Raw genomic sequence first — 56763 nt, 5'->3', positions numbered from 1 at the left:
ACCGCTCCGGTCGTACAAGCGCATAAAGGAGATAGGCGGCTATGAAGACAGCAACCAAAGCGCCGGCGATGTATTCGATCAGCATCGCCAGCCTCAAAGTTTTTCGCAGATGCGCAAATAGCCGAACAAAAGCGCGAAGAAGCCGATACCGATTGCAAGTACGGCGAAATCCATAGTCATGCCCAATTGCCCGAAAGGGCTCCCTGTTTCACACAGGGACATTATGTTGCCGCACGGCATAGGGTTTCGAGAGCAGTCCAGGGGGCAAAAAATAAAAAACTCATATATGGAATGCAGCCGGTGAGGGCCTGGATTGCTCTGTTGCGGTGAAAGCTACAGCGACGCTGCCGCGGCTGCCCGACCAGCCACTCGCCCGGAAAAGATGCAGCCGCCGAGAAATGTCCCTTCAAGGGCATTGTATCCATGGTAGCCGCCCCCGCCAAACCCGGCGGCTTCTCCTGCGGCATACAGGCCGGGCACCTTTTCGCCAGCTGAATTGAGAACCTGGGCGTCCAAGTCAGTATGCAGCCCGCCAAGTGTCTTGCGCGTCAGAATGTGAAGTTTGACAGCAATGAGCGGGCCGTTGGCAGGTGCCAGCAGAGGGTGCAACGGAACGGCGCGCGTAAGACGATCACCGATATAGGCCCTGGCATTGTGGATCGCCATTACCTGGGCATCCTTGGTATAGCGATTGATTATCTCGCGGTCCCGCGCTTCGATCTGATCGCGAATATGGTCAGGCTTGAGCAGCTTTTCTCCCGTCAAACTGTTCATCCGTGCAACGAGCTCGTCCAGCGTTCCCGCTGTAATGAAATCAGCTCCATTGTCCAGAAACGCCTTGACCGGCGGAGGCGGCGCTTTGCCGAGGCGGCTTTTAAGCAAAAGCTTCCAATCTTTGCCAGTGAGATCCGGGTTTTGCTCCGATCCGGACAGGGAGAATTCCTTGCGGATGATTTTCTCGGTCAGAATAAACCAGGAATAATCGTAGCCGGTCGAGAGAATATGCTTGAGGGTTCCAAGCGTGTCGAAACCCGGAAGATAGGGGGCGGGGAGACGATTCCCCCTGGCATCGAACCACATGGAAGACGGCCCCGGCAGGATGCGAATGCCATGGTTCGGCCAGATGGGGTTCCAGTTTCGTAGGCCTTCCGTGTAGTGCCACATACGATCAGCATTGATGACATGACCGCCCGCAGCAACCGTAATATCGATGCCGCGCCCGTCGACATGAGCCGGAACGCCCAACACCATTTCTTTCGGAGGATTGCCGAGCCTGTCGCGTGGCCAAGCTCGCCGGACCTTTTCTGGATCACCACCTATGCCGCCGGATGTAACGATTACACAGTCAGCAAGATAGGAAAATTCGCCAATGGTATCGCGTGACGAAGACTGCCCGCGTTCCACGGTTGATGGCGCCAGCACTTCTCCATAAACACCGCTGACCTGTCCACCGGTCGTTGCGATGCCGTTGACCCGATGGCGACATTTCAGGGTTATGAGCCCTTTGCTGATTGCTTTACGAAGTGAACGCTCGAAGGGCGCTACAACGGCAGGTCCGGTCCCCCAGGTTACGTGGAAACGCGGTACGGAATTGCCGTGACCATCTGCTTTCGCTCCACCGCGTTCTGCCCAGCCCACAACAGGAAACCAGCGCATCCCTAAGCTGTAAAGCCAGGAACGCATGTCTCCGGCCGCAAACGCCAGATAAGATTCCGCCCAGCGCTTTGGCCAAAGGTCTTCAGGGCGGTCGAATTGTGCCGAGCCGAACCAATCCTGCCGCGCGAGATCAATGTTGTCCTTGATACCAAGGCGACGCTGTTCGGGACTGTCGACCATAAACAGTCCACCAAGGGACCAGAATGCCTGTCCGCCAATGGAGTTTTCGCCTTCCTGCTCCAGGAGAATGACTTTACGTCCGGCCGCAGCCAGTTCGTGAGCAGCGACAAGCCCCGCTAGTCCTGCTCCAATGATAATAACATCAGCATCAGCCATCCCCGCTCCCTCTCTCCCAAAAGGCGCTTGATTAATGCATCGTGACCGAAGGGGCGGGGTGTTGCAAGCGGTGGCCGAGTATATTCAACCGAAGAAATAGGGCACGATCCAGTCGGCGATCAGCTTTAGAGAAAGGCAGAACAAGGTCAGCTGAACCAACAAGAAAAACGGGCCGTCCGGCATGATCCGAGTCAGTTTTGCGCCGACAAAGGTACCGACTATTGCGGCGGGAACCAACCAGAGACCGAGCGACGTGTCGAGATTTGAAAACTGCTGCAGCTGCCAGTAGGGAACGAGTTTAACGGCGTTGACGATGGCGAAAAGAATGGTCGAGGTACCGGCGAAGACCAGTTTCGACAGGTGCTGCGGCAATACGTACATCTGAAACGGTGGAGCTCCGGAATGAGAGACGAAGCTCGTCAGTCCGGTAAGTACACCCCAGAACGCTCCGCCAGACACGTCTGCCTTTCGTGCTTTCTTGCGATAACGTGCGCCGAACCATGCGTTGAAGCAGAAAAGGATACCAACCAGGCCGACCAGCATCCCTATGAATGTGGGCGACAGGTGCGCGCTGAACATCCATCCGATACCGACACCGAGAATTGCCGCCGGGGTAAGGATCGCAAGATTGCGGGCGGAAAAGTGATGGCGATAAAGATACAGCCCAAACATATCGCTGATGACATAGATCGGGAGCAGAAGCGCAGCCGCGGTAACGGGTGATATGACCAATGCCATCAGGGGGACCGCCAGAGTGCCGACGGAAGGCAGGCCACCTTTCGAAAGTCCGACGAGAAATGCCGCAATGACTGCGATTGCGATGAAAAGGGGCGTATGTTCAATCATATGATGAGGCAGTCAGTTTGCGGAGCCATGAAGAACAACTCCGGTCGTGCGACCGGAGTTGTTGTGCTTTGATATCAGGCGTGCGCCCATTCCCAGTAAAGCGCACGCGCCCGTTTGGTTAGCGGTCCATAGTCCAGTTTGCGATCATCGAAACCGATAATCGGCACGACTTTGCTCATGTTGCCTGAGGAGAAGATTTCATCTGCCTGACGGAAATCTTCAATTTTCAAAACGGTTTCATGGACGGTAATGCCCGCGGCACGCAACAGATTGATTACGCGCTGGCGAGTAATGCCATTGAGGAATGTGCCATTGGGAGCAGGTGTGAACACCTCGCCGCCACGGACCATGAAAACGTTCGAAGTTGCAGTTTCTGCGACATTGCCAAGAACGTCAGTTACCAGAGCATTCTGAAAGCCTTTTGCCTTGGCCTCACGCAGCATGCGCGCGTTGTTTGGATAAAGGCAGGCGGCTTTGGCATTGACCGGCATGACTTCCAGATATGGCCGGCGGAACGATGTCGTGGTGATGGTAAAACCCTTCGGCTCGACCATAGGGATTGCTTCGAGGCAGAGTGCAAAATCCGTTGACGAGGCAAGTGGCGCAACCGTGCTGGCATCACCTTCTTCGGCCCAGTACATAGGGCGAATATAGACGTCCGTCCCCGGCGCGAATTTCTTCAGGCCTTCGCGCGCCAATGTTTCGATATCATTGGTAGAAAGTGTGGGCTCCAATCCCAAAGCACGGGCTGAATCATTGGCCCGTGCACAATGGCGGTCGAGATCCGGGGTGACACCTTCAAACAGGCGTGCACCATCAAATACCAGCGAACCGAGCCACGTCGCCTGCGAAGCTGCACCGAGAATTCGTACGTCTCCTTCGCGCCATTCGCCTTTGTAATAGGTCCACATCGCCCGCTTATCGGTCATTTTCCTAGTCCTTTGACAATATTCTTCTCATGCCTCCGCCCGCGTCAGAGCGCCTTCAAACACAGATCGTTATCGGAAAATGCTCGGAGCGTTTCGATATGTTGAGACGGATCAATGTCCTAGGCACGTCTATTGGAGTGCTGGTTGTCGATCCGGTGCGGGCTGCGTGTATGGTAGGAGGAGGCAACGCCGGAAACAAGCACGAACTTGGTCACAATTCGCTTTCATGATTGTTCCATCTTGTCTTCAACGAGTGCTGGAGTTGGCTCCGACGTAACGACAGCCGGAGGACCCTCCACACCGCGTTGTCTTTCGCGAATGAAAGTGAAGAGACCCGAAATGGTAATGAGAACAATGCCGATCATCATTGGAAGATCTATATGGTCGTGAAAGACAAAATATCCAAAAAGGATCGCCCAGATCATCTGACTATATTGCGGGGAGGCGATGGCACTCGCAGGCGCGCGCTGGGCTGCGAGCATCAACAGGATATTGGCAAGCGCAGCTAGGAGGCCGTAGCCTGCTAGATAAATCCATTGCTCTGTATTGGGCGCCTCATAAGACGGGGCCATCAGAACGCCGCAAATGATAATGGGGCCGATCAACCCGCTGGTATAAAGTGATATGCGCTTCTCCTGCTTGCCCATGACGCGGAAGATGATGATGCTCATCGCTCCGCCCATACCAGCAGCAAGCGCCCCGAGATGGCCGATAGAGAGTTCCCGGAAACCGGGCCGGAGCACGATCAGAACACCGACGAAGCCGATCAGAACCGCCGACCATCGCCTCCAGCCGACCTGCTCCTTCAAAAAAAATACTGAAAGTATCGTCACGTAGGCGGGCAGGAGGAAAATGAGCGCGAAAGCTTCTGCCATGGAAAGATGTGTGAACGCGGTAACGCTGCCTATCGTTCCCATTGCAGCGGTTACGGTCCGCAATAACCACATCTGGATGTTGGTTGTGCGAAACATATCGAGCCAGACGTCATCTGCTTTCTTCGTAAAGGGAATAGCCAGGAGACCCAGTACAGCGCCAAAAAACGCGACCTCGTACGGGGATAGCGTGCCGTCGAGAAACTTGACGCAGGCGTCGCTGACAGCGAATGCCGCATAGGACGCAAACGCGAGAAAAATACCATACAACATGACGAATGTCCGAAAGAAACGGGGAGAGGGGTTCGTTCCTGTCGCTCCCTTAATCGATTAGAAGCCTATTGGCAAAAGACATTTCTGAAATTCTGTGTTTTAAGTTTATAAGCAGGCCATTGCTTGAAGAAGAAGTAAATTCGATTTTTTCAAGCTTTGGAGCTCAAGCAAAAACGCATGCCTCATTTGCAATCATATCCGTGGTGGAAATTTAGGCAAACGCCTATTTACCCATCATCCAAACGAGGAGAAAGCAAATGAACATTCGTCAGAAAGTACAGCAGTTCGTATCCCGCCGCCGCGCTATCCGTGAGCTCGGTGCAATGGACGACCATCTTCTTGCCGACATCGGTGTTTCGCGTTCGCAGATCCAGAGCGCAGTTTTCGGTAAGTAATAACTTATGGCGTGTCTTCCGAAAGATCGCACCGTAAGTGAAAATCGAATAAAATAACAAAGCGTCGGTCTCCAGTCCCGGCGCTTTTGTTTTATGTGTTTCTCATTTAAATATTTCCTTTGTCACAGGCGTTTGAATTAGGCTCATATAGTCCGTTTGGCACGCTGGACCGCTTGAATCCAGGCTTGTTCATTCTTCTCTCACATAGTGCTAATGAGACATAATCCGTACCATTTTGGGACAGATTGCAATTGCGCCAACCCCAATTTTCGGTCAGCTTGTACTAGCGGGGGCAAGCGATGAAGATACGGCCTTTCCGTTGTAGCTTCGGTTGAATGCCGGTCTTCATCGCTTCTATTTCATAGCAACGTTCTATTGCCGGTCCATGTTGTCATGCCAAGTTATTGCCAGTAAGTATTTGGAATGCAGGAGTGCACATAAATCTACCTCTTGCATCATCGGGCGGTCTCAGGCTTATCTGACCGCCCGATGATGTAGAGGAAGACTCAATATGGACATTGTCTGGCGCGGAATTCTGATCGGGATCGGCGCAACCATAGTAATGGATTTGTGGGCGCTTTTGCTGGCTGCAATGCCCGGACAGTTGCGCCCAAACTGGGGGCTGGTAGGCCGTTGGTTTTGGCATCTTCGCCGTGGACGGATTTTCCACGATGATATTTCCAGTTCTGCACCTTATAAGCATGAAGTAGCCCTTGGCTGGATCGGGCATTACGCAGTCGGCATTCTTTATGGTGTCATCTTTGCCATTTATGGTGGGGCGGAATGGTTCTCTGATCCAGTATTTTTGCCGGTTTGGATTTTCGGCATACTGACCGTATCGGCTGGATGGTTTTTATTGCAGCCGGGTCTGGGAATCGGTTGGGCGGCGTCCAAACTGCCAAATGCGCGCAATGTGCGGTTGCTCAATCTTATCGCGCATACATTTTTTGCTCTCGGCATGTATGGAACGGCTTTGCTCCTGCAAAGCTCATTCCAAACAGTCGGTTAGAACTTATCAAGCCGCTCTCGCAAATTATCTTTTTTGAATCTGTTTCAAATATTTCCCGCAAATGAGTGACTGGCGCGCGGTGAAATCTCAGTCCACACTAAATCATGTCAACAAACTGGCATTCACACGGCAGAACTGTGCTTTTGTCCGCGATGGGTGTATGGGGAACATGTCCGCCTGCAAATCTGCAGCGGCAACTAACATTATGGCAATCGCATAGGTTGCCTCAGCTCGACACATTTGCGAGGCGCAAAATGTTGCGCGTCGTAATTTGTCGCGAATTGAGGCGCTGAATTGACGGGCGCTTTGCCTTGGAGGGACGATGCTCGAAAAGCTGTTCAAATTGCAGGAACACGGCACTACGGCGAGAACGGAAATTATTGCCGGCGTGACGACCTTCCTGACGATGTCTTACATCATCTTCGTAAACCCGGATATTCTGTCCACCACGGGTATGGATCGAAACGCCGTTTTCGTTGCCACCTGCCTTGCGGCAGCTCTCGGCTCGATCATCATGGCGCTCGTCGCAAACTGGCCTATCGGCATGGCGCCGGGTATGGGTCTTAATGCCTTCTTCGCCTTCACCGTTGTTGGGGCGATGGGTTTTTCCTGGCAGCAGGCGCTTGGTGCTGTCTTTATTTCGGGTATTATCTTCCTGATCCTGACCGTGACAGGTGTACGGCGCTGGCTGGTTGAAGGTATTCCACATTCGCTGCGAAGCGCGATCGCAGCCGGTATCGGTATGTTCCTGGCCTTGATCGGTCTGAAAAGCGCGGGCGTGGTCGTCGGTAATGAGGCGACTTTGGTTAGCCTTGGCGATTTGACGAAGGCGGGACCGCTTTTGGCGATTGCGGGCTTCTTCATTATCGCGGTGCTGGACGCCCTCAAGGTTCGCGGTGCGATCCTCATCGGTATTCTCATCGTTACGGTGGCATCGATCGCGCTTGGCATCAGCCAGTTCGGTGGCGTTTTTTCCGCGCCGCCAAGTCTTGCTCCGACCTTCCTTCAGCTCGACGTGATGGGTGCTCTGCATACCGGCATTCTGCATGTCATTCTCGTTTTCGTGCTGGTCGAGGTTTTCGACGCCACTGGTACGCTGATCGGCGTGGCAAAGCGTGGTGGCCTGATTGAACCCGGCAAGCCGAACCGTCTCGGACGCGCCCTGTTCGCCGACAGTACGGCAATTCTCGGTGGCTCGCTTCTGGGTACGTCGTCCACGACGGCTTATGTCGAAAGCGCGTCCGGCGTTCAGGCGGGTGGCCGTACGGGCTTGACCGCACTGGTCGTAGCACTTCTGTTTCTTGCGGCCCTGTTCATTTCACCGCTCGCAGGCTCGGTTCCAGCTTACGCGACAGCACCAGCTCTTATCTACGTCGCTTGCCTGATGATGCGTGAACTGACAGAGATCGAGTGGCACGATGTAACGGAAGCCGCACCGGCTGCGCTGACGGCGTTGGCTATCCCCTTTACCTATTCGATCGCCAATGGTCTCGCCTTCGGTTTCATCAGCTATGTGATCCTCAAAGCCTTCACCGGCAAGGCACGTGACGTGCATCTGGCCACCTGGCTGGTCGCCGCACTTTTCGTCATCCGCTTCGCATTCTTTGCGGAGTAACAATAAGGCGCCGGGCCGAAACGGCCCGGCGCTCGATCTGCAATGCCGGGAGGAATGGACTGTGCAGATAGATGAACTGAAACTGCTTGAAAAGCTTATCGATGTTATCGAGCAGGATATCATTCCACTGACTGAGCAAGGTGTGGCGGAAGGCAACAAGGTGTTTGGTGCGGCCCTGTTGCGCAAGTCGGATCTGTCTCTTGTTCTTGCTGAAACCAACAACGAGACCGAAAATCCGCTCTGGCACGGTGAAGTGCACACATTGAAGCGCTTTTATGAAATGCCGGAGAGTGGACGCCCCGATACGAAAGACATGGTCTTTCTTTCCACCCATGAACCGTGCTCCATGTGCCTGTCCGCGATCACGTGGAGCGGTTTCGACAATTTTTACTACCTTTTCAGTCATGAGGATTCACGGGATGCGTTCTCCATCCCGCATGATTTGAAGATACTCAAGGAAGTCTTCACACTGGAACCGGGCGGATACAACCGCGACAACGCTTTCTGGCATAGCCATTCGATTCCGAAAATGGTTGCATCCTTGCCTGACACCGATCGTTTGTGCCTCCGCAAAAGGCTCGACGCGATTTTTGCGAAGTATGACGAATTGTCCGGCATTTATCAGGCAAGCAAAGATGGAAACGCAATTCCTCTCAATTGACGAGAAATCGTTTCTTATAGTCATACACCTGAAATAGGCCCGTGCCAGAGGGGATGCGCGATACCGGAGACCCAGTTCGCGCATTTTTCATGTCTGACAGGACGAGCATCATGACCTCTGACAATATAATATCAGCGATTGGCTTCTGCACCCCGACGGGTGACGGCAATTTCAGCACGCTCGAAGGCGCAATCCGCAATATCGTCGAACTCGGTTCGGACGCTGTGGAATTATCGCTCTATGGCGAGGAAATAATCTCAGGCGGCCGTCTCATTCCGCAGCGCGTGGATCGCCTCGTCGATATTACCAGACAGTTTGACACCCGCTATAGTGTCCATGGACAGATCGTTTCCAATTTCATGGATCGCGAACATCTTGAGTATCAAAAGGCAGTGGTCCGGGCGATGCTGGAACTCTGCGACCGTGTGGGAGCGGAAGTACTTGTTCATCACTCCGGCCACGCCACAATGTCTGCGCTTTCTCGCCTTCCCGACCTCGACAAGATGGAGCGGGATGCGCTCGGCGAAATGGCGGAACTGGCAAAGTCTTATGGCGTCCGCATCGCGCTGGAAAATATCTTCGCAATGAGCGATGCCGAGTATCGCCAGACACCTGCGCAGGTTGCCGAAACGGTAGCTGCGGTCAACCATCCTTCCGTCTGTGGGCTGATCGACTTCAGTCATGCTTATATTGAGTGTAGCCGTCTCGGAATTGATTGGCGCCCACAAATTCGTGCCATGGCTCCTGTAACCGGACATTTGCATGTTCATGACAGTTTTGGCCGCCCCTATACGATGACCAAGTTTTATCATCCCGCCGAGGCAACGGCGCTTGGAATTGGCGATCTGCATCTGCCGATTGGTTGGGGCGATATTCCATGGGAAGACATTTTCGATGAGCTAACTTTCCTGCCCGATACGTTCCTGATCATGGAAATCGGAGAAGATCGTTTCAGGACCGAACAGGCGGATAGTCTTGCGCGTGCACGCAAAATGGCCGAACGGGTTAACAGCCGCCGGAAAGCCGCTTGAATGAAATGAAACAGGCCGCGTGGTGAGCGCGGCCTGTTCAAACGGTCCAATTGAATTTATTTGCGAATTTCGCTCAGCTGCTTTTGCACCGCATCGATGACATCATCGCCGATCTGAGATTTGTATTTGGCATAGATCGGCTGGGACTTCTCGAGCATGCGAGCATGCTCTTCTGGCGAAAGCGTATTTACTTCCAGACCTGCTTCCTTGATCTTCTCGAGCGATTTCTGGTTCAATTCACGAATGACCTTGCGTTCTACGTCACGTCCCACGATGGCGCACTCACGCAACGCAGCTTGTTCTTCCGGTGAGTATGTGTCGAAGATCGGCTTCGAGTACAGAAACAGAAACGGCGTATAGGCATGTTTGGTTTCTGTTACGTATTTCTGTACTTCGTAGAATTTTGAAGTATCAATGGTGACGTATGGGTTTTCCTGGGCATCGATAGCCTTCGTCTCCAAGGCCGAGAAGATTTCACCGAAAGCCATCGGCGTGGCATTGGCACCGAAGTTCTGGAATGTATCGAGGAAGATGTTGTTCTGCATCACGCGGACTTTCATGCCGCTGAAATCTTCCCATTTATTGACCGGGTGTTTTGAATTCGAAAGGTTTCGGAAGCCGTTTTCCCAATAGGCAAGATTGACGAGACCCACGGCGGCAAGCTTTTCGTCCATCATCTTGCCGAAGGGACCGTCGACGACAGCATCTGCCTCTTCATCATTTGCGAAGAGAAATGGCAGGTCGAAAACACCTAGCGCGGGAACTATCCCTACGAGCGGAGATGATGAGGTAACAACGCCTTCCTGTACACCAGAACGCAGTGCTTGCGTTGCCTGCAAATCGCCTCCCAGAGCTCCACCCCAGAACGCGGTTATCTTCATCTTGCCGCCGGACTTCTCAGCAAGGCATTCATTCATTGCCTTGATGCCGTTTCCGACGGGGTGATCCTCGTTAATGCCGTTGGAAACGCGGATGTTGCGGTCCTGAAATTCGGCGAAGGCAGGTACGGTAAGCGCTCCCGCCATGAGGGCGGTTGTTGCCAGCATAATCAGTTTCTTCATAGAACTCTCCTCCCAGAGTTGATGTTAAACCTAGTTAGTGAAGCCAGTTCATGGGTACCAGTACGAGATTTGGAAACAGCACCAGCAGGAACAGCACAACCACCTGCGAGATCAGGAATGGAGTAACGCCCGCGACCACTTTTCCAAGCGGCACCTTAGAGACGCCGCTTACTACATTCAGCACAACGCCGACCGGAGGCGTGATAAGTCCTATGCTAGTATTCATGATGAAGAGAACGCCGAAATAGGCCGGATCGATCCCCGCTTGTTTGATAATCGGCATCAGGACGGGTGTCAGGATCAGAATTGTCGGGGTCAGATCCAATGCGGTTCCAACAATCAGGACGAGGATCATGATCGCAAACATCAGCAGCCTTGGACTGTCGATCAGTGGCGCGATGTAACCGCTGATTTCGGCCGGAATATTTGCTGCCGTTATCAACCACGACGACACTAGTGCAGAAGCGACAAGGAACATGATGACGGATGTCGTTTTGGCAGCCCGCAAAAAGACGCCGTAAAGATCAACAAATCTTAGTTCGCGGTAGATGAACATGCCAACAAAAAGTGCGTAGGCGGCGGCAACCACGGCGGCTTCTGTCGGTGTCATGACACCCATACGGATGCCGCCAAGAATGATGATCGGCATGCCCAGGGCCCATAGTGCACGTCCGGTGGCCTGTAACCGGTCTTTACCAGATTGCTTGGGAAGTACTTTGAGGTTGTCTTTTCTGACGACGATCTGCCAGGTGAGGAGAAGGGCAATACCCATCATCAGACCCGGCACGATGCCAGCCATGAAAAGCTGCGTAATGGATACATTCGCCGCAACACCGAATACGATCATTGCCATTGATGGTGGGATGACCGGTGCGATGATGCCACCCGCCGCCATCAATCCGGCAGAGCGCGGGATATTGTAGCCTGCTTTCGCCATCATGGGGACGAGGATGGTTGCCAATGCCGCAGTGTCGGCAGCAGCCGACCCAGATACGCTGGCCATGATGATGGCGGCAAGGATGGCGACTACGCCGAGGCCGCCGCGAATATGTCCGACGCAAGCTATGGCGAAATCAATGATGCGGCGGGACAAGCCGCCTGAATTCATAAGCTCGCCAGCCAGAATGAAAAAGGGGATTGCCAAAAGGGTGAAGGAATCCACGCCGGCAATCATGTTCTGCGCGATGATCTGCGTGTTGAACATCCCCATGTACCACATGAGAACGACACCGCAGAACATTAGGGAGAAAGCGATCGGAACACCGATAGCCATGGCGCTGAGGAGCGAGCCGACAAATACTAGAAGTGTCATGTCGTCTACTCCATCAGATGGTCGAGCGAGTGCTCGCCCGCAAAGGTGGCAATTTCTTCATCGGTCAGACGACCGGTGACTGCGCGCAGAAAGCGTTCGGCGGCAATGATGAACATAGCGCCACCCGTGAACAGACCGACACCGTAGACCCAGATCATCGAAAGGCCGGTAACGGGGGCAACCATGCTGGCGTTGATGTCGAACTGTTTCCAGGTGCCCCAGAAGAAAATTCCGGAACACAGCAGGATGATCAGATAGCTGAGCGCCATAAAGGTAACGCGTCCCCGCCGCCCGAAGCGGGCAACGAGCGACTCGATGCCCAAATGGCTATTTTCGCGAAAGGTGAGGACGGCGCCGAGAAACGACACCCAGACGAAGAAATAACGCGCAAGTTCTTCCGATACAGTCAGTCCGGAATTTGCGGCGTAGCGCAAAATCACGTTGACGAACACCATAATAGCCATGCCGGCAAGGAGGAAGACGAGGATTGCGCCAAGTATCTTGTAAAAGAAGTCTATGGCTTTCGTCATCTACCCGCCCTCAGACTTTATCGAGCAACTTACGCGCTTGCAGATTCTGGATCAGCGCCCTTATGCCAAATGTCCATTCGGGACACTTGTCGGTGCGATCGACCCAGTTAACGAGCCGGCCCAGCTTCGGCGTGGAGATTTCCACGCGGTCGCCGACTTCGTGGGTGAAACCTTGTCCGGCTCCGCGACGGTCCTTGACGGGCGCGAACATGGTGCCAAGAAACAGTACTGCTCCATCCGGATACTGATGATTGCGGTTCATCATCTGCGATGCGAGATTTTCAGGATCGCGGCTGATCGCCTCCATCGGGCTTTCACCGGTCATCTCAAAGCCATCAGCTCCGTGCACAGTCAACGACAGCTTGAGTTTACGCAACACGTCCATGGTGAATTGACCGTCGAACAGTCGGATAAACGGGCCGATAGCGCAGGAAGCATTATTGTCCTTCGCTTTGCCCAGCAGGAGGGCTGAGCGCCCTTCAACATCTCGAAGATTGACGTCATTGCCGAGTGTTGCCCCGACAATGCGTCCATCAGAGGTGGCAACCAGTACGACTTCGGGTTCGGGATTGTTCCATTGCGAAATGGGCAGGATGCCGACAGTTGCACCGCATCCCACAGCCGACATCGGCTGGGATTTGGTGAAGATTTCCGCATCCGGTCCAATGCCAACTTCCAGATATTGGGACCAGAGCCCCATTTCCTGAAGAAGCGCTTTGACCCCCGCTGCCTTCTCGGAGCCAGCAACGACACCACGCAAATTGTCGCCAATGACCGGAGCCAGGCGTTCGCGAATCTCGCGGGCGCGGGAGGGGTCGCCTTTGGCCTGTTCTTCAATCACACGTTCCAGCATGCTATCGGCAAAGGTGACGCCTGCTGCTTTGATGGATTGCAAGTCTATGGGAGCAAGCAGCTCTCCCCGATCACCGGAAAGAAAATCGTCGATAGAGCCGAGTTTTGGAAAGGTCTCAGTATTTTCCAATTCACCTATCAGCGAATTGCGCTCCAGAAGGCCGGAAACCGTAGCGGACAAGCTGGACAGATCGTGCACATGGCCATTTTTGACCAATACCGGACAAGGGCCATTTTCGGCTTTCGACCACACACGGCCAATCAAAACCGCTGAGTGGCTGTCCTCAGGCAGTATCGCCGTTGCTTTCAGTTCACGCTTGTCTTGCACAGATATCCTCCCAATGTATGACCGTTTTCCACTGGCCATATGTTGTCAGGATGCCTGACAACAATAGTACTATTATTAGCAGTCCAGAGTTGAGTCCAGCCTTCAGAACGCGCTAATCTCAAAAATTAGATCGATCTGTTTTTCTGCGGCTGACGGTATAAACCTTGTCCAGTTCTGGATTCAGTTCCATGCCTAATCCGGCGCCGGGTGGAACGGTGATCATGCCGTTCTTGATTTCCGGCAAAGCCGTGACGAGATCGCGATACCATGTCTTGTAAAATGCGCGAACACTTTCCTGAATGAGCGCATTCGGTGCATTCAGTGACAGGTGCGTCGAAGCGCAAAGGACCACCGGCCCCGTGCAATCATGGGGTGCGACCGGAAGATGCCAAGCTTCTGCCATGGAGGCGATCTTGCGCGCTTCCGACAGGCCGCCGCACCAGCTCAGATCGAGCATGACAACACCAGCGACACCGGTTTCGAGGAGATCACGAAACGCCCAACGACTTCCTAAAGTCTCAGAAGCGCAGATCGGCGCAACGCTCGCTTCAGCATAACGCCTGAGACTTCCAAGACTGTCCATCTTGATCGGGTCTTCATGCCAGAAGGTCTTGAAGGGCGCAAGCTCGCGGGCAATCTGCATCGCGGGCAAGAGCTGCCACATGGAATGGAATTCAACCATGATATCCATGCTATCGCCGACAGCCGCCCGGATTTTCTCAAAAGGCTGCAACGCCGCCTTGAGATCGGGTTGAGAGATATATTGCCCGCGTGTCTTTTCCGCCGCCATATCGAACGGCCAGATTTTCATCGCCGTTATGCCCTCGTCCAGCAGCGAGAGTGCAAGTTCGTCTGCCCGGTGCAGGAAGCCATTAAGATCGTCATAATTAGCTCCAGCACCAGCCAGACCATAATTGGCGGATTGCTGGCCCGTTGCCTTTTTGATGTATTCCGTTCCGGCACACGTATTATACGTGCGGATGGATTGACGGCTGAAGCCGCCGAGGAGTTGAGCGATCGGGAGGTTGGCAGTCTTGCCGTATAGATCCCACAGGGCGATATCGAAAGCGGAGTTGCCACGCACTTCGGCCCCGGTTGAACGGAAACCGAGATAGCCCACAAGGTCAGACGCCAGCAGGTCGATCTGCAGCGGATCGCGTCCGAGAACGCGCGGCGCCACATATTCGTGCACATAAGCCTCCACAGTTTCGGACATGAAAAAGGTTTCTCCGAGACCGGCAATTCCTTCGTCCGTATGAACTTCCACCCACAACAGGTTCGGCCGTTCGGCAATGCGAATAGTTTCGATTGCGGTGATCTTCATTGCACCTCCCAAATGCAATTGGATTGCCTGCGTGCTAGCTCTTGTGGCCGTCGTTGAGCTTTTCGACATGAAGGAGCAGGGCGCTGTGATCCTTCTCGCCGCCGCCTTCTTCCACAAAAGCGGCGAAGGCCTCGCGTACGGTCTCGGTCAATGGCAACCTCAAAGACAGGTCGTCTGCTGTCTTGAGGATCGAATTGAGATCTTTCAGCTGAATGCGCGACGTGCCGCCCGGCTCAAAGTTGCGGTCGATCATCCGCTTGCCATGCAGTTCGAGAATGCGGCTTTCACAGAAACCGCCGCGGATGGCATCGCGGAATGCAGCACGCGATCCGCCGCCTTTTTCGACAAGAACCATTGCTTCTGCGATTGCTCCGATGGTCACGGCAACAATCTGCTGATTGGCGAGTTTTGCGAGCTGGCCGGCCCCTGAAGGCCCAACGCGGGTAAGGCGCCCCATCGGTTTGAACGCATCGGCGAGACCAGCGATGATCGCTTCATCACCTCCGGCCATGATGGCCAACGTACCTTCCTGAGCACCCACCACGCCACCGGAGACCGGGGCGTCGATATGATTGACGCCGATCGCTTCCAGACGCTCGGCATGCTCGCGTGCGAAGTCCGGCGAAATTGAACTCATGTCGATAACCGTGCTGCCTTTTTTCAAGGCAGCAGCAACACCCTGTTCGAAGAGGACGTCACGTACCGCTGGACCATCGGTCAGCATGGTGATGACTATATCGGCGCCCCCAGCGGCTTCTGCGGCGGTTTGAGCGAGTTTGGCGCCTTTTTCAGCGAAAGGGGCAGACTTGGCACTGTTCCGATTCCAGACTGTTACGTCAAAGCCCGCATCCAGAAGCCGGTTGGCCATTGGTGCGCCCATCAGGCCGGTTCCCAGAAAAGCGATCCTGCGTGTCAAAGTTTGCCTCCCATTTCATCCTCGATGTGAACACGGATGATCTCATCAAAGGATGTTTCGGCGGTGAAGCCAAGGGCCTGTGCGCGTTTTGCCTCGAAACCGGGAGCCCAACCTGCAACCATACGCATGATCATTTCGTCCGGTTCACGGCGGATCAGGCTGACGGCCTTTTCCCCGGCAACGCGCCGCAAGGCTTCAATCTGCTCGCCGACAGTGGCACTGAGACCGGGCATGGAAAGATTGCGACGTGGCCCAACCGCCTCTGTATCGATGGTAGCGCCATGGATCAAAAAGCCGACTGCCGACCGCGGGGATGCATGCCAATGTCGGACATCTTCAGGAACAGGTAAGACGGCTTCCTGTCCCGAGAGCGGTTCGCGCAGGATATTGGAGAAAAAGCCGGATGCCGCCTTGTTTGGCTTGCCTGGCCGTATGCAGATCGTGGGCAGGCGTATCCCGATACCATCGAAGAAGCCACGACGGGTATAGTCCGACAACAGAAGTTCGCTGATTGCCTTCTGCGTACCGTAACTCGTCAATGGGGTCGTGTGAAATTCATCTGGGATCGGGTAGGGAAGCGGGGCGCCAAAAACGGCAATGGAGGAGGTGAAAACCACGCGGGGCTTATAGCCATCGGCAATGTGCGCAAGCCGGATTGCATCAAACAGATGCCGGGTGCCATCGAGATTGATTCGATAACCCTTATCGAAGTCGAGTTCCGCCTCACCAGACACGATTGCCGCGAGGTGGAAGATGACGTCCGGGCGCCCTGATACGATCATCTGAGCGGTTTCCATGGTGGATACATCTGCTGCCAGAGTATCGACTGATCCTCTAAAGCCGATTGGAGGTTCTGCAGCAACGATGTCGATAAGCGTAAGCTTTTCAACGGGGTTTTCCCCGAGACGACCGTCGTCTGAAAGGCGCTGCATTAGCTTGCGCCCGACCATACCAGCAGCGCCGATGATTGCGATATGCATTTAGAAGGCCTCCTCCTGCCTTGCGGTCAATGACGTTTAAAAATTCAGTCCTCGGCTACTGTAACAACACTTATCCAGTCTCCCACAGATTCATGTTGTAGGGTTGTCTGATAACCTTATATGTAAGCAATGGAAACAGTTTTCTCCGTTCTGCCACAGGAACGAAACGGAAAAGCCCGCTCCATCCTAAAAACTGTCGTAGTCCTGCGACAGCGCATTGCACATCGATAAAGCCAAGAGGATATCATGCACGGTTCGGGTGACATGACCGGAAACAAGCGGACTGATCTCGTTGCTCTTTTGGGCGATGATCTGGTTATGACCGGGCAAAACGACATGGATGGCTATTGTCGTGACTGGCCGGGAGATGTGGAGAATGCCGCGGTTGCGGTGATCCGTCCGCGTTCGACAGCGGATGTCTCCGCTGCAGTTAAAGCATGCGCTTTATTGGGATTGGTCATCATCCCGCAGGGCGGAAATACAGGTCTTGTGCAGGGCGGTGTGCCGGATGGCGGGGATAATTGCGTCATTTTGAGTCTTGAGCGTATGAACCGCATTCGGAAAATTGATCCGGATGACTTTTCAGCGGTTGTCGACGCCGGTTGCATTCTCTCCGAACTGAAAGACAAACTGGCAAGTGACGGGATCTTTTTCCCGCTGGCGCTTGGTGCACAGGGAAGCTGTCATATCGGGGGAAATGTCAGCACCAACGCCGGCGGCGTCAACGTGCTGCGCTATGGCATGACCCGAGAGTTGGTACTTGGGCTGGAGGTCGTCCTGCCGGGCGGTACGATATTCGACGGTCTTTCGACGCTGAGAAAGGACAATCGCGGGATTGATCTGAAGCAGCTTTTTATTGGTGCGGAAGGGATTCTGGGAATAGTGACCGGCGTTGCAATCAAGCTGATGCCCTTGCCGGACAAGGTGGAAACAGCGCTGCTCGGGCTCAACTCCCTAGAGGATGCCATTGCGCTTTATCGACGGGCACGGGTGCAGTGCTGTGATCTGATGTCCGCGTTCGAGTTTATGCCGCCGGTAGCTTTTACACTGGCGCATGAGGCGATGCCAGAACTCGCCACCCCGCTTGGGCAATATCCGGCCTATGTCTTGATGGAGATTTCCGGCTCGGGACTGGTCGACATAACATCCTTGATGGAACAGTTTCTTGCAGGAGCAATGGAAGATGGCCTCGTTCTTGACGGGACCATCGCATCATCGCGTGCACAAGGTCAAAATCTCTGGATGTTTCGCGAGGCGATGAATGAAGGGCAGGCGCTGCGTGGTAAGCACCTGCGCACTGACATATCGGTTCCATTGTCGAAACTGGCATCGTTCGTCGATGAAGCTGAAAGGGAACTGGCGAAGGTTCTTCCCGATTGCCTCGCGGTTTCCTATGGACATGTCGGCGACGGCAACGTCCATCTGAACGTCATTCCGGAAAGTAATCTCGACATCGCTACGAAAGACAGGAAGATCAAGCTCGCCAAGGAGACGATCAATGCTGTTCTGGATCGTTATGCGGGCAGCATCAGCGCCGAGCACGGCATCGGTCGCCTCAAAAGGGACGATTTCGAGAAGCGGCTTGACCCTGCGCGGCGAAAGCTGCTTGAAGGTCTCAAACAGCTCATCGATCCGGACAACATCATGAATCCGGGCTGCCAGCTTTCGCTTGACTCTTCAAAAGGCTGACGACACACCAATTGCACGGGCAATCAGGGAGACCTTATCATTTTGTTTGGTGAAATCAGGCGCAATGAGCAACTCCCCGGACGCATCGCTTCGGAAATTTCGCGGCAGATCGGCGAAGGCAGTCTGCTGCCGGGACAAAAGCTGCCGACAGAACATAACCTTGCGCAAAGCTTCGGTGTCAGCCGTTCGGTCGTACGCGAAGCGATTGCCCAGCTACGCAACGAGGGGCTGGTTGAAACACGGCAGGGTGTCGGTGCTTTTGTAACGGAACCCGACAGACGCCACGCCATCCGCATAGAACCTGAAACACTTGCCAATCGTGAAAATTTTCGCAGCCTGTTCCAGTTGCGAATGGCGCTGGAGATTGAAGCTGCCGGGCTCGCTGCCGTCCATCATGATGAACATGACATGATGCAACTCGACGAAGCGCTCGCTGAAATGAGCGGTTCAAACAAATGGACTGACACCGGTATAGCTGCCGATCTGGCTTTTCATAGGGCACTCGCTTCTGCGACCCATAATGAGTATTTTCCGCTGGTTCTCGGTTTCATCGCCGAACGCATCAATCAGGCGATCAACGCTGCGCGTGCACGGGCAGTGCTTGAGCAAATTGTTGAAATCACCATCACCGAGCACACAGCAATCAGGGATGCCATCCTTTCACGCGATCCGTTGCGATCACGCGAAGTAATGCGCCTGCACATCATGCAGGCAGCAAGCCGTGTCGGTCTTAAGCTGGAAACTTTCTGATGGCTTCTTCCTTTGAACTTTTCAGCTTGGAGGGGCGCGTTGCCCTGATTACCGGTTCCAGCCAGGGCATTGGTTTTGCATTGGCTCGAGGGCTTGCCGAACATGGTGCGACGGTGATCATCAATGGCCGTGATCGAAGCAAGGTGGATGCAGCGGTCACGCTGCTGGAGCATGAGGGCCATACTGTTTTTGCGTCTGCGTTCGATGTGACAGACCCCGGACAGGTTCGCGCCGCTGTCGATGTGATTGAAGAGGAAATCGGTGCGCTTGATATTCTGATCAATAATGCCGGAATGCAGTATCGCGTGCCGTTGGAGGATTTTCCGATTGAGAAATGGCAGAAGCTTCTGGAAACCAACATCTCCAGTGCATTCTATGCGGGACAGGCGGCTGCACGCCACATGATCGCACGAGGACGCGGCAAGATAATCAACATTGCTTCGGTTCAGAGTGAACTGGCGCGTCCTTCCATTGCGCCTTATACCGCGACGAAGGGAGCTATACGCAACTTGACGCGCGGTATGGCCACCGATTGGGCCAGACATGGCTTGCAGATCAATGCGATTGCACCCGGCTATTTCAAGACGCCACTGAATCAGGCATTGGTTGATGACCCCGAATTTACGGCATGGCTGGAGAAAAGGACACCGGCGGGCCGTTGGGGGAATGTGGAAGAACTGGTTGGTGCAGCAGTGTTCCTGAGCAGCGATGCTTCCACTTTCATCAATGGACAGGTTTTGCATGTCGATGGCGGCATGACCGCAAGTGTATGAGGAAGTGATGCTGCGTATTATCGTTATGGGTGTTTCGGGTTCGGGAAAATCGACGATCGGGGAGAAGATTGCAGATGCTTTGAAACTCCCGTTTCTCGAAGGCGACTCTCTTCATCCGAAATCCAATGTCGATAAGATGTCAGCGGGCATACCTTTGCAGGATGAGGACCGCTGGCCGTGGCTTGATAAAATTGGTGAACGGCTTGCTGCCTCGACTGACGGCATTGTGGTTTCCTGTTCAGCCTTGAAGAAGAGCTATAGGGATCGCCTTCGCTCCGCTGCGGGGGCGCCTGTCCTTTTCGTTTTTCTGGACGGCAGTTTTGAAGTCTTGCACGAGCACATGGGACATCGTACCGGCCATTTCATGCCGGTATCGATGCTGGAAAGCCAGATTGCCACGCTCGAAAGCCCGGTCGGAGAAGCGCTGGTATTCCGAGCAGATATCGCGGAGAGTGTGGAAAAGATCGTATCTGATAGCCTCGAATGGATACGATCAGTTCAACTTTAGCTTTATTTCAACGGCCAGAAGAACATCAGCGTGGGAACCGTTACAATCGCGATGATGATTGATAATGGCAGGCCCAGACGGGGATAATCGCTGAATTTATAGCCGCCAGGTCCCATCACCAGCGTGTTACACTGATGACCGATTGGGGTGAGGAAATCACATCCCGCACCGATCGCGACCGCCATCAGGAAAGCTTCCGGCTTGAAACCAAGCCCAGAGGCAAAGCTTGTCGCAATGGGAGCCATGACAAGTACCGTCGCGGCATTGTTGAGAAACGGCGTCACCATCATTGCGGCCACAAGGATCAGCGCCAGCGCGCCGGCAGGCGGCAACTGATGGCCTATGGTGGCGAGCGCTTCTGCTATGAGGTCCGTGCCGCCGGTTGTCCTTAAAGCATCCGAAACAGGGATAAGTGCAGCAAGCATGACAAGAATTGGGCCATCAATCTCATCGTAGACCTCGTTAAGAGGTATCACCTTGAACAACAGCATAGCGACGGCAGCGGCGAAAAAAGCCACCGCAACCGGTACGAGGCTAAAAGCGGTCGCACCGATGGCGGCAATCAAAATGGCGAGCGGGATCAAGCCGCGCCGGACGCTGCCGAGCATCAACTTGCGGCGCGCGAGCGGCAGCAATTCGAACTCGGGCAGGAAGGTGGATAGATTTGCTTGTCTGCCTTGCAGGACGATCACATCGCCGAAGCGCAGAATGACCTCACTGAGACGCTCGGTAATGCGTTCACCTGGCCGGCTGACTGCGAGCAAGTTGAGGTCATAGCGCGCGAAAAGAGCAAGTCTCTGAGCCGTCAGCCCAATGAGGCGCGAGTTCTTGCCAATAACGGCCTCAACCGCCTCGATGTCAGTGGAGCCGCTGGTCTCGGAGGGATTGCGATTCTCAGACAGGGTGAGCTTTCCCGCGCTTATTATCGCATCAAGCGCTTTGGGGTCGCCTTCGAGAAGGACCACATCACCTTCATTCAGGATGGTGTCGGGAAGCGGCGTCAATCGTTGTTCGTTGCGTATGATGGAGGTCACCATGGCTTCGCCTTCGGCGGCCTTGATGAGATCGGTAACGTGCTTGCCGATCATGGTCGAGGTTTTCGTGACGCGCGCTTCGGAAGCATAATTCTTGATCTTGATTGCTTCATCCAACGAAACGTTTTCGCGTGTGCGCTGCGGGACAAGCCAGTAAAAAAGAACAAGATAAATGAGCCCTACGACCGACAGAACGGCGCCGACGGGTGTGAAGTCGAACATGGTGAAGGGTTCCCCCACCATTTCGCCGCGGATGCGAGAAACGACGATATTCGGCGAAGTACCCACCTGGGTCATCAAACCGCCGAGCAGCGCACCAAACGCCATAGGCATGAGAAACGTCGATGGTGAAACGTTGGAGCGGCGCGCGAATTGAAACGCCACCGGGATCATGATGGCGAGCGCGCCGACGTTCTTCACAAAGGCGGAGAGCACGGTGACGACTGCCACCAGAACGGCCAGCTGTAATCTTACACTGCTAATCTCCGGCAGAAAACGCTGGACCGCCGCCTGCATAAGGCCCGAGCGTGCAACGCCCGCACTGACCACCAATGCGCTGCCAACGATGATGACGATGTCGTCGCTGAAACCCGAAAACGCCTGATCGAAGGGAACAACGCCAACGGCTATTGCCAGGAGAAGCGCGCACAGCGCGACCACATCATAACGGAATTTGCCCCAGATAAACGCCCCCATCATGAGTATGATTACTGCGAAGGAGAGTATCTGTTGATGCGTCATCTATCGGAATTTCCTCACGGGCGGAAAAATATTCCATCTCTGTGTAGCCGATAAATTCTAAAACAGAAATCGATTATTATAGCGGGTTGCGGCCCTCGACAGACGCAACCCGCTATAATGTCAATCATCTAAGCGCTGGCCATCACTGCCAAAAACGTGGACATTTTTTGCGGACGCGCCAACCCTGACGGTCTGGTCTATATTATGCGCCGAGCGCCCGGCGACGCGGAAGATAAGCGGCTTGCCATCCGGCAAAGCAGCATGGATATAGCTTTCTGCACCGACGAGTTCGACGGCTTCAATGCGGACTGTCGTATTGAAACCATCGGCATCCGGCGCACCATCTTCGACAATGTGGATATCTTCCGGGCGAACACCGATAGTGAAATTTCCTGCGGGCGTCTTCACCGCGCCACCGGTTGTCCAGCCGGTGGTTTCTGCGCTTGGCATCAAGTTCATAGACGGAGAGCCGATAAACGTTGCGACGAAGGTGGAGGCCGGCTTTTCGTAGAGTTCGATCGGTGTGCCGACTTGTTCGATATGACCTGCGTTCAGCACAACGAGACGGTCTGCCATGGTCATGGCTTCCATCTGGTCATGGGTGACGTAAACGCTTGTGGTGCCGAGCGAACGTTGCAGACGCTTGATCTCTACACGCATCTGCACGCGCAGTTTCGCATCAAGGTTCGACAGCGGTTCGTCGAAGAGAAATGCCGCCGGTTCGCGTACGATGGCTCGTCCCATGGCTACGCGCTGGCGCTGACCGCCGGAAAGCTGGCGAGGTTTGCGCTCAAGAAACTGCTCGATCTCAAGCGCCTTCGCAGCCTTTGCTATACGACGTTCGATTTCGTCTCTCGGGGTTTTCCGATTCTTCAGTCCGTAAGCGAGATTGTCGCGAACCGTCATATGCGGATAGAGCGCATAATTCTGGAACACCATGGCGATGTCGCGTTCCGCAGGTTCGACATCGTTGACCACACGGTCCCCAATCGAAATGGTGCCGGATGTAATGCCTTCCAGGCCGGCTATCATGCGTAGCAGAGTGGATTTACCGCAGCCGGAAGGACCGACCAGCACTACAAATTCGCCGTCATCAATCTCCAGCGACACCCCTTTGATGACTTCGACATTGCCGCCATAGCTCTTGCGGACGTTATCAAGAACGATTTTGCTCATTACTTTTCCGTTTCAACGAGACCTTTGACGAACCAGCGCTGCATCAACACCACAACGAGGATCGGCGGGATTATGGCGAGAATGGCTGTTACCATGACGTAGTTCCAGGGCGTGGATGCGTCTGCCCAATCGACCATGCGGCGCAGGCCGATGATGATCGTGTTCATCTTCGCATCATTGGTAACGAGCAGCGGCCAGAGATACTGGGTCCATCCGTAAATGAAGAGAATGACGAAAAGCGCTGCGATATTCGTCTTCGAAAGCGGAAGCAGAATATCCCGCATGAAACGGAACGGTCCTGCATTGTCGATACGCGCTGCTTCGACCAGTTCACCCGGAATGGTGAGGAAGAACTGGCGGAACAGGAATGTCGCCGTCGCGGACGCCATCAGTGGCAGCGTAAGCCCGGCATAGGTGTCGATCATGCCGAGGTCCACAATCACCTTGTAGGTAGGCAGGATGCGTACTTCGACGGGTAGCATCAGCGTAACGAAGATCATCCAGAAGAAGAACATACGCATCGGGAAACGGAAGAACACAATCGCGAAGGCAGACATGAAGGAGATGATGATCTTGCCGACAGCAATGGCCATCGCCACCACAAACGAGTTCCAAAGAAGTCGCTCGAGACTGACGCCGACGACACGTTCCACACCGCCAAAGATGGCTTCGCCGTAATTTTCCACGAAATGATCGCCGGGTAAAAGCGAGATTGGCGGTCGGATGATCTGGGTCGAAGTCATCGTCGAAGCCACGAAGGTATAGTAGATCGGGAAGGCGACGATAATGATGCCGACGATGAGGATCATATGGCCGATAAGGTTTGAGACTGGGCGTTTTTCTATCATGGCGCCTCGCTCACGAATAATGCACGCGCTTCTCGACGAAGCGGAACTGGAAGGCTGTCAAGGCAATCACGATTGCCATCAGAATGACGGACTGTGCTGAGGACGAACCGAGGTTCAGATTGACGAAACCGTCATTGTAAACCTTGTAAACCAGTGTCTCAGTAGCCTTTGCCGGACCGCCGCCAGTGACGGCGTGGATAATGCCGAACGTGTCGAAGAAGGCATAGACGGTGTTCACGACCAAGAGGAAGAACGACGTTGGTGCGAGAAGTGGAAATACGATGGACCAGAATCTCCGTGATCCACGGGCACCATCAATAGCGGCTGCTTCGATCAACGATTTAGGAATTGCCTGTAACCCAGCAACAAAGAACAGGAAATTATAGGAGATTTGCTTCCATGCAGCTGCCACGACGACTAGGCCCATGGCCTGATTACCATCAAGAAGCGGGTCCCATGCGATGCCATTACGGCGCAAAATATAGGCAAAAGTGCCCATCGCCGGGTTGAACATGAAAAGCCACAACATGCCCGCAACGGCCGGTGCAACAGCATATGGCCAGATCAGAAGCGTACGATAAAATGTTTTGCCGCGAATAACGCGATCTGCCGCCGTCGCAAGCAGCAGTGCCGCGCCCATGGCGAGCAGTGCCGTCAAGATATTGAAAACAATCGTCACCTTGAATGAGTGCAGATAGTTCGGGTCGGCTAGAACCGCTGTGAAGTTCGCCAGTCCCACGAAGGTGGACTTGAGCCCGAATGCATCTTCACGCATGAAGGACTGATAAATTGCCTGACTGGCTGGCCAGAAGAAAAACACCACAGTCAGAACAATCTGTGGGGCCAGCAGGAAATAGGGCAAGATTTTATTCGGAAAGGTAACTTTCTGCACGGGGAGCTTCCTCGTGGGGACAAGGCCGCCTACCACTTGGGCAGGCGGCTTTGTGTCAATGTGATCGATTATTGAGCGGCGGCAATCGCGTCGTTAGCACGCTTGACGCCGTTCTCAAGCGCAGTTTTCGCGTCCTGCTTGCCTCCGAGCATGGCCTCGAATTCTTCGTTCAGAATATCGCGTACTTGCGGCAAATTAACGAGGCGCACGCCCTTTGAGTTTTCAGTGGGGGCCTTGCCCATCATCTGGAGGATAGGCGTTTCGCGGCCGGGATTCTTTTCATAAAAATCCGACTTTTTGGTTTCCTCGTAAGCAGCGAGCGTCACCGGCAGATAGCCGGACTTTTCGTGCAACTTGACCTGGATTTTGGTTTGCGAGAGGAAGTTAAAGAATTCCGCAATACCCTTGTACTGTTCGTCGCTGAGACCGGCGAAAACCCACAGGGCCGCACCGCCAGGTATCGTGTTCTGCGGGCCGTGCCCTTCGTAATAAGGCAGCTGGCCGATACCGTAGTTGATGCCGGACTTCACGACATCTCCAAGGCCGCCTGAGGATTCAGTCAACATTGCGCATTCACCGGAGGTGAAAAGCTGCTTGGCTTCCGATGTGCGTCCGCCGTAACGGAACGTGCCGTCTTTCGCGAGATCGGCGATCGACTGGAAGTGCTGGATGTAAAGCGGCGAATTGATTTCGAGCTTTACATCGGTGCCGCCAAGACCGTTTTCATTGGTGCCGTAAGGAACGTTGTTCCAGGCAGCAAAGTTTTCAGTCTGAATCCACGTCAACCATGTAGAGGTAAAACCGCACGGGGCCGCTCCGCTGGACTTGATCTTCTTTGCAGCCTCGAAAACTTCCGGCCAGGTCTTCGGCGGATTGTTTTCATCGAGGCCAGCCTTTTTGAAGGCGTCCTTGTTGTAATAGAGGATCGGCGACGAGGAATTGTAAGGGAAGGACAGCATGGTGCCGTCCGGCTTTGAGTAGTAAGCGACGATGCCGGGCAGATATTGCGACTTGTCGAACTTGAAGCCGCCCTTTTCCAACACTTCGGCAGCAGGCACCACGGCGCCTTCGGCAGCCATCATGACGCCGCTGCCAGCGTCGAACACCTGAAGGATGGCCGGTGGCTGCTTGGAACGGAACGCGGCGATGCCGGCATTCAGCGTTTCGGGATAGGTTCCCTTGTACACGGGAACGATCTTGTATTCGCTCTGGCTTTCGTTGAACTCTTTAGAGAGTTCGTTGACCATTTCATTGTTGGCACCGGTCATGCCGTGCCACCACGCCAGTTCCGTCTGGGCGAAAGCCTGCGAACCGATGGTGAGGGCGAGGGCGCTTGTCAGCGCCGAAGTCGTGATCAGACGGATAAGCATGTTTCCTCCTCAAGTGTTAGGTCGCGGGAACATTCGAGCGCCTTTATGGGGTCCGAAAGTTCCAGCATCTGGGATATATCCATTGCGCTTATATGAATGCAATTTTTTGCAAGGGATCAACCTTCGATTCTCCCCATGGCAGAATAAATACGAAAACGATGGTATGCGAAATGAAAAAAAACGAAAGGCAAGTGATAATCGCGCGTAGAACATATGTATAATTAACGGATGCGAATGCCGCCCCACGCCATTCTCATATGATGATTGCAGGTTTGTCGACCGACGGATTGACCAATGCGGCGGACTGAACTGATATATGTTCCTTTCGAATCTGGCCGGTTTGCTGAATTTCTCTCAACCAGGCTGGAAAATCGATCAATTTGCAGGCAGGTGAACTTATGCCGAGTGACGATCGCAGGAAAAGTCGCGCTACGCTTTTGGATGTGGCGCGCCACGCCAATGTATCACGCGCGACGGCTTCGCTCGTCATTCGCAAAAGTCCCCTGGTGGGAGCAGCGACACGCGAGAAAGTTGAAAAAGCCCTGCAGGAGTTGGGCTACGTCTACAACATGGGTGCTGCCAGTCTCCGGGCGGAAAGGTCGAATACGGTTGGGGTCATCGTGCCGACCCTCGGCAATCCGTTTTACGGTGAATTGCTTTCTGGAATAGACAGCGTTGTAGGTGAGGCTGGGCTGGTCGTTCTTCTCGCAAACAGTCACGAGAATTTTGCCAATCAAACCACTCTCATGCAACGTATGCGTGAGCACGGGGTGGATGGCGTGATTGTATCGCTGACGGCAGAAACGGCGCCTGAATTCATTGAGCAGTTTGTGGACTGGGGCTTGCCGGTGGTTCAGGTGTTACGCCAAGTAACAGACCGGATTGACTACGCCGGCGTTGATTACGCAGGCGGCATGCGACAGGCGGTCAATCATCTCGCCCAGCTGGGGCACAGGACGATCGCCTTTGCTGTGCATGGGCCGGTCCATTCAGCATATCGCGAACGTGTCGAAGGTTTTCGAGATGCGATGCAACAACAAAGCCTTGATCCCGGGATGATTGTTTGCTTGCCGCATACGATGCCAGAAATTGCCAAAGCTGCGCCGTTACTTTTTGAGGAGGGACGAGCGCCGACAGCTGCAATCTGTTTCAATGACGTGGTTGCGCTAGGCCTTTCGGCAGGCCTTTATGATTGCGGAAGAAAAGTTGGGGAGGACTTTTCTTTGATCGGCTTCGATGACGTAAGCGACGCGGAGGCGACGCGGCCCCGCTTGAGTTCTGTTTCAACCCGGCCCGTTACCGTGGGCCAGAATGCCGCCAGGCTGCTTCTGTCCCGTTTGGCAAATCCGGAAAAGCAGGCCGAGCGAATTGTCAGTGAAACATATTTGCAGGTCCGACAGTCCTGTGTACCGATAAGAGCGTCGATCATCTGATCCGAATTTGATTGACGAATGGCATCAAACCAATTTAGATCGATCTAAATTGGTTGCCGACGGGAGGAAAGTTGGCGCAATCTGCATACCGGGAGGTTCGGCATTGTATAATTTCAACTTCGCGCCCGTTTTCGCGTCGATGGATAAGCTGCTTGTCGGTGCATGGCAGACAATTCAGCTTTCCTGCGTAGCCATGGTGCTCGGCTTGATCGTCTCGATCATCTGCGCGGTCGGTAAGACGTCGGGCCCGAAGCCGGTACGCTTCGTCATCGATGCTTATATCGAAGTCATTCGCAACACACCGTTTCTGGTGCAGATTTTCTTCATCTTCTTCGGATTGCCTTCTGCCGGTTTGCGCCTGTCGCCCAATAGTGCTGCGCTTCTGGCGCTGGTGGTGAATTTCGGTGCCTATGGCACGGAGATTATTCGCGCAGGCATTGAATCCATTCATAAAGGCCAGGTGGAAGCTGGAACAGCGCTTGGTCTCTCCAAGCTTCAGGTATTCCGCTACGTCATCATGAAGCCTGCGTTACGGACGGTCTATCCTTCGCTTACCAGCCAGTTCATCTATCTGATGCTTACCTCGAGCGTTGTGTCGGTCATTTCTGCCAATGAGCTTGCGGCTGCGGGTAACGATCTGCAATCAGCGACATTCGCGAGCTTTGAAGTCTACATCGTTATCACGGTCATGTATCTCGTCATGTCCATCGGTTTCTCTGCCATTTTCTCGTTGATCGAGAAGGTGGCCTTCAAATACCCGTTGAGCCGATAGGAGCAGACCATGATCAGACCTTTTGGCTGGAACGAATTTCTCATCATCGTATATGCAGCGCAGTGGACCATTGCTCTTTCCGCCATTGCCTTTGTGGGCGGCGGTGTCGGGGGATTGCTTGTCGCGCTGATGCGTGTGTCAGACGCGCGCGTTCCACGTTACATTGCGCTTGGCTTCATCAGGCTGTTTCAGGGAACTCCGCTGCTTATGCAGCTGTTTCTGGTGTTCTTCGGCCTCAATATTTTTGGCCTGGGTATCAATCCTTGGATCGCAGCGACGATTGCACTCACTTTGCATGCGAGCGCTTTTCTGGGCGAGATCTGGCGCGGCTGTATTGATGCCGTGCCGCCGGGCCAGCGCGAAGCTGCGACCGCCCTTGGGCTGCGCTATTATAACCGCATGCGCTATGTGATCCTGCCGCAGGCTGCGCGCATATCAGTTGCGCCGACGGTGGGATTTCTTGTGCAGCTCATCAAGGGGACGTCCCTTGCCGCGATCATCGGTTTTACGGAACTGACGCGACAAGGTCAGATCATCAACAACGCGACATTCAGCCCGTTCATGGTGTTTGGCACAGTGGCGGCTGTCTATTTTGTCCTATGCTGGCCGCTATCCATTCTGGCGCGCCGCATGGAAACGAGGTTTTCTCGCGCTACGGCTCGGTAATGGGGGCTGGGGAAGACGATCGGCATTTCCGACCAGGTGTGAAATGACGGAATTGCTCTGAAAGACAAGAAATGGTGCCGGTGAGGAGACCGGCCTTCATAGGGAAGGAAAAAACATGAATATCACCCGACGTTTGGCTATGGCCTTTATTGGTGCAGGCGCTCTCGCAACAGTATTGGCACCTGCGGCATTCGCGCAGACGGTCGACAGCATCAAGTCCGCCGGGAAAATCAAGATCGGCATGCTGGTCGATTTTCCACCATTTGGCATCATGAACACCAGCAACGAACCGGATGGGTATGACGCCGATGTGGCGAAGCTGCTGGCAAAGGAACTTGATGTAGAAGCTCAGATCGTGCCGGTTACCGGACCGAACCGTATCCCGTATCTGCAGAGCGGTCAGGTTGATGTCCTGGTTGCCTCGCTGGGCATCACCGAGGAGCGCGCCAAGAGTGTTGACTTCTCTCAGCCTTATGCCGGGATTTCGATCGGCGTATTCGGACCGAAAGATGTTGCTGTCGCAAAGCCGGAGGATCTTTCCGGCAAGACCATCGGCGTCGCGCGCGCTTCGACGCAGGATACGGCAGTCACCAAAGTTGCGCCGAAGGATGCCAACATCCGCCGCTTCGACGACGATGCAAGCGCAGTGCAGGCCTTGCTTTCCGGTCAGGTTGAACTGATCGGTCTCTCCAATGTTGTGGCGGCTGAGATCGAAAAAGCTGCTCCGGGTCGCTACGATCAGAAAATGCAGCTGAGCCAGCAGGTACAGGGCATCGCTGTTCGCAAGGGCTCGACGGAAATGCTCGAATTCGTCAACAAGTTCATTGAAAAGGCGAAGAGCGACGGCGAACTGAACAAGATTCATGAGAAGTGGCTCGGCGCGCCACTGCCGGATTTTGTTTCCCAGGCAAAGTAAGCTCTTTAGAGCCGCCACGCCGTCATCCGGCTGGCGTGGCGGTCCAGTCCACGAAAGTGAGTTTCTCGACATGAACCAGATGGCTCAGGGAACGGCGAACGGGGTACAGCAGGACGCTTCCGGTGCTGCAGTGCTTATGCAGGGTGTGAACAAGTGGTATGGCACCTACCATGCTCTTAGAGATATTAACCTGACTGTAGCTCGCGGCGAACGTATCGTGATTTGCGGCCCGTCTGGTTCGGGGAAGTCGACCCTCATCCGTTGCATCAACCAATTGGAGACCATTCAGGAAGGCCGCATCATTGTCGACGGTCACGACCTGACTGCGGGTGGTAAGAACGTAGACATCGTGCGGCAGGAAACCGGTATGGTTTTCCAGCAGTTCAACCTCTTTCCGCATATGACTGTTCTTGAGAATTGCACTTTGGCACCGATGAAAGTGCGTGGCGTTGCGAAAGCGGAAGCAGAAAAGACCGCACGCAAGTATCTTGAGCGCGTCCGCATTCCTGAACAGGCGGATAAATATCCGGCCCAGCTTTCCGGCGGACAGCAGCAGCGTGTGGCAATTGCCCGTGCGCTCTGCATGAACCCCAAGATCATGCTTTTCGATGAGCCGACGTCGGCGCTCGATCCCGAAATGGTCAAGGAAGTGCTGGACACGATGATTGATCTCGCCAAGGAGGGCATGACCATGCTGTGCGTTACGCATGAAATGGGCTTTGCGCGACAGGTGGCTGACCGCGTCATCTTTATGGATCAGGGACAAATCCTCGAAATGGCGGAGCCGGAGGAATTTTTCAGTAATCCGAAACATGAGCGAACAAAGGCATTTATCGGGCAGATTTCCTGATTGCCTCCAATAATTTACCAATGGAGTTTGAAGTGACGAACGAAGTTCTGCTCATCGAGCCTTTAATGCCGTTGATCGAAGAGCGACTGGACGCAGCTTACAAGGTTCTTCGCCTGTATAAACCGGAAGACAGGGCGGCTATCGATGCGGCCCTCGGCACCATACGTGCTGTTGTCACTGGGGGCGGAACAGGGCTTTCCAACGAGTGGATGGAACGTTTGCCGTCGCTTGGCCTAATTGCCATCAACGGTGTGGGAACGGATAAGGTTGACCTCGCTTTTGCACGCCGTCGCAACGTTCATGTCAGCACCACGCCAGGCGTTCTGACCGACGATGTCGCCGATACGGGCATTGCTCTCATGCTCGCGATAATGCGCCATGTCGTTGCGGGCGACCGATTTGTAAGGGAGGGTAGATGGGCCCGTCGGGAGGCATTTTCTCTCGGGATAAGCCCGAAAGGCAAGCGGGTCGGCGTTCTGGGCCTCGGCCAGATTGGAAAGTCGTTTGCACGACGCGCGGAAGCATTCGGCATGGAAGTGCATTACTGGAACCGCTCGCCTGTAGCCGGTACAAACTGGATTGCGCATGCCACGCCCGTCGAACTTGCACAACAAAGCGACGTGCTGGCGGTCTGTGTCGCCGCAAACCCATCAACGGCGAATATCGTGAATGCGGATGTTCTCGCAGCGCTTGGAAGCAAAGGTTATCTGATCAATGTGGCTCGAGGCAGTGTCGTTGACGAAGATGCGCTTCTGGCCGCTTTGAATGAAGGTACCATTGCCGGTGCCGGGCTTGACGTTTTCGTCGACGAGCCCACGATCAGAGCGGATTTTCTGACCGCGCCAAATACGGTGCTGATGCCGCATCAGGGCAGCGCAACGGTCGAAACACGTGTCGGAATGGGAGAACTGGTGCTCGCCAATCTCGCAGCATATTTCTCCGGCGATGTTCCGCCGACCAAGGTAAACTGAGTTAATTCAATGATTGTCAGACAGGCCTTTTTTGAAGGCGCCATCCATGCCGGACGCGAGGATGCGTTCAAAGCTTATGTCGCCGATATCCTCATGCCAATGTGGCTCGACTTTCCCGGTATCAGGGAAGTGCGCGTTCTTTACGCGGTCGAACGCGATGAAGGTGCCCCGGCCTACCCGATGGTGCTTTGGACCAAATATGACAACAGGGAGGCTTTGGCGGAGGCGCTTGCGTCACCTGTGCGATATCAAAGCCGTGAGGCCACAAAGGGTCTCCTCGAGATGTTCGATGGTCATATCCATCATCACGTCTTCGATCTCACCCTTCAAGGGTGAGATCTGTTCTATTAAGACGGGCCTCAAGCGCCCCATGTCCGCTCAAGGACATTGATCCAGTTTCCATGTGCCAGCTTGACGATGGAAGCATCGTCATAGCCATGCTTGCGGAATGCTTCGATGACAAGCTGGAGATCGCCAACATCGCGTAGCGTTGACGAAATTGTGGTGCCGTCGAAATCGGAGCCTAACGCCAGATGGTCGATCCCGATGCGTTCGACAATATAATCGGCGTGACGAACAAGTTCGGAAAGATCGGTGTTCGGATCGCGCTTGCCATCCTCGCGCAAGAACGAGACGCCAAAGTTAAGCCCGACAAGGCCACCGGTGTCACGAATGGCGTCCAGTTGCTTGTCGGTCAGGTTGCGGCTTTGCTGGCAAAGCGCGTGAGCATTGGAATGAGATGCTACGAGGGGCGCATCGGAGATCGCTGCAATATCCCAAAATCCTTTCTCGTTCATGTGAGAAAGGTCGATCATGACTTTAAGTTCGTTGCAGGCGCGGATGAGCGCTTTGCCATGATCCGTGAGGCCGGGACCGATATCTGGCGATGCGGGAAAGCGGAAGGGAATGCCGTGGGCAAAAATATTCGGGCGGCTCCAGACGGGCCCCAATGTTCTCAGGCCCGCTTCATGGAGAACATAAAGGGCATCAAGGTCTTCGCTGAAAGCTTCCACACCTTCGATATGGTAAACCGAAGCGAAAATGCCTTTCGCGAAAGATTCACGTATATCCGCCGCTGTGCGACAGACACGAACTCGGCCTTCAGAGGCTCGTTCGATTTTTAGCAGGATTGCCGACATGGCAAGCGTTGCCTTCATGGCATCCGTCTGGCTGGGCGTCGCGAGATTGCCGTTGGTATCGAGTTCTCGTGAAGGCGAGGGCACATAAACCGCGCAAAGTCCGCCGCCCAAGCCGCCTTTCAGCGCGCGGGGAAGATCGATATGCCCGACATTTTCGCCATCGAGAAAGCGCTTCTCTGGCGCGGAAGCATCAGATGACCACAGGCGCAACAGCACGTCGTTATGACCATCAAAAACGGGTATCTTCTGTTCTGTCGCCATGGGGAAGCCTTTTCAAATCAAGCCAGTGTTTGAGAGTGGGGTGATGGACCCACGCGAGAAGAATTGCAAATGCGATTTCGGTCACTTGATATGACTGCTCCGCATGAACGGGGATTCCTTTGAGGTAAAGCTTCCTTTTAGGTTCTTCTCATGCAAAGTCTGCATAGCGAATGCAAAATTCTGCATTGGCCCCTGCCTCCGCTGACGTGATAGCGGAAAGCTGGAAAAATATATCCAGAGATAAAGCGCCGTCGATCTGTCCCTAATTTCGGGGAGCGTTCCGAAAGCGCTGCAAGAGGAGCTCCCAATGATTTCAAGACGTGGTTTTCTGGCAGGTGCAGCTGCCGTTCCTTTCCTGTCCTATGCGAGCATCTTGCCCGCCATCGGCGCCGGACGTCAGGACATTCTCGTTGTGGCCCAGCAGCTCGACAATATGACCAGTCTTGACCCACACGAAAGTTTTGAAGCTGTTGGCAGCGAAATCTGCAACAACATGTATCAGCGTCTGGTGCATCCGAGCCTTTCCAATCCAGACCAGGTGGAAGGCGGCGTGGCGGTTTCCTGGGAAGCCGATGGCGACGGCAAGATCTTTACGTTCAAGATCGATCCGAACGCAAAGTTTGCGAGCGGCGCGCAAATTACGGCGGAAGATGCTGCATTCTCGCTGCAGCGTGCGATCAAGATGAACAAGGGCCCGGCTTTCATCATTGGCCAGTTCGGTTTTACGCCTGAGAATGCGGAGAAGAGCATCGTCGCGACCGATCCGTCGACGTTGACTTTGACGGTTGAGCAGTCGACATCGCTGCCGTTCCTGCTGTACTGCCTGTCGGCAAGCGTTGCCAGTATCGTTGAAAAGAAGACCGTTCTGGAAAATGCCTCTGGAGACGATCTTGGCAATGGTTGGCTTCAAAAGAACAGCGCCGGCTCCGGTGAATGGGTCCTTGTTTCCTGGAAGCCGAGCGAAAGCATCATTCTGAACGTTAATCCGCATGGCGCCTATAAAGGCAATGTGAAGCGCATCCTTCTGCGTCACGTCGCCGACCCTTCTTCGCAGCTTCTGATGCTTCAGAAGGGTGATGTCGATATTGCCCGCAATTTGACCACCGAACAGCTCCGCATTCTGGATGGGGATGAAAACTACAACCTGGTGCGCAAGGGTGTTGGCGGCTTGATGCTGATGTCGCTCAACCAGAGCGTGGAAGCTTTGGCCAAGCCGAAGGTCTGGGAAGCAATCAAGTGGGCTGTGGACTATGACGGTATTCAGAAGAATATCGTGCCGCTGAATTACAAGGTTCACCAGACCCTTGTTCCGGAAGGCTTTCCGGCGGCCCTGAATGAAAACCCGTTCAAGAAGGATATTGCCAAGGCAAAGGCTCTTCTTGCGGAAGCGGGCGTTCCCAATGGCTTCTCTATCAAGATGGATCACTATTCGGCGCAGCCGAGCCCCGATATTGCACAGGCAATTCAGGCAAGCCTTGCCGAAATCGGCATCAAGGTGGAATTGCTGGCCGCTGAAAACCGTCAGGTTCTGACGAAGATGCGGGCCCGCGAACATCAGATGGCACTGACCATATGGGGATCAGACTATTTCGATCCGAACACGAATGTCGATGTGTTCTGCAACAATCCGGATAATTCCGATGATGCGAAGACCAAGCCTTTTGCCTGGCGCTCGCATTTCCAGAATGAGGATTTCGCCAAAAAATCCCTCGCCGCGCGTGACGAACAGGATCCGGCGAAGCGCGTGAAGATGTATGAAGACCTGCAGCGCGAATTTATGAACAATAGTCCGTTCATCATCATGATGCAGAAGTTCGAGACGGCCGCCTGCCGCAAGGACGTCACCGGGATGCGTCTCGGGGTTCTGTCCGATTCTCACTCCTATGCAGGGATCGCCAAGGCGTGAAGAAAAGCCTCAAGAATCTGACCGGTATCCTGAGCAGCGTGTTGATCACGCTGTTCGGGCTTATGGTCATTACCTTCATGATCGGCCGTGTCATGCCGGTCGATCCTGTTATTGCTGCCGTGGGCGACAACGCACCCGAGGCCGTCATCCAGCGCGTCCGCGCAGAGATGGGCCTTGATCAGCCGCTCGTGGTCCAGTTTGTGCATTATATCGGACAGGTTCTGCACGGCGATTTCGGCAATTCCATTCTGACCCGCAATCCGGTGGCTCAGGATATAGCGCGTTATTTTCCGGCGACGCTGGAACTGGCAACAGCAGCCTTGATTGTTGCCGCACTGATAGGCATTCCACTGGGGGTATGGGCGGCTGTCCGGCAGGGTTCTTTCGTTGATCAGACGATCCGCGTGATCTGTCTTGCGGGGCATTCGGTTCCCGTTTTCATGCTAGCGTTGATTTCACTTCTGGTTTTTTATGCGACGCTTGATATCGCGCCGGGACCGGGGCGGCAGGACATCATTTATGAGGGCATGATTCCGCATGTAACAGGTCTGCTCACGATCGACACGCTCATCGAGGGCGACTGGGACGCATTCTGGGATGCAGTCCTTCACATGATTCAGCCAGTCCTCATCCTTGCTTATTTCAGCATGGCATACATCACGCGCATGACCCGCGCCTTCATGCTCGACGCGCTTAAAGGTGAGTTTGTGATTACGGCCCGTGCAAAAGGGTTGTCACTCACCTCTGTGATCTGGAAACACGCGTTTCCGACCGTTGCAGTGCAGCTTGTGACCGTTTTGGCGCTCACCTATGCAGGCCTGCTCGAAGGCGCGGTGGTGACGGAAACCGTATTCAGCTGGCCGGGTCTCGGTCAGTATCTGACGGTATCGCTGATGAACGCTGATATGAACCCGGTCGTGGGAGCTACGTTGCTGATCGGCGTTATCTATGTCGGGCTCAATCTGCTCGCCGACATCCTCTATAAAGTTCTGGACCCGCGTGTGCGATGATCTTTGCCAATTTTCATAACTGGGCGCTCGACGACTCGCCCGCTTCCCGCTCGCAGGCTAACTGGGGCAGGCGCTATCGTATCTGGGTAAACCTTCGGGCCAATCCGCTCGCAATGATTGGTCTTTTCATCATCATCGCTTTCGTGGTTTTGTCGCTGGCTGCGCCATTGCTGGCGCCCTATGACCCAAGTGTGCAAGACCTCGGCAATCGGCTTTCTGCTCCAACCGCAGCGCATTGGTTCGGCACCGATGAATTGGGCCGCGATATTCTTTCGCGCATTCTCTATGGCGGTCGCGTAACCCTTGGAATGGTTATCGCTGTCGTCATTCTTGTCGCGCCAATCGGATTGTTCATCGGTTGCATCGCCGGTTACTTCGGCGGTATTGTCGATACGGCACTGATGCGTGTTACGGATGTCTTCCTTGCATTTCCGCGTCTGATCCTTGCGCTTGCCTTTGTGGCCGCATTGAAGCCCGGTGTTGAAAGCGCCGTTCTGGCAATCGCGTTGACTGCATGGCCCCCCTATGCGCGTCTGGCTCGCGCGGAAACCATGACATTGCGCAAGAGCGATTTTATCGCCGCAGCCAAGCTGACCGGTGCATCGCCTTTCCGTATTATTCTGCGCCACATCATGCCGCTTTGCGTGCCGAGTGTCATCGTGCGCATCACGCTTGATATGAGTTCGATCATCATCACAGCCGCAAGTCTGGGCTTCCTTGGGATGGGCGCGCAACCGCCATCGCCCGAATGGGGCGCGATGATTGCGACCGCCAAGCGCTTCATCTTCGAGCAATGGTGGGTTGCCACCATCCCCGGCATCGCGATCTTCCTCGTTTCGCTCGCCTTCAATTTCCTCGGCGACGGTCTGCGCGACGTGCTCGATCCGAAGCAGAATTGAGAGAACAGATGCTGGTTGATATCAAAAATCTGCAGATCAGCTTTGAAACGCGCACGAGCCGTTTCGACGCCGTGCGTGGGGTTTCGTTGCAGCTCGGTCGTGAAAAACTGGGTATCGTCGGCGAAAGTGGTTCGGGCAAGTCTCTGACCGCGCGAGCCCTGATGAAACTGCTGCCGCCAATCGCTGAGGTGAAGGCCGACAAGCTTTCGTTCGACGGTATCGACATTCTGTCGGCCACGGAACGCGGCATGCGTCAGATACGCGGAAAACGGGCGGGCTTCATTCTTCAGGATCCCAAATATTCGCTTAATCCGGTCAAGACCATCGGCGTACAGGTGGCTGAAGCATGGCGCACCCATAAAGGTGGCAGCAAGCGTCAGGCGATGGACGCTGCGGTTGACCTGCTTGATCAGGTCATGATCCGCAATCCGCGCGACGTGGCGAAGCTCTACCCGCACGAAGTTTCGGGCGGCATGGGGCAACGCGTCATGATCGCCATGATGCTTGCGCCCGATCCTGAACTGCTTATCGCCGATGAACCGACATCGGCGCTCGACGCTACGGTGCAGGCGGAAATTCTGCGCCTGATCGACGATCTGGTTTCCAAGCGCGGAATGGGGCTTCTTCTCATCAGCCATGATCTCCCGCTCGTGTCGCATTTTTGCGACCGCGTCATGGTCATGTATATGGGCCGCGTCATGGAGGAGTTGAAAGCTTCCGAACTCGTGCGTGCCGAGCACCCCTATACGAAGGGTCTTCTCAATTGCATTCCGTCGCTCATGCATCCCCGCGATCGGTTGCCGGTTCTCAATCGTGAAGAAAGCTGGCTGAACTCATGATAGATATTGATCAACTTCGCATCAGCTTCAACGAGCGTGAAGTCGTGAAGGGTGTGTCCTTCAATGTGGAGAAGGGCGGGAGTTTTGGCATTGTTGGTGAAAGCGGCTCGGGAAAGTCCACCATCCTGCGCGCCATGGCCGGGCTCAACGAACAATGGAGCGGCCGTATAGCGTTCGACGGCAAGGATGTGACGCCCAAGCGCACGCCTGCCTTCTTCCGTCAGGTGCAGATGGTGTTTCAGGACCCGTTTGGATCACTGCATCCACGCCAGACCATAGACCGCATCCTGAGCGAGCTTCTACTGGTTCATGGTATCGGCGATATCGACAAGCGGATCGAGAAGGTTCTTGACGAAGTAGCCTTGCCCAAAGCCGCACGGTTCCGTTTTCCGCACCAGCTTTCAGGAGGGCAGCGCCAGCGCGTGGCAATTGCTCGCGCCCTGATCGCCGAACCGGAAGTACTTCTGCTGGATGAGCCGACGTCGGCGCTCGATGTGTCGGTCCAGGCTGAAATTCTCAATCTGCTCGCCGACTTGCGTGCGGAAAAGAACCTCACTTACGTGCTCGTGAGCCACAATCTCGCAGTCATAGCGCATCTCTGCCCCACGGTCGGGGTGATGCAACACGGAGAGATGGTCGAGCAACTCAGCGCGGAGGATCTGCGCGCTGGCAGAACGACACACCCGCATACCACGGAATTGCGCGCCCTGAGCGTCAATCTGGAAGAACCTGCCTGACGGAGTTTTCATGTCAACGCATGCTGACTGGAACGCGGCTTCTCTTGCCGCGAAAGTCTTTTCACGAAGCTGGGCCAAGGACGAGCCAGGCGGTGTTATCATCGGCTTCGGTCCCGACGGCGTAAAGTTCGCTTATGCAAGCGGGCTTGAAAGCCTCGCTACTGGAGTGCCTTTCACAGCAAACACTGTTGTCCGCTATGCGTCGGTCACGAAACATGCATTTTGCGCGATGGTTCTTAAACATAGCGATGTCATCAGTCTTGAGGACCGGCTGGGGGATCATCTGCCGGAATTGCAAAGCCCGCTTGCCGATGTCACTGTCGGTCGCGCGCTCGACATGACTGGTGGCCTCCCGGATACGCGCGAATGCCTGACGCTTCTGGGACTGTCTGTCTATACGGAAACTGAAGCCGATCAGCTTCTGGAATACCTGGCCTCTCTCACACGCCTCAATTTCGATGCAGGTTCAGAGATTTCTTATTCCAACACCGGTTACCGGCTGGTGGAAGCCGCCCTTGAGCGAAAGGGACTGCGCTTCAACGATTTCGTAAAATCGGACATGGCGCAACCGCTTGGCATTTTCATGGAAGCGCCGGATGTCTGGAATGACCCGGTTGCCTGTCTCGTTCCCGGTTACTGGAAATCCGGTGAAAAGTGGCAGCTCAGCTCCGCGGGCCTGCATATTTCGGCCTCTGGCAGCCTGACGGGAAGCGGGATGGCGCTGACGAAATGGGCGCAGGCGCTCGTCAATGGAGAGGGTGCGTTCAAGGGGTTGCTGAATAAGCTATCAGCAGACCGTCCTCTTTCTGATGGGCGCGTCACAGGTTATGGCCTCGGGCTGCGCTGGAACGAGGTGGACGGAAAGCGCTTTGTCGGACATGGCGGTTCGCATCCCGGCTATAAGAGCTATTTTCTGCTCGACCCAACAGCAAAAACCGGGATGATCGTGGTTTCAAACCGCGAAGATGCCAATACATACAAGATGGCGCGGGATTGCATGGCTGCTCTCAACGGTTTGTCTGTGCCAGAGACGAACTGTACCATCCCGGACGGGCTTTACCTGGCGGATAGCGGGCCGTTCTGGCTGGAAATGCACGACGGCGTAGCCAATTGGCTCGATTCCGAAGATACGCTTTACGATATCGGTGATGGCTGGTTTTCATCGCTGTCGCCGTCTTCCCCGGTTCGGCTACGCTGGATGGGCACGGACTTGGAAGGTGAGATAGGCTATGTGCCGCGCCGATTGAAGCCGGTCACAGGGAAACCGTTTGGCCGGGAACTCGACGGTCATTGGCAGGCGTCGCCCTATGGCGCCAGTTTCGATATCAAGGATGGCCATATCATCATGGGTATCGGTCCGACACGCCGGGCCATGCCATTGGAAGATCTCGGCCAGGGGCGGGCCCTTTTCACGCTACGCGATGGCCCATGGACCAAGCGTGTCTGTCTGCACAGGCTTCAGGACGATCGCATCGAACTGGTCCTGAGCCGCGCTCGGATGATCGAATACGTCCGTTAATCCGGAAGTCTGGAGGTTATGGATGCGGCGGAAGGGCGACCTTACCGCCGCATCTTGCGTTATGGTAGGTTTGTGACAATTGATTCCGGAAATATGAGGTAACGCGATGCTGGAACGGATGATCGATCAGGGCGCAGGTCGGGAACCTGCCGACATCGTGCTGAAAGGCGGCCGTTTCTTTGATCTCGTGACCGGTGAGCTTGTCGAAAGTGACATCGCAATCTGTGGTGACCGGATTGTCGGAACATTCGGCAACTATCAGGGCAAGCAGGAAATCGATATTTCCGGGCGGATCGTCGTGCCGGGATTTATCGATACTCATCTTCACATAGAATCCTCGCACGTGACGCCGCACGAATTTGATCGCTGCGTGTTGCCGCAAGGTGTAACGACTGCTATCTGCGATCCACACGAGATCGCCAATGTGCTGGGCGTGGAAGGCATAAAATTCTTCCTCGATAGCGCCATGGAAACCATCATGGATATTCGTGTGCAGCTTTCGAGTTGCGTGCCGGCGACCCATATGGAAACGTCAGGCGCGGAACTTCTGATCGATGATCTGTTGCCATTCGCTGACCATCCCAAGGTGATCGGACTTGCGGAGTTTATGAACTTTCCGGGCGTTCTGGCGAAAGACCCCGAATGCATGGCGAAGCTGAAAGCTTTTCAAGGGCGGCATATCGATGGCCACGCACCGCTTTTGCGCGGGTTTGATTTGAATGGCTATATTTCTGCAGGTATTCGCACCGAGCATGAGGCCACAAGTGCGGAAGAAGCGCTCGAAAAGATGCGCAAGGGCATGCACGTCTTGGTGCGTGAAGGTTCTGTTTCCAAGGACTTGAAAGCGCTCATGCCGATCATCACCGAGCGCCACGCGCAGTTTCTGGCACTTTGCACGGATGACCGTAATCCGCTTGATATCGCCGATCAAGGCCATCTTGATTACCTCATCCGTACGGCCATAGCGGGCGGCGTCGAGCCGATTGCCATTTACCGTGCCGCAACCGTTTCCGCGGCGCGCGCCTTCGGTCTTTTTGACCGTGGCTTGGTTGCCCCGGGTCAGCGGGCCGATCTCGTTGTGGTGGATAGTCTCGAAGGCTGCCACGCCGAAATCGTATTGTCTGCGGGCAGGGTGGTTTCGGAAGATTTGTTTAGGGCACGCAAGGCCGTTGCTCCTGTCGGGCGCAATAGCGTCAAGGCGCCCAAAGTCAGTGGATCCAGTTTCCGCTCGCATTCCAACAGCGGCAAGACCCGTGCGATCGGTATCATCCCTGGCAAGATCATAACGGAAAGCATCGAATTCGATCTCAAGGTCGGCCCGCACGGTACGGAGCCGGATTTCGAAAAAGATGTAGTCAAGATTGCCGTTGTCGAACGCCACGGCAAAAATGGAAATATCGCAACCGGCTTTGTGCACGGGTTTGGTTTGAAGGCAGGGGCAATTGCTTCAACCGTCAGCCATGACAGCCACAATATCTGTGTGGTTGGCACCTCCGACGAAGATATTGCTGCGGCTGCGAACCGGTTGGGCGAAATCGAAGGTGGTTTTGTCGTCGTGCGTGACGGCAAGGTGTTAGCTGAAATGCCTTTGCCGATTGCAGGATTGATGAGCACGGAACCATACGAAACGGTCCGCGATCAGCTTCGTATTTTGCGTCACGCTGCCGAAGAACTGGGCTCCGTTCTGGAAGAGCCGTTCCTGCAGCTGGCTTTCATCGCTTTGCCGGTAATCCCCCATCTCAAGATCACCGACCGTGGCTTGGTGGATGTCGACAAGTTCGAGTTTGTTGGCAACTAATCAGTGCAAGCCGCCCACACCCAGCAGTTCCTCAACAGTCTGCTGGTTGTCCGCAAGTTCTGTCGAGGTGCCGGACCATGCGATGCGCCCGCGTTCCAGTATGATGACATGATCTGCAAAATCGAGCGCGCTCTGGATGCGCTGTTCGACGAGCAGGATCGTCATGTCGCCTTTCTGTGCCAAAGTGGAGAACGCAGCCATCAGTTCTTCGCAGATGACAGGAGCAAGCCCTTCCAGCGGTTCGTCGAGCAGCAGTACTGTCGGCTGACCAAGAATGCTGCGCGCGGTCGAGAGCATCTGCTGCTCGCCACCGGAAAGCTGCGATCCGAGATTACGGCGTCGTTCCTTCAGGCGCGGAAACATTGCATAGGCTTCTTCGAGCGCATCTTTCGGTCGGTTCTTGAGGCCAACGAAAAGATTTTCTTCGACTGTGAGGGTCGGGAAGACATCACGGGTTTGCGGCACGTAGCCGAGACCGGCAATTGCGCGGGCGGCTGACGGAAGCGCAGCAATATTCTTCCCGCCCAGCAAAATTTCGCCGCCATAACGGCGTGTTTGTCCTGCTATGGTAGCAAAGAGGCTGGTCTTGCCGACCCCATTGCGTCCGAGCACAGCAAGTCGAGATCCTGGCTCGGCCTTGAACGACACATCTTCGATAACGCGTGTGGGGCCATAGCCGGATGAGAGATTGCGAATTTCAAGCGAGGCTGCACTCATTGCGCGTAGCTCCCCAGATAGGCTTCGCGGACGCGTGTGTCCTGCACCACATCTTCCGGCAGACCATCAAAAATCACCGATCCTGCAGCCAGGACCACAACCCGTTTTGCAAAACGGAAAACGAGATCCATATCGTGCTCGATCATGAGCACAGCCAGATCGGCAGGCAATCTGGCAAGCGCGTCCTCAATACGGCCCGTGTCGCTTTGCGGAACACCGGCGGCGGGTTCGTCGAGCAGCAACACCTTGGGACGAAGTGCCAAAGCAAGGGCAATTTCCAGAAGACGCTGCTGGCCATATGCGATCTCGCTCACCCGCAATTGACCGAGGGATAGAAGACCGAGCGTATCGAGAATGTCGCGCACTTCATCCATCACTTCGGGCATTTTGCGATAGTTGCCCAGAATGCGCGCCGTCTTGCCTTCGCGTTGCAGGACTGCAAGCGCGACATGTTCTTCGGGTGTCATGTCGAAGAAGAGGCGAGTTACCTGAAAAGAGCGCACCAGCCCGCGCCGGACGCGCTGCATGGCGTTAAGCCTGGAGATGTTCTTGCCACCCAGCGCTACCGTACCGGAGGTAGCCGGAAGATTGCCCGTTACGAGATTGACGAAAGTGGTCTTGCCCGCACCATTGGGGCCAATGAGGGCAACGCGGTCGCCTTTCGCCATGCTGAGCGAAACGTCATTTGTGACGGCCAGCCCGCCGAAATTCTTGCGCAGTTTCGTTACTTCAAACACGGTACTCATTTGCGATGCGCCTTCTTTTCAAAGTAATAGGCGACGGTTCCATAGAGACCGCGCGGCGCAAACAGCACGACTGCAATCAGCAGGGCACCGACCATTGTAAGCCAGTGGAAAGGGTTTGCAGCAGAGACGAGGTCTTCGAACCACATGAAGACTACAGTGCCAATCAGCCCGCCGAACAGCGATCCCGTGCCGCCGAGAACCAACATCACCAGAGCTTCTGCCGACATGGTGAAGCTGAGACTGTCGAGCCCGACGACCTGCGTTGAAATTGCGTTCAGCGCCCCGCCAATGCCGGCAACGGCACCGGAGATAACATACATGCGAAGCTGTGCCGACTGAACCGAAGCTCCCATTGCATGGATGCGGATGGGGTCTTCTTTCACACCCCGGCATAGCATGCCAAACGGTGAGCGTACGACATAACGGAGAAAGATGAAGGAAACGAGCAGCAGGATTACGGCATAAATGTAGACGGTGTGTCCGTAGAGATCGAACTCGAATATGCCGAAGATCGGATCGGGCGAGATACCGCTTAGTCCGTCGCTTCCGCCGGTCCAGCTTGAGGCCTTGTTGGCCGCTTCATGAAAGAGATGGATAACGGCAATTGAGAGAACGAGTTGAGCGAGGCCGTGGGCCCGCAGAATGACGGCTCCGGATACAAGTCCGGTAATCGCTCCAGCAACGAGACCGATAAGCGTCATCAGGATGGGGTCGGTGATGCTGAAATGGGCGGCGGCGATTCCGGCACCGTATGCGCCGGCGCCGAAGAGAGCTGCATGACCAAGAGTTGCGATACCGCAGTAGCCAGTCACCAGATCCAGCGACAAGACGAGCAAGGCAATTGCTATGATGCGCGTCAGCAGTGCCAGATTGTCGGGGAACATAAACCAGCCGGCAACACTGACCGCTATAATAGTCGCAATGCCCATGAGACCTGCATAAGAATGACGACGTTGGGAAAGAGTGTGCGTCACATCGATCATTTTCTGGCCAACCTTCCTGCAAGCCCGCGCGGGAAGAGGGTTACAATGACGATTACCGCCAGATAGAAGAAGAACTCGCCATATTCAGGTGCCAGATAACGCCCCGTGGTGTCGATCGCGCCGAGCAGGAGGCAGGCGATCAGCGCACCGGGTATGGAACCTGCACCGCCGACGGATACAACGACCAGAAAAGTCACCATGTAGCGGAGTGCGTAATAGGGTTCCACCGGCAGAAGTTCTGCACCGACGACGCCACCGAATGCCGCAAGCCCGATAGCGAGCGCGAAGCTGATCGCATAAACAATTTCCGTTCTCACGCCGAGCGCCGCCGCCATGTTGGCATTGTCGACGGCAGCTCGCAGTTTAACTCCGAAGGCAGTGCGTTCGATGATGTACCAAAGGCCAAGAGCTACTGCTAGGCCGCAACCGATTGCAAAGATGCGGTGTTTCGCAATAGCTCGAAATCCGAGATCGACCGATCCGCGCAACATTTCCGGCAAGGGAATCGTCTTCAAAGTCGGTCCGAATATGTAGTTGGTGAGACCTATGATGCAGAAAGTGATGCCGATGGTCATCAACACCTGTGTTAGTTCAGGCGCCCCGTAAATGCGCCGATAGAGCAGCCTTTCCACGGGGACCGCGATCACCATTGTACCGGCGACTGCAATAATGATCGCAAAGCCGTAATTGAGGCCAAGCTGTTGGGCGGCATAGGATGCGAAATAGCCGCCGATCATCGCAAATGCGCCGTGAGCCAGATTGACGACGCGCATCAAACCCATAGTGACCGAAAGGCCGATGGAAATGACGAAGAGCACCATGCCGTAAGCAAGGGCATCGACAGCAATGCTGAGCACAGTCTGCATTAAATAATCCTGTTGGAACGTATCCCGAATGCGCAAGACGCTGTCGGGATACGTGGTAAAACAAGCAGTAACGGACCGGGGAGCGAACGCGCTTTATGCTTCTCCAGGCCATGAGCGGCAGTGCGCGACTGCTGGCTTATTGAGCTTTCAACCCAGGGTCACCCTGCTTCTCGAAAGTCTGGATTTCCTTGTTATAGTAGGTTCCGTCATCAGCCTTGGCTACTTCGCGCAGATAGATGTTCTGAGTCATGTGGCGGCTTTCGGGATCGATGGATACCGGACCGCGGGGGCTGATCCATTCCATGCCTTTCACAGCCTCTACTGCCTTTTCAGCGTCTTTTTCACCGCCGGTCGCTTCAATCATCTTGTAGATGACATGCATGCCGTCATAAGCGCCGACTGACGGGAAAGACAATTCCACAGGATTGCCAATAGTTTTTCGGGCTTCCTCGACAAACTTCTTGTTCTCGGGCGAGTCATGCGAGACCGCGTAGTGGAAAGTCGTCAGAACGCCGAGAGCATTTTCTCCGAGTGCGGGAAGATCGGATTCTTGTGTCAGGTCACCCGGTGCAAAAAGCTGGATGCCCGAGCCTTTCAATCCGTTATCGACATAGGATTTCATGAAGCCGAGCGTGGTCGGTCCTGACGGCAGGAATGCGAACACGCCTTGAGCGCCGGAATCCCTGATGCGTTGCATGATCGGGCTGAAATCGTTCGTAGCGAGCGGCATGCGAATGGCCTCGACCACTTCGCCGCCAGCTTCTGTGAAAGCCGCTTTGAAAGCATTCTCAGCATCCACGCCCGGCCCGTAGTCACTCACGACCGAGATGACCTTTTTGACGCCCTTGTCCAGTGCGACTTTTGCAATCGGGGTCGAGGTCTGCCAGGTTGTGAACGAGGTGCGCACCACATAGGGGCTCTTGGTTACGATGGAAGACGTAGCGGCATTCATAACCACCATCGGCACATTGCCCTGCTTGAGGATTGGCGTAACCGCCATGGCGTCGGGTGTAAAATAGAAGCCTGCCAGATACTGTACACCTTCCTTGACAACGAGTTCCTGCGCAAGCGCCTTGGACTGCGCCGGGTCTGCCTGCGGCACGTCGCGATAAACGATCTCGACAGTGTCATCGCCGATCTTGTTACCATGCTCAGCCATGTAGGCGTCGATACCAGCCTTGAAGTTTTTGCCCTGAAGGGCAAATGGACCTGAAAATGGACCGATGACGCCGACCTTCACCACATCGGCACAAGCTGTTGACGCTGCAAGTGAAAAGACCGCGAGCGCGGTTAATGCGATTGTCTTCATGTTCTCCTCCCTATCGCCCCCATTCCTGCGCGTGACCGTTTCCTCGCAACGCGGAATGTCCTGATTTCAGCATGCCTATCTGAATGGTCATGTAAAATGAAAAATTGCCTATAACCGATACTCGGATGGTTATATGTTTGATGGCTGTTCTTTTCCGATCCGGACCACCTTATCAATGAGAGCTGATGCTATGTTAAGAGCGCTGCCGGTTGAGGCAACGATCTGCGGCACGATCATCCATTCCACCATCCAAGCGGCGCCGGAGCGTTCTTGCTCGTGCACCATTGCCTGATGCAGGCCACCCATTTGGGCAGCGTTGAAGCGAGCAAGACTGACCAGTATCTCTGCCCCCACCGGATTTTGCTTGTGCGGCATCGCCGATGAGCCGCCCCCGCCGGTCAAGGAGAGTTCCTCACCCATCTCAGCCATGAGCGCGATATCCTGTCCGAATTTTCCCAGAGTGCCTGTGAGAAGCGAAAGCAGATTGCCGAACTCGATGATGAATGCGCGTTGGCTGTGCCATTGTGGACTATCGTGCAGCTCGAGCTTTTCGGCTAGCAGTGCACGCAAGGCTGGTGCTTGATCGCCGAATTTTTCAAGCGTTCCGGCGGCGCCTCCGAACTGCACGGGAAAGGAGATAGCGTTCAACTTCGTGCCGTAAGAGGAGAGGGGGTTCTTCCAGCTCGAGATGCGGTCCGATACAGTTATGGGAAGAGCTGCCTGCATACGCGTATAGCCGGTCAGCGCGTTCTTTCCGAACGTCACATCAAGCCACTCGTAACGCTGTACCAGTTGTTGGATTCGTCCATAGAGAATTGTGCTTATGCGCTTCAACCGCAAAACAAGACTTGTATCGATGACATCCTGGCTCGTCGCACCGAAATGAACATACTCTTCGTAATCTTTGCCCACAGCCAGTTTTAGCTCTTTTACGAGCGAGGGAATAACCACACCATCACGCGCTGTGGCCTTTGCCAGACCGGAGATGTTGGGCTCAAACGTTTCTATCGTTTGCGCGATCGCAAGTCCTGCCTGGGTTGGTATCAGGCCAAGATCGGCTTGCGCCTCAGCCAAAGCCGCTTCGTAACGCAACATTTGGGCAATATCGGCTGCTGCCGTAAACAGGCTCAATATCTCTTCGTCATCGCCGAAGAGCTGCGTCAGAAATGGATGTTCGAAAACCGAGATACTCATGCGTCAAATATCGAAAAAGACGGTTTCTTTCTCGCCCTGTAGATAAATATCGAAATGATAGATGCTGCCCTCGCGCCGACCGATGAGGGTTTCCACCCGGCTGCGATGTTCAATGCGAGCCAGGATGGGGTCCTCTGCATTGGCATCGGCCTCGTCGGAAAAATACATCCTTGTCTGCAAACCGAGATTAATGCCACGAGCCACGATCCACAAGGTGACGTGCGGCGCCATGAGGCGACCATCCCGGAAAGGAACGCGCCCGGGCTTGATCGTCTCGAAAGTAAATTCGCCCGTGTCCATATGGCTTGGACAACGACCCCATCCGCGAAAGCCAGGCGCGGCCTTGCCACCGGTTTCAGAAGGGCTGTTATAGAGGCCACGCGCATCAGCTTGCCATATTTCGACAAGTGCATCCCGCAATGGCGCCCCCATTCCGTCAATGACATGACCTCTAATGGTGATGCGTTCTCCCGGGGTCTCCTCACCATAAAGTGGTCCGGACCCAAGATCCTGCTCGAAGACACCGTTGATCCCGACAAAGTTCGGGGTCAATCCAATATGGACATATGGACCGGCGGTCTGCGAAGCGGTTTCTTTCAGATAACCGAGAGATTGCACCATATCAGTTACCCTCCTGGCGATTTTCGAAGAGAGTTGAACGGCGTCCGCGCAACACGATGTCGAACTTGTAAGCGAGCATATCCATCGGCAGATTGGCGTTCATGTCCAGTGGCGCGACCAGCCGTTCGACAGCAGATTTGTCCGGGATGGTTTTGACGATCGGACAGATCCAGATCAACGGATCGCCCTCAAAATACATCTGCGTAATGAGACGTTGCGCAAAGCCATGGCCGAATACCGAAAAATGGATGTGAGCCGGACGCCAGTCGTTCACGCCATTTGGCCAGGGATAAGGACCCGGCTTGATGGTCTTGAACCAGTAATAGCCGTTGTCGTCGGTGATCGTGCGACCGACACCGCCGAAATTGGGGTCGATGGCTGCCAGATAGGTTTCTTTCTTGTGGCGGTAACGTCCGCCGGCATTGGCCTGCCAGAACTCCAGCAATGCGCCCGGAACGGGCCGGTTGCATTCGTCGAGGACGCGCCCATGCACAAGGATGCGTGGACCTATCGGCATCTCACCGGGGCGCGCATAATTCAGGATGAGATCGTTATCCAGTTCATGCAGCATATTGTGCCCGAACACGGGGCCGGTGATTTCACTTTTGGTGCCTTCAAGCGAAAGCAGCGCGCGGGTAGGCGAACGGAGCACAGAGGTCTTGTACCATGGCGTATAAGCCGGTGGATGCATCGACAGATCGCGCGCAAAGAATGGTGTTGTCTCCGGCAGACTGTTTTTCATTTTTCGGCTTCCCCCGCATCCATCTGCGCATAAGTCTGCTTGGCGATCTTGAAAGCGTGGTTCGATGCCGGAACTCCCGCATAGATAGCAACATGCATCAATGCTTCGCAGATGTCCTCTTTGGTCGCGCCCGTATTTTTTGTAGCGCGTATATGCATGGCAACTTCGTCGTCTTGCCCGAGTGCGGCCAGAAGCGCAATCGTGACGATCGAACGCTCCCGTTTGGTCCAGCCCGGGCGCGACCAGACAGTTCCCCATGCGGCTTCTGTTATAAGCTCCTGAAACGGCGCATCAAGGTCGGTCGCGCTGTTTGAGGCGCGATCGACATGCGTATCGCCCAGAACCGAACGGCGCACATTCATGCCGATCTTGTAACGTTCCGACCGCACGGCATTGTCAGCCATGGTTATTCTCCATGCTCAAATCTGTTTGAAAGAAAATTGCGCAATAGCGAGACATAGGCGTCGGGCTGTTCAACGCAGGGGATATGGCCGCAGGCGGAAATCTCCGCGTAATCCGCCTCAGGAATGAAATCTGCCAGTTCGCGCACAATCGCAGGCGACGTGGAACCGTCCTGATCGCCGGCGACGCACAGGGTAGGTACGGTGATGCTCTTGGCCGCTTCGGTAAGATCGGCAGCGCTTAGCGCGACGCAGGTGGCCGCATACCCGTTGAGCGGTTGCCGGACGAACATATTGCAATAGGCGCGATAGGCAAAATTGTCGGGGCGGCGATAGGCTGGCGTAAACCAGCGCGACATCGTAGTGTCGAGAATGCTTGCGAGGCCGTCTTGCTGAATAGCGGCGATACGTGCACCCCACATATCTGGAGTGCCTATCTTGTGGGCGGTATTGGACAGAACAAGACCTGCCACCAGATCGGGTCGCGCCGCAAAAACAGCTTGCGCAATCAAACCTCCGATGGAAAGGCCGCAAATGATCGCCCGCCTTATCGAAAGCTTATCCAGCAGTGCGGTGAGATCGGCGGCAAGCAGTTCGATCGTGTAAGGAGTGTTTCCGATGTCTGAAAGACCGTGACCACGCTTGTCATAGACGAGAATTGATGCGTCGTTGCGCAGGCGCTCGCGGACATCATCCCATATGCGGAAATCAGTTCCTAGCGAATTAATGAAAACCAGAACGGGCTTTTCGTCTGCTGCCCGTTGAAAGTCGTAATGAATGACGACGTCGTTTACGGATGCGAATTGCACGGCTTTCTCCTCTCCGCCCGCACTGTCCTGCTTTCAACTGGTTAAGTAAAATGATATTCTCAGCCAAAAATATAACTACAGGGTTATAGATCAGTGATTGGGAGCCGGATTAAATTTCGCCATTTGCATACGTTTGTTGAGGTCGCGCGACAGAAAAGTGTGGTCAAGGCGTCCGAAGTCTTAAGCATCAGTCAGCCGGCTGTGACCAAGACCATGCGGGAGCTGGAGGAAATTCTGGGCGTTCCGGTAGTGGAGCGCGACGGCCGCGGCATAAGGATAACGCGGTTCGGTGAAGTGTTCCTCCGTCACGCCGGGACAGCCTTGACAGCTTTGCGGCAAGGACTGGATTCCGTATCACAAGAGCTGGATGGATCAGGGGTGCCTATTCGCATTGGCGCATTGCCGACAGTTTCAACCCGGATTATGCCGAAGGCAATGAGCCTTTTTCTTGCGGAGAGAACATCCAGCCGGGTGAAAATCGTGACCGGCGAAAATGCTGTTCTTCTAGAGCAGTTGCGGGTCGGCGATCTTGATCTGGTCGTCGGGCGGCTTGCCGCACCTGAAAAGATGACCGGATTTTCTTTCGAACATCTTTATTCAGAGCAAGTCCGGTTTCTGGTGAGGGTGGGCCATCCATTGGCCGCCGGACATGCGGTCTTTGAAAAGCTGGCGGACTATCCTGTTTTGATGCCGACACGCAATTCGATCATACGTCCTTTCGTGGACCGGTTACTGATTACAAATGGCATCGGAGCCCTCCCGGTCCAGATAGAAACGGTTTCCGATGCCTTCGGGCGTGCTTTTGTTCGTGACAGCGATGCGGTGTGGATTATTTCAGAGGGCGTTGCAGCCAGAGATGTCTCGGATGGGAAGCTCGTTGCATTGCCCATCGATACAAGCGAGACAACAGGACCGGTAGGGCTCACAATGCGAACCGATATGGTGCAGAGCGCCGCGATGCAGATCCTGATCCAGACATTGCGTGAAGCTGCTGGCTTGAAGCCTTAGAATCCAACGCGGTCGGCCACTCAGTCAGGTAGCCGACCGCGCCAGCTGCGACGAGCTCCGATCGGAACTTATCGCCGGGGGTTGGGCAAAGGCTGATGGGCTTTCAGAACGGCAATCCGACATAGTTCTCGGCAAGTGCGGTCGAAGCAGCCTCAGAAGTGCAGAAGTAATTCAGTTCCGCTTCCTGCACCTTTTGATCGAACGGATCCATATCCGGGAACCGGTGCAACAGTTTTGTCATCGACCATGAAAAGCGCTCGGCTTTCCAGACACGGGCGAGCGCATTGCCGGAATAGGCGTTAATACCGGCTTCCGACCTGTCGAGGTAGAACTCTCTCAGCCCCTCGTAAAGATAGTGCACATCGCTGGCGGCGAGATTCAGTCCTTTTGCACCTGTCGGGGGGACAATATGGGCGGCATCGCCAACAAGGAATAGCCGCCCGAAGCGCATCGGTTCGGCCACGAAGGAGCGCAGCGGGGCGATGGATTTCTCGAAAGATGGTCCGATTACCATGGTTTCGGCGTGATGTGCCGGAAGACGTCTGCGCAATTCATCGTAGAAACGCTGGTCGCTCCAGTCTTCGATTGTTTCGTCAAGCGAGCACTGAATATAATAACGGCTGCGCGTGAGGGACCGCATGGAGCAAAGTGCAAAGCCCCTTTTGTGGTTCGCATAGATCAGTTCGTGCGCAACGGGCGGAATATCGGCCAATATTCCGAGCCAGCCGAAAGGATAGACCTTTTCAAAAATGTCGACTGCTTTTTCAGGAACGGATTTGCGGCTAATGCCGTGATATCCGTCACATCCGGCGATGAAATCGCAATCGATACGATGGGTTTTGCCATCTTTCTCGAAGGTGACATATGGTGATGCCGTATCGAAGTCATGCGGTATTACGTTGCCCGCTTCGTAAATGCTGGCGGCGTTTGAATTCTGCCGTACCTCCATGAGGTCGTGCGTCATCTCGGTCTGTCCATAGACAGTGACACGCTTGCCAGTCAGCCGATACAAATCGACGCGATGATCGCGTCCGTCAGAAGCGAGCGAGAAGCCATCATGCGGCAGTCCTTCGACATGCAGGCGCGCTGATGCTCCCGCCTCGTCCATCAGATTGACAGTGCCTTCTTCCAACACACCGGCGCGCACCCGGCCCAGAATATAATCCGCGCTGACGCGGTCCAGCACGATATTGTCTATTCCGGCTTTCGTAAGAAGCTGTCCAAGGAGCAGACCCGAAGGACCCGATCCGATGATTGCGACCTGAGTGCGCATACATTCCTCCCAATGCAGTCTTCTTTCATTCTTGAGGGAACGGTCTGGCTGGCAATGGATAATTCCGGCAATTTATTGTACAAATCGAACATAATTGGAGGGCAGATGTCGGACAATTTTGTTCCAACGTATGAGCTTTATGGAGAAGACAACGAGCAGAAGCCGGATTTCTGGCTGCACTGCGAAACGCTTTTCTCACGATCGAGTCTGCACAATTTCGAGATTTCGCTGCATCGGCACGAAAGTTTCTTTCAGCTCTTGTATATCGAAAGCGGGGCGGGGCAGACGAATTTTGATGGAGCAGTCCGCCCGTTTCAAACACCATGTGCGATCTTGGTGCCGCCCGGTTTCAATCACGGGTTTGCATTTTCAAGAGATATAAGAGGCCATATCCTGACGATTTTGAGCCCTCATATACCGTTCGTCGGAGGGGGTACTGGCGGAGTGATGGCCGACTGGCTAATGCAGCCACAACTCATATCGATGAAAGGCGCAGACGAAGAGAATCTTGTGTTGCTCTCCTCTCTTCTGGGGCAAGTGCATGACGAGTTCCAGGCGAGAAAACTTTATAAAAACAGTCTGCTGGAATCTCTTGTTCAAGTTGCGTTCGTTTATATCCTAAGGCACGCATATTCTTCAAATCCGGCAAAGCCGCAAGAAAACCCTGTGTACGGGCGGGCTCGTATCGAACGGTTGCTGGAGCTGATCGACCGCTATTATCGAGAACACAGGCCCGTTTCATTTTATGCAAAATTGCTGGGTGTCTCGCCGACGCATCTCAACCGGACTGTCAAGCAACTGACAGGAGGGACGACACAAGATTTGGTTGCAAATAGACTGTTGGAGACGGCCAAGCGCGATTTGATAGCCATGCCATCCTCTGTGCAGCATATCGCTTATAGCCTCGGATTTTCAGACCCGGCCTATTTTTCACGTTTTTTCCTGAAATTGACGGGCGAAACACCGCGTGCGTTTCGCTTGAGGGAGCGAGAGCGTCTGGCCACCTATGACGCCCCGTCGTAAGGTTTAATTGGATTTTTCATCCTCTGGAGTTCATCTCAGCAAACTGCGCAAATCCGATTGAACCTGCAGCATCGCCGGGAGGAAGCGTTCGACCAGGCCACTTGTTTCGACGTGAGCCGCCGGCGCCCCGATATTGAGTGCTGCCACTACCGCGCCTTTGAAATTGAAGACGGGGACTGCGATGGAGCGAAGTCCCAACTCCAACTCCTGATCGTTGATTGCGTAACCTTGACTGCGAACGCGGGAGAGTTCCGCCATCAATGCAGCTATTTCAACTTTCGTAAAGGGCGTCAGCGCTTTCCTTTCGGTGCGTTCAAGAATCGCGAGTACGTCGGGCTCATGAAGCCCGGCCAGAAGCACGCGCCCCATCGAAGCGCAGTAGGCTGGGAGCCTGCTCCCAGCCATCAGGTTGATGGACATCACCCGCATCTGGGAAGCGCGCGCGATGTATACAATTTCCGTCCCATCCAGAACGGATGCTGAAGCACTTTCGCCGACTGTGTCGGACAATCGGTCCAGATGCGGCTGGATGATTGTCGGCAACGGCGTTGAAGAGAGATAGGCGTATCCGAGCCGGAGAATTCTGGGCAGAAGCGTGAAAAACTTGCCATCATATTCAGCATAGCCCAGCTCAGCGAGCGTGAGCAGACACCGTCGTGCCGTCGCGCGGTCGAGACCGGTAGCCTTTGAAACGTCCGCAATGGAAAGGCGTGTCTGGTCCTCGCCGAACGCTTCTATAACTCTCAATCCTTTGGCAAAGCCCCCGACGAAATCTGTGTCGCGCATGAAATCTCCTCATATGGCAGATATTTTGTGCGATATATGAACAAATGTCAAATATCGCACAAAATGTTTGACCCGTAGCCGATGCGATGGCTAACTCCAACGCGTTTAAGACCGGAAACGCTCGGTATGACTTGCGCGCTCCGGTAAGGAGGCGAAATGGACAAGACAAACGGAAGTCTGGCGGATGCAGTCGCCGGGATAGGTGATGGCGCGAGCGTCATGATCGGGGGATTTGGCGGCTCCGGTGCGCCAATCGAATTGATTCACGCCTTGATCGACAAAGGTTCGAAGAATCTGACGGTAATCAACAACAATGCTGGCAACGGTCGCATTGGTATTGCGGCCATGATCGACGCCGGGATGGTTCGGAAGATGATCTGCTCGTTCCCTCGCTCTTCCGATCCGCGCGCCTTCACGGACAAGTATATTGCCGGCGACATTGAACTGGAACTCGTACCGCAGGGTACACTTGCCGAGCGCATTCGCGCAGGTGGCGCAGGTATCCCAGCATTCTACACCCCGACGGCTTACGGAACGGAACTCGCCGAAGGCAAAGTCATAGCTGAATTTGAGGGGCGGCCCTATGTGCAGGAGCGCTGGTTGAAGGCCGATTTCGCGCTCATCAAGGCCCATCTTGGCGATACGCACGGCAACCTGACCTATCGCATGGCTGCGCGCAATTTCAATCCGCTCATGTGCATGGCTGCGGCGAAAACGATTGTGCAGGTGTCGAAAATTGTTCCGCTCGGCGGTATTGAGCCGGAAAATGTCATCACGCCGGGCATCTTCGTTGACGGCGTCGTTGAAGTTGCAAATCCGCAGCAGGAAGAAGAACTTATTCGCGCGGGAGTAACCTACGCATGATGATCGATGTTCACGATGACATCAAACTGTCCAATGCCCAGATCGCTTGGCGTGCCGCGCAGGATATTCAGGATGGTGCATATGTAAATCTCGGTATTGGCTTTCCGGAGATGGTGGCCCGCTATCAACCGGAGGGCCGCGAGGCAGTCTTCCATACCGAGAACGGCATTCTGGATTTCGGTGAAGCGCCGCCGGAGGGCCAGGAAGATTGGGATTTGATCAACGCTGGCAAGAAGGCCGTCACGCTCAAGCCCGGCGCGGCATTCTTTCATCACGCCGACAGCTTCGCGATGGTACGTGGCGGACATCTCGACGTGGCAATCCTTGGGGCCTACCAGGTTGCCCAGAATGGCGATCTCGCCAACTGGCGAGTCGGAGCCAAGGGGGTGCCAGCCGTCGGCGGCGCGATGGATCTTGTGCATGGCGCGAAGCAGGTCGTCGTCATTACCGAGCATGTGACGAAGAAAGGCGAGCCGAAACTGGTCGAAAAGTGCACTTTTCCTCTGACCGGGGTCGCATGTATTACCCGCATCTATACCAGCCATGCTGTGATCGATATCGACAGGGGGCGTTTTGTGCTGCGGGAAAAATTGGCGGCCATGACGCTGGAAGACCTTCAGGCCATGACCGGTGCGAAGCTTCATATTGACGGCCCGGTTGCCGATCTTGTCGTCCCCCAACTGTGAGGCAATGTCATGAGTGAAGCCTATATCTGCGATTATATCCGCACGCCAATCGGTCGGTATGGAGGCGCGTTGTCATCAATTCGCGCCGACGACCTTGGGGCCATTCCACTGAAAGCGCTTATGGAGCGTAACCGTTCGGTCGACTGGGAAGCTGTCGATGACGTCATCTTCGGTTCGGCTAATCAGGCCGGGGAAGACAATCGCAATGTGGCGCGCATGTCGCTGCTTCTGGCAGGTCTGCCAGTGGGAATGTCGGGAACCACAATCAACCGTCTCTGTGGCTCCGGGATGGACGCAGTCATAACGGCTGCA

At 54.7% G+C, this 56763-nt stretch carries 58 protein-coding genes (2 of these 58 cut by a window edge); 28 read left to right on the top strand and 30 right to left on the bottom strand.

Going from position 1 to position 56763, the window contains the following annotated elements; genetic code table 11:
- From kdpF to J9800_RS02600, 5 genes are all read right to left on the bottom strand, one after another.
- Nucleotides 1–85 carry the 5' portion of a K(+)-transporting ATPase subunit F gene (gene kdpF, locus J9800_RS02620; protein ID WP_112587439.1) on the bottom strand. 5 nt of this gene lie to the left of the window's left edge, so only the first 85 of its 90 coding nucleotides appear in the window; it begins with the start codon at nt 83–85; its stop codon lies beyond the left edge, outside the window.
- Between the two features lie 248 nt (nt 86–333).
- Nucleotides 334–1992, bottom strand: a complete 1659-nt coding sequence (locus J9800_RS02615) for an FAD-binding dehydrogenase (protein ID WP_114214822.1) — start codon at nt 1990–1992, stop codon at nt 334–336.
- An 84-nt stretch (nt 1993–2076) separates the two neighbouring features.
- Nucleotides 2077–2838, bottom strand: coding sequence for a sulfite exporter TauE/SafE family protein (locus J9800_RS02610; RefSeq protein WP_114214823.1), 762 nt, complete (start codon nt 2836–2838; stop codon nt 2077–2079).
- Nucleotides 2839–2912: 74 nt separating this feature from the next.
- The gene (locus tag J9800_RS02605) at nt 2913–3767 is read right to left on the bottom strand and encodes a branched-chain amino acid aminotransferase (RefSeq protein WP_114214824.1); all 855 of its coding nucleotides are present in this window, start codon (nt 3765–3767) and stop codon (nt 2913–2915) included.
- A gap of 224 nt (nt 3768–3991) precedes the next feature.
- Nucleotides 3992–4912, bottom strand: a complete 921-nt coding sequence (locus J9800_RS02600) for a DMT family transporter (protein WP_114214825.1) — start codon at nt 4910–4912, stop codon at nt 3992–3994.
- Nucleotides 4913–5169: 257 nt separating this feature from the next.
- Here J9800_RS02600 and J9800_RS02595 point away from each other — a divergent pair, with 257 nt between their 5' ends.
- The 5 genes from J9800_RS02595 (at nt 5170) to J9800_RS02575 (ending at nt 9623) form a co-directional block, all read left to right on the top strand.
- The gene (locus J9800_RS02595; RefSeq protein WP_006471330.1) at nt 5170–5307 is read left to right on the top strand and encodes a DUF1127 domain-containing protein; all 138 of its coding nucleotides are present in this window, start codon (nt 5170–5172) and stop codon (nt 5305–5307) included.
- Between the two features lie 511 nt (nt 5308–5818).
- A complete protein-coding gene (locus tag J9800_RS02590) occupies nt 5819–6316 on the top strand; it encodes a DUF2938 domain-containing protein (RefSeq protein ID WP_112587449.1) in 498 nt (165 codons plus the stop codon).
- A 322-nt stretch (nt 6317–6638) separates the two neighbouring features.
- A complete protein-coding gene (locus J9800_RS02585) occupies nt 6639–7931 on the top strand; it encodes an NCS2 family permease (RefSeq protein WP_114214827.1) in 1293 nt (430 codons plus the stop codon).
- Nucleotides 7932–7992: 61 nt separating this feature from the next.
- Entirely contained in the window at nt 7993–8592 is a 600-nt protein-coding gene (locus J9800_RS02580) for a nucleoside deaminase (RefSeq protein WP_114214828.1), read from the top strand.
- A gap of 110 nt (nt 8593–8702) precedes the next feature.
- A complete protein-coding gene (locus J9800_RS02575; protein WP_114215055.1) occupies nt 8703–9623 on the top strand; it encodes a sugar phosphate isomerase/epimerase family protein in 921 nt (306 codons plus the stop codon).
- A gap of 56 nt (nt 9624–9679) precedes the next feature.
- On the opposite strand, the gene J9800_RS02570 is transcribed toward J9800_RS02575, so the two are convergent.
- From J9800_RS02570 to denD, 7 genes are all read right to left on the bottom strand, one after another.
- Entirely contained in the window at nt 9680–10684 is a 1005-nt protein-coding gene (locus J9800_RS02570) for a TRAP transporter substrate-binding protein (protein WP_114214829.1), read from the bottom strand.
- A 34-nt stretch (nt 10685–10718) separates the two neighbouring features.
- Nucleotides 10719–11996, bottom strand: a complete 1278-nt coding sequence (locus J9800_RS02565) for a TRAP transporter large permease (RefSeq protein ID WP_114214830.1) — start codon at nt 11994–11996, stop codon at nt 10719–10721.
- Between the two features lie 5 nt (nt 11997–12001).
- Nucleotides 12002–12526: a TRAP transporter small permease gene (locus J9800_RS02560; RefSeq protein WP_114214831.1), complete on the bottom strand. Its 525-nt coding sequence runs from the start codon at nt 12524–12526 to the stop codon at nt 12002–12004.
- Between the two features lie 10 nt (nt 12527–12536).
- Nucleotides 12537–13706 (bottom strand): fumarylacetoacetate hydrolase family protein, encoded by a 1170-nt coding sequence (locus J9800_RS02555; protein ID WP_114214832.1) that lies wholly within the window; start codon nt 13704–13706, stop codon nt 12537–12539.
- 118 nt (nt 13707–13824) lie between these two features.
- Nucleotides 13825–15030 carry a mandelate racemase/muconate lactonizing enzyme family protein gene (locus J9800_RS02550; RefSeq protein ID WP_210845428.1) on the bottom strand — a complete coding sequence of 402 codons (1206 nt, stop codon included), beginning with the start codon at nt 15028–15030 and terminating at the stop codon, nt 13825–13827.
- Nucleotides 15031–15064: 34 nt separating this feature from the next.
- On the bottom strand, nt 15065–15946 hold the full coding sequence (locus J9800_RS02545) for an NAD(P)-dependent oxidoreductase (protein WP_114214834.1): 882 nt from the start codon (nt 15944–15946) through the stop codon (nt 15065–15067).
- Nucleotides 15943–16926 carry a D-erythronate dehydrogenase gene (gene denD / locus J9800_RS02540; RefSeq protein WP_114214835.1) on the bottom strand — a complete coding sequence of 328 codons (984 nt, stop codon included), beginning with the start codon at nt 16924–16926 and terminating at the stop codon, nt 15943–15945. The genes J9800_RS02545 and denD overlap by 4 nt, the downstream gene beginning before the upstream one ends.
- A gap of 246 nt (nt 16927–17172) precedes the next feature.
- Here denD and J9800_RS02535 point away from each other — a divergent pair, with 246 nt between their 5' ends.
- The 4 genes from J9800_RS02535 to J9800_RS02520 are packed head-to-tail and all read left to right on the top strand — an operon-like array spanning nt 17173 to nt 20646.
- Nucleotides 17173–18615, top strand: a complete 1443-nt coding sequence (locus tag J9800_RS02535; protein WP_114214836.1) for an FAD-binding oxidoreductase — start codon at nt 17173–17175, stop codon at nt 18613–18615.
- 42 nt (nt 18616–18657) lie between these two features.
- Entirely contained in the window at nt 18658–19365 is a 708-nt protein-coding gene (locus tag J9800_RS02530; RefSeq protein WP_114214837.1) for a FadR/GntR family transcriptional regulator, read from the top strand.
- A complete protein-coding gene (locus J9800_RS02525; protein WP_210845425.1) occupies nt 19365–20138 on the top strand; it encodes an SDR family oxidoreductase in 774 nt (257 codons plus the stop codon). Before J9800_RS02530 ends, J9800_RS02525 begins: the two co-directional genes overlap by 1 nt.
- Nucleotides 20139–20145: 7 nt before the next feature.
- Nucleotides 20146–20646: a gluconokinase gene (locus tag J9800_RS02520; RefSeq protein ID WP_114214839.1), complete on the top strand. Its 501-nt coding sequence runs from the start codon at nt 20146–20148 to the stop codon at nt 20644–20646.
- A gap of 2 nt (nt 20647–20648) precedes the next feature.
- Here the strand turns inward: J9800_RS02520 and J9800_RS02515 are convergent, their stop codons facing one another.
- From J9800_RS02515 to ugpB, 5 genes are all read right to left on the bottom strand, one after another.
- Complete coding sequence (locus J9800_RS02515; RefSeq protein WP_114214840.1) at nt 20649–22421, bottom strand: SLC13 family permease; 1773 nt, start codon at nt 22419–22421, stop codon at nt 20649–20651.
- A gap of 120 nt (nt 22422–22541) precedes the next feature.
- Nucleotides 22542–23597, bottom strand: coding sequence for a sn-glycerol-3-phosphate import ATP-binding protein UgpC (locus tag J9800_RS02510; RefSeq protein ID WP_114214841.1), 1056 nt, complete (start codon nt 23595–23597; stop codon nt 22542–22544).
- Nucleotides 23597–24445: a sn-glycerol-3-phosphate ABC transporter permease UgpE gene (ugpE, locus tag J9800_RS02505; RefSeq protein ID WP_112587481.1), complete on the bottom strand. Its 849-nt coding sequence runs from the start codon at nt 24443–24445 to the stop codon at nt 23597–23599. Before ugpE ends, J9800_RS02510 begins: the two co-directional genes overlap by 1 nt.
- A gap of 10 nt (nt 24446–24455) precedes the next feature.
- Nucleotides 24456–25337: a sn-glycerol-3-phosphate ABC transporter permease UgpA gene (ugpA, locus tag J9800_RS02500; RefSeq protein ID WP_114214842.1), complete on the bottom strand. Its 882-nt coding sequence runs from the start codon at nt 25335–25337 to the stop codon at nt 24456–24458.
- Between the two features lie 68 nt (nt 25338–25405).
- Nucleotides 25406–26707 (bottom strand): sn-glycerol-3-phosphate ABC transporter substrate-binding protein UgpB, encoded by a 1302-nt coding sequence (gene ugpB / locus J9800_RS02495; RefSeq protein ID WP_162792619.1) that lies wholly within the window; start codon nt 26705–26707, stop codon nt 25406–25408.
- A 398-nt stretch (nt 26708–27105) separates the two neighbouring features.
- On the opposite strand from ugpB, the gene J9800_RS02490 reads away from it, so the two are divergent.
- From J9800_RS02490 to J9800_RS02460, 7 genes are all read left to right on the top strand, one after another.
- Entirely contained in the window at nt 27106–28140 is a 1035-nt protein-coding gene (locus tag J9800_RS02490; protein ID WP_114214843.1) for a LacI family DNA-binding transcriptional regulator, read from the top strand.
- A 103-nt stretch (nt 28141–28243) separates the two neighbouring features.
- Nucleotides 28244–28912, top strand: coding sequence for an amino acid ABC transporter permease (locus J9800_RS02485; protein ID WP_114214844.1), 669 nt, complete (start codon nt 28244–28246; stop codon nt 28910–28912).
- Nucleotides 28913–28921: 9 nt separating this feature from the next.
- A complete protein-coding gene (locus J9800_RS02480; RefSeq protein ID WP_112587489.1) occupies nt 28922–29578 on the top strand; it encodes an amino acid ABC transporter permease in 657 nt (218 codons plus the stop codon).
- 115 nt (nt 29579–29693) lie between these two features.
- Nucleotides 29694–30494, top strand: a complete 801-nt coding sequence (locus tag J9800_RS02475) for a transporter substrate-binding domain-containing protein (RefSeq protein ID WP_114214845.1) — start codon at nt 29694–29696, stop codon at nt 30492–30494.
- 70 nt (nt 30495–30564) lie between these two features.
- On the top strand, nt 30565–31344 hold the full coding sequence (locus tag J9800_RS02470; RefSeq protein ID WP_114214846.1) for an amino acid ABC transporter ATP-binding protein: 780 nt from the start codon (nt 30565–30567) through the stop codon (nt 31342–31344).
- Nucleotides 31345–31364: 20 nt separating this feature from the next.
- Nucleotides 31365–32315: a 2-hydroxyacid dehydrogenase gene (locus tag J9800_RS02465; RefSeq protein ID WP_114214847.1), complete on the top strand. Its 951-nt coding sequence runs from the start codon at nt 31365–31367 to the stop codon at nt 32313–32315.
- Between the two features lie 9 nt (nt 32316–32324).
- Nucleotides 32325–32651, top strand: coding sequence for a hypothetical protein (locus J9800_RS02460; RefSeq protein ID WP_114214848.1), 327 nt, complete (start codon nt 32325–32327; stop codon nt 32649–32651).
- Between the two features lie 23 nt (nt 32652–32674).
- On the opposite strand, the gene J9800_RS02455 is transcribed toward J9800_RS02460, so the two are convergent.
- Nucleotides 32675–33715, bottom strand: coding sequence for a dipeptidase (locus J9800_RS02455; RefSeq protein ID WP_114214849.1), 1041 nt, complete (start codon nt 33713–33715; stop codon nt 32675–32677).
- 307 nt (nt 33716–34022) lie between these two features.
- On the opposite strand from J9800_RS02455, the gene J9800_RS02450 reads away from it, so the two are divergent.
- From J9800_RS02450 to ade, 7 genes are all read left to right on the top strand, one after another.
- A complete protein-coding gene (locus J9800_RS02450) occupies nt 34023–35621 on the top strand; it encodes an ABC transporter substrate-binding protein (protein ID WP_114214851.1) in 1599 nt (532 codons plus the stop codon).
- Complete coding sequence (locus tag J9800_RS02445) at nt 35618–36631, top strand: ABC transporter permease (protein ID WP_114214852.1); 1014 nt, start codon at nt 35618–35620, stop codon at nt 36629–36631. Before J9800_RS02450 ends, J9800_RS02445 begins: the two co-directional genes overlap by 4 nt.
- Nucleotides 36628–37530 carry a nickel transporter permease gene (nikC, locus tag J9800_RS02440; protein ID WP_112587502.1) on the top strand — a complete coding sequence of 301 codons (903 nt, stop codon included), beginning with the start codon at nt 36628–36630 and terminating at the stop codon, nt 37528–37530. Before J9800_RS02445 ends, nikC begins: the two co-directional genes overlap by 4 nt.
- A gap of 8 nt (nt 37531–37538) precedes the next feature.
- The gene (locus tag J9800_RS02435; RefSeq protein WP_112587504.1) at nt 37539–38369 is read left to right on the top strand and encodes an ABC transporter ATP-binding protein; all 831 of its coding nucleotides are present in this window, start codon (nt 37539–37541) and stop codon (nt 38367–38369) included.
- Nucleotides 38366–39106 (top strand): ABC transporter ATP-binding protein, encoded by a 741-nt coding sequence (locus tag J9800_RS02430; protein WP_114214853.1) that lies wholly within the window; start codon nt 38366–38368, stop codon nt 39104–39106. The genes J9800_RS02435 and J9800_RS02430 overlap by 4 nt, the downstream gene beginning before the upstream one ends.
- A 10-nt stretch (nt 39107–39116) precedes the next feature.
- On the top strand, nt 39117–40625 hold the full coding sequence (locus J9800_RS02425; RefSeq protein WP_210845423.1) for a serine hydrolase domain-containing protein: 1509 nt from the start codon (nt 39117–39119) through the stop codon (nt 40623–40625).
- A 106-nt stretch (nt 40626–40731) separates the two neighbouring features.
- Entirely contained in the window at nt 40732–42423 is a 1692-nt protein-coding gene (ade, locus tag J9800_RS02420; RefSeq protein WP_114214855.1) for an adenine deaminase, read from the top strand.
- Here the strand turns inward: ade and J9800_RS02415 are convergent, their stop codons facing one another.
- The 10 genes from J9800_RS02415 to pcaD all read right to left on the bottom strand — a co-directional run bounded on the left by J9800_RS02415 (nt 42424) and on the right by pcaD (nt 50811).
- Entirely contained in the window at nt 42424–43140 is a 717-nt protein-coding gene (locus tag J9800_RS02415; protein WP_114214856.1) for an ABC transporter ATP-binding protein, read from the bottom strand. It abuts the gene before it with no gap.
- A complete protein-coding gene (locus tag J9800_RS02410) occupies nt 43137–43886 on the bottom strand; it encodes an ABC transporter ATP-binding protein (RefSeq protein WP_114214857.1) in 750 nt (249 codons plus the stop codon). The genes J9800_RS02415 and J9800_RS02410 overlap by 4 nt, the downstream gene beginning before the upstream one ends.
- Entirely contained in the window at nt 43883–44869 is a 987-nt protein-coding gene (locus tag J9800_RS02405) for a branched-chain amino acid ABC transporter permease (RefSeq protein WP_112587516.1), read from the bottom strand. Before J9800_RS02405 ends, J9800_RS02410 begins: the two co-directional genes overlap by 4 nt.
- Nucleotides 44866–45735 (bottom strand): branched-chain amino acid ABC transporter permease, encoded by an 870-nt coding sequence (locus tag J9800_RS02400; RefSeq protein WP_114214858.1) that lies wholly within the window; start codon nt 45733–45735, stop codon nt 44866–44868. The genes J9800_RS02405 and J9800_RS02400 overlap by 4 nt, the downstream gene beginning before the upstream one ends.
- 136 nt (nt 45736–45871) lie before the next feature.
- Nucleotides 45872–47044, bottom strand: coding sequence for an ABC transporter substrate-binding protein (locus tag J9800_RS02395; RefSeq protein ID WP_210845421.1), 1173 nt, complete (start codon nt 47042–47044; stop codon nt 45872–45874).
- Nucleotides 47045–47173: 129 nt separating this feature from the next.
- Nucleotides 47174–48238, bottom strand: coding sequence for a 3-carboxy-cis,cis-muconate cycloisomerase (locus J9800_RS02390; RefSeq protein ID WP_114214860.1), 1065 nt, complete (start codon nt 48236–48238; stop codon nt 47174–47176).
- Nucleotides 48239–48241: 3 nt separating this feature from the next.
- Nucleotides 48242–48859 carry a protocatechuate 3,4-dioxygenase subunit alpha gene (gene pcaG / locus J9800_RS02385; RefSeq protein ID WP_210845419.1) on the bottom strand — a complete coding sequence of 206 codons (618 nt, stop codon included), beginning with the start codon at nt 48857–48859 and terminating at the stop codon, nt 48242–48244.
- 1 nt (nt 48860) lies between these two features.
- Nucleotides 48861–49601 carry a protocatechuate 3,4-dioxygenase subunit beta gene (gene pcaH, locus J9800_RS02380; protein ID WP_114214862.1) on the bottom strand — a complete coding sequence of 247 codons (741 nt, stop codon included), beginning with the start codon at nt 49599–49601 and terminating at the stop codon, nt 48861–48863.
- Nucleotides 49598–50005: a 4-carboxymuconolactone decarboxylase gene (pcaC, locus tag J9800_RS02375; RefSeq protein WP_114214863.1), complete on the bottom strand. Its 408-nt coding sequence runs from the start codon at nt 50003–50005 to the stop codon at nt 49598–49600. The genes pcaH and pcaC overlap by 4 nt, the downstream gene beginning before the upstream one ends.
- 2 nt (nt 50006–50007) lie before the next feature.
- A complete protein-coding gene (gene pcaD / locus J9800_RS02370; RefSeq protein ID WP_114214864.1) occupies nt 50008–50811 on the bottom strand; it encodes a 3-oxoadipate enol-lactonase in 804 nt (267 codons plus the stop codon).
- Between the two features lie 93 nt (nt 50812–50904).
- On the opposite strand from pcaD, the gene pcaQ reads away from it, so the two are divergent.
- On the top strand, nt 50905–51819 hold the full coding sequence (gene pcaQ, locus J9800_RS02365; protein ID WP_114214865.1) for a pca operon transcription factor PcaQ: 915 nt from the start codon (nt 50905–50907) through the stop codon (nt 51817–51819).
- Nucleotides 51820–51922: 103 nt separating this feature from the next.
- Here the strand turns inward: pcaQ and pobA are convergent, their stop codons facing one another.
- Complete coding sequence (gene pobA, locus J9800_RS02360; RefSeq protein ID WP_114214866.1) at nt 51923–53092, bottom strand: 4-hydroxybenzoate 3-monooxygenase; 1170 nt, start codon at nt 53090–53092, stop codon at nt 51923–51925.
- Nucleotides 53093–53197: 105 nt separating this feature from the next.
- Here pobA and J9800_RS02355 point away from each other — a divergent pair, with 105 nt between their 5' ends.
- Nucleotides 53198–54115 carry a helix-turn-helix domain-containing protein gene (locus J9800_RS02355; RefSeq protein ID WP_114215057.1) on the top strand — a complete coding sequence of 306 codons (918 nt, stop codon included), beginning with the start codon at nt 53198–53200 and terminating at the stop codon, nt 54113–54115.
- 30 nt (nt 54116–54145) lie between these two features.
- Here J9800_RS02355 and J9800_RS02350 read toward each other — a convergent pair whose 3' ends face one another.
- Nucleotides 54146–54901 carry an IclR family transcriptional regulator gene (locus J9800_RS02350; RefSeq protein ID WP_210845417.1) on the bottom strand — a complete coding sequence of 252 codons (756 nt, stop codon included), beginning with the start codon at nt 54899–54901 and terminating at the stop codon, nt 54146–54148.
- A 156-nt stretch (nt 54902–55057) separates the two neighbouring features.
- On the opposite strand from J9800_RS02350, the gene J9800_RS02345 reads away from it, so the two are divergent.
- The 3 genes in view from J9800_RS02345 to pcaF are tightly spaced (at most 9 nt apart) and all read left to right on the top strand, a layout consistent with a single transcriptional unit that may run on beyond the window.
- Nucleotides 55058–55765: a 3-oxoacid CoA-transferase subunit A gene (locus J9800_RS02345; RefSeq protein WP_112587538.1), complete on the top strand. Its 708-nt coding sequence runs from the start codon at nt 55058–55060 to the stop codon at nt 55763–55765.
- Complete coding sequence (locus J9800_RS02340; RefSeq protein WP_114214868.1) at nt 55762–56451, top strand: CoA transferase subunit B; 690 nt, start codon at nt 55762–55764, stop codon at nt 56449–56451. The genes J9800_RS02345 and J9800_RS02340 overlap by 4 nt, the downstream gene beginning before the upstream one ends.
- 9 nt (nt 56452–56460) lie before the next feature.
- Nucleotides 56461–56763, top strand: the 5' portion of a protein-coding gene (gene pcaF, locus J9800_RS02335) for a 3-oxoadipyl-CoA thiolase (RefSeq protein ID WP_114214869.1). 900 nt of this gene lie beyond the right edge of the window; the window shows 303 of its 1203 coding nt (coding positions 1–303); the start codon lies at nt 56461–56463; its stop codon lies off the right edge, out of view.

This window comes from Ochrobactrum sp. AP1BH01-1, assembly GCF_018066705.1.
Taxonomy (GTDB): Bacteria; Pseudomonadota; Alphaproteobacteria; order Rhizobiales; family Rhizobiaceae; genus Brucella.
Note: the sequence above shows the minus strand (reverse complement) of the source record. Positions and strands in the feature narration are given on the sequence as shown.

Bases quoted from the DNA above. Each gene is read 5' to 3' on its own strand.
- J9800_RS02615 (WP_114214822.1), bottom strand. From the start codon at position 1,992: ATGGCTGATGCTGATGTTATTATCATTGGAGCAGGACTAGCGGGGCTT.
- J9800_RS02610 (WP_114214823.1), bottom strand. From the start codon at position 2,838: ATGATTGAACATACGCCCCTTTTCATCGCAATCGCAGTCATTGCGGCA.
- J9800_RS02605 (WP_114214824.1), bottom strand. From the start codon at position 3,767: ATGACCGATAAGCGGGCGATGTGGACCTATTACAAAGGCGAATGGCGC.
- J9800_RS02600 (WP_114214825.1), bottom strand. From the start codon at position 4,912: ATGTTGTATGGTATTTTTCTCGCGTTTGCGTCCTATGCGGCATTCGCT.
- J9800_RS02595 (WP_006471330.1), top strand. From the start codon at position 5,170: ATGAACATTCGTCAGAAAGTACAGCAGTTCGTATCCCGCCGCCGCGCT.
- J9800_RS02590 (WP_112587449.1), top strand. From the start codon at position 5,819: ATGGACATTGTCTGGCGCGGAATTCTGATCGGGATCGGCGCAACCATA.
- J9800_RS02585 (WP_114214827.1), top strand. From the start codon at position 6,639: ATGCTCGAAAAGCTGTTCAAATTGCAGGAACACGGCACTACGGCGAGA.
- J9800_RS02575 (WP_114215055.1), top strand. From the start codon at position 8,703: ATGACCTCTGACAATATAATATCAGCGATTGGCTTCTGCACCCCGACG.
- J9800_RS02570 (WP_114214829.1), bottom strand. From the start codon at position 10,684: ATGAAGAAACTGATTATGCTGGCAACAACCGCCCTCATGGCGGGAGCG.
- J9800_RS02565 (WP_114214830.1), bottom strand. From the start codon at position 11,996: ATGACACTTCTAGTATTTGTCGGCTCGCTCCTCAGCGCCATGGCTATC.
- J9800_RS02560 (WP_114214831.1), bottom strand. From the start codon at position 12,526: ATGACGAAAGCCATAGACTTCTTTTACAAGATACTTGGCGCAATCCTC.
- J9800_RS02550 (WP_210845428.1), bottom strand. From the start codon at position 15,030: ATGAAGATCACCGCAATCGAAACTATTCGCATTGCCGAACGGCCGAAC.
- denD (WP_114214835.1), bottom strand. From the start codon at position 16,926: ATGCATATCGCAATCATCGGCGCTGCTGGTATGGTCGGGCGCAAGCTA.
- J9800_RS02535 (WP_114214836.1), top strand. From the start codon at position 17,173: ATGCACGGTTCGGGTGACATGACCGGAAACAAGCGGACTGATCTCGTT.
- J9800_RS02525 (WP_210845425.1), top strand. From the start codon at position 19,365: ATGGCTTCTTCCTTTGAACTTTTCAGCTTGGAGGGGCGCGTTGCCCTG.
- J9800_RS02520 (WP_114214839.1), top strand. From the start codon at position 20,146: ATGCTGCGTATTATCGTTATGGGTGTTTCGGGTTCGGGAAAATCGACG.
- J9800_RS02515 (WP_114214840.1), bottom strand. From the start codon at position 22,421: ATGACGCATCAACAGATACTCTCCTTCGCAGTAATCATACTCATGATG.
- J9800_RS02510 (WP_114214841.1), bottom strand. From the start codon at position 23,597: ATGAGCAAAATCGTTCTTGATAACGTCCGCAAGAGCTATGGCGGCAAT.
- ugpE (WP_112587481.1), bottom strand. From the start codon at position 24,445: ATGATAGAAAAACGCCCAGTCTCAAACCTTATCGGCCATATGATCCTC.
- ugpB (WP_162792619.1), bottom strand. From the start codon at position 26,707: ATGCTTATCCGTCTGATCACGACTTCGGCGCTGACAAGCGCCCTCGCC.
- J9800_RS02490 (WP_114214843.1), top strand. From the start codon at position 27,106: ATGCCGAGTGACGATCGCAGGAAAAGTCGCGCTACGCTTTTGGATGTG.
- J9800_RS02480 (WP_112587489.1), top strand. From the start codon at position 28,922: ATGATCAGACCTTTTGGCTGGAACGAATTTCTCATCATCGTATATGCA.
- J9800_RS02475 (WP_114214845.1), top strand. From the start codon at position 29,694: ATGAATATCACCCGACGTTTGGCTATGGCCTTTATTGGTGCAGGCGCT.
- J9800_RS02470 (WP_114214846.1), top strand. From the start codon at position 30,565: ATGAACCAGATGGCTCAGGGAACGGCGAACGGGGTACAGCAGGACGCT.
- J9800_RS02465 (WP_114214847.1), top strand. From the start codon at position 31,365: ATGGAGTTTGAAGTGACGAACGAAGTTCTGCTCATCGAGCCTTTAATG.
- J9800_RS02460 (WP_114214848.1), top strand. From the start codon at position 32,325: ATGATTGTCAGACAGGCCTTTTTTGAAGGCGCCATCCATGCCGGACGC.
- J9800_RS02455 (WP_114214849.1), bottom strand. From the start codon at position 33,715: ATGGCGACAGAACAGAAGATACCCGTTTTTGATGGTCATAACGACGTG.
- J9800_RS02450 (WP_114214851.1), top strand. From the start codon at position 34,023: ATGATTTCAAGACGTGGTTTTCTGGCAGGTGCAGCTGCCGTTCCTTTC.
- nikC (WP_112587502.1), top strand. From the start codon at position 36,628: ATGATCTTTGCCAATTTTCATAACTGGGCGCTCGACGACTCGCCCGCT.
- J9800_RS02435 (WP_112587504.1), top strand. From the start codon at position 37,539: ATGCTGGTTGATATCAAAAATCTGCAGATCAGCTTTGAAACGCGCACG.
- J9800_RS02430 (WP_114214853.1), top strand. From the start codon at position 38,366: ATGATAGATATTGATCAACTTCGCATCAGCTTCAACGAGCGTGAAGTC.
- J9800_RS02425 (WP_210845423.1), top strand. From the start codon at position 39,117: ATGTCAACGCATGCTGACTGGAACGCGGCTTCTCTTGCCGCGAAAGTC.
- ade (WP_114214855.1), top strand. From the start codon at position 40,732: ATGCTGGAACGGATGATCGATCAGGGCGCAGGTCGGGAACCTGCCGAC.
- J9800_RS02415 (WP_114214856.1), bottom strand. From the start codon at position 43,140: ATGAGTGCAGCCTCGCTTGAAATTCGCAATCTCTCATCCGGCTATGGC.
- J9800_RS02410 (WP_114214857.1), bottom strand. From the start codon at position 43,886: ATGAGTACCGTGTTTGAAGTAACGAAACTGCGCAAGAATTTCGGCGGG.
- J9800_RS02405 (WP_112587516.1), bottom strand. From the start codon at position 44,869: ATGATCGATGTGACGCACACTCTTTCCCAACGTCGTCATTCTTATGCA.
- J9800_RS02400 (WP_114214858.1), bottom strand. From the start codon at position 45,735: ATGCAGACTGTGCTCAGCATTGCTGTCGATGCCCTTGCTTACGGCATG.
- J9800_RS02395 (WP_210845421.1), bottom strand. From the start codon at position 47,044: ATGAAGACAATCGCATTAACCGCGCTCGCGGTCTTTTCACTTGCAGCG.
- J9800_RS02390 (WP_114214860.1), bottom strand. From the start codon at position 48,238: ATGAGTATCTCGGTTTTCGAACATCCATTTCTGACGCAGCTCTTCGGC.
- pcaG (WP_210845419.1), bottom strand. From the start codon at position 48,859: ATGGTGCAATCTCTCGGTTATCTGAAAGAAACCGCTTCGCAGACCGCC.
- pcaH (WP_114214862.1), bottom strand. From the start codon at position 49,601: ATGAAAAACAGTCTGCCGGAGACAACACCATTCTTTGCGCGCGATCTG.
- pcaC (WP_114214863.1), bottom strand. From the start codon at position 50,005: ATGGCTGACAATGCCGTGCGGTCGGAACGTTACAAGATCGGCATGAAT.
- pobA (WP_114214866.1), bottom strand. From the start codon at position 53,092: ATGCGCACTCAGGTCGCAATCATCGGATCGGGTCCTTCGGGTCTGCTC.
- J9800_RS02355 (WP_114215057.1), top strand. From the start codon at position 53,198: ATGTCGGACAATTTTGTTCCAACGTATGAGCTTTATGGAGAAGACAAC.
- J9800_RS02350 (WP_210845417.1), bottom strand. From the start codon at position 54,901: ATGCGCGACACAGATTTCGTCGGGGGCTTTGCCAAAGGATTGAGAGTT.
- J9800_RS02345 (WP_112587538.1), top strand. From the start codon at position 55,058: ATGGACAAGACAAACGGAAGTCTGGCGGATGCAGTCGCCGGGATAGGT.
- J9800_RS02340 (WP_114214868.1), top strand. From the start codon at position 55,762: ATGATGATCGATGTTCACGATGACATCAAACTGTCCAATGCCCAGATC.